The 57671-nt window shown below is 38.4% G+C and carries 58 protein-coding genes (2 of these 58 running past the window's edge); 17 read left to right on the top strand and 41 right to left on the bottom strand.

Features of this window, described 5'->3' with window-relative positions:
- The 3 genes from A379_RS00825 to A379_RS00815 form a co-directional block, all read left to right on the top strand.
- Window positions 1-487, top strand: the final stretch of a protein-coding gene (locus tag A379_RS00825) for a bifunctional aminoglycoside phosphotransferase/ATP-binding protein (protein ID WP_040724991.1). 1124 nt of this gene lie to the left of the window's left edge; the window shows 487 of its 1611 coding nt (coding positions 1125-1611); its start codon lies off the left edge, out of view; it ends in the stop codon at window positions 485-487.
- An 84-nt stretch (window positions 488-571) separates the two neighbouring features.
- Window positions 572-1234 (top strand): hypothetical protein, encoded by a 663-nt coding sequence (locus tag A379_RS00820; protein ID WP_051144849.1) that lies wholly within the window; start codon window positions 572-574, stop codon window positions 1232-1234.
- Between the two features lie 37 nt (window positions 1235-1271).
- A complete protein-coding gene (locus A379_RS00815) occupies window positions 1272-1592 on the top strand; it encodes a hypothetical protein (RefSeq protein WP_040724989.1) in 321 nt (106 codons plus the stop codon).
- A gap of 43 nt (window positions 1593-1635) precedes the next feature.
- On the opposite strand, the gene A379_RS00810 is transcribed toward A379_RS00815, so the two are convergent.
- Window positions 1636-2274 carry a YqiA/YcfP family alpha/beta fold hydrolase gene (locus A379_RS00810; protein ID WP_040724987.1) on the bottom strand — a complete coding sequence of 213 codons (639 nt, stop codon included), beginning with the start codon at window positions 2272-2274 and terminating at the stop codon, window positions 1636-1638.
- A gap of 17 nt (window positions 2275-2291) precedes the next feature.
- Here A379_RS00810 and A379_RS00805 point away from each other — a divergent pair, with 17 nt between their 5' ends.
- Window positions 2292-4046 (top strand): DHH family phosphoesterase, encoded by a 1755-nt coding sequence (locus A379_RS00805; protein ID WP_040728470.1) that lies wholly within the window; start codon window positions 2292-2294, stop codon window positions 4044-4046.
- 175 nt (window positions 4047-4221) lie between these two features.
- Here the strand turns inward: A379_RS00805 and thrC are convergent, their stop codons facing one another.
- From thrC to alaC, 4 genes are all read right to left on the bottom strand, one after another.
- A complete protein-coding gene (gene thrC, locus A379_RS00800) occupies window positions 4222-5697 on the bottom strand; it encodes a threonine synthase (protein ID WP_040724984.1) in 1476 nt (491 codons plus the stop codon).
- Window positions 5698-5840: 143 nt separating this feature from the next.
- Window positions 5841-6893, bottom strand: a complete 1053-nt coding sequence (locus A379_RS00795) for a hypothetical protein (protein WP_232744793.1) — start codon at window positions 6891-6893, stop codon at window positions 5841-5843.
- A 91-nt stretch (window positions 6894-6984) separates the two neighbouring features.
- Window positions 6985-8295 carry a homoserine dehydrogenase gene (locus A379_RS00790; RefSeq protein ID WP_040724979.1) on the bottom strand — a complete coding sequence of 437 codons (1311 nt, stop codon included), beginning with the start codon at window positions 8293-8295 and terminating at the stop codon, window positions 6985-6987.
- Window positions 8296-8331: 36 nt separating this feature from the next.
- Entirely contained in the window at window positions 8332-9528 is a 1197-nt protein-coding gene (alaC, locus tag A379_RS00785; protein WP_040724976.1) for an alanine transaminase, read from the bottom strand.
- 372 nt (window positions 9529-9900) lie between these two features.
- On the opposite strand from alaC, the gene A379_RS00780 reads away from it, so the two are divergent.
- On the top strand, window positions 9901-10275 hold the full coding sequence (locus A379_RS00780) for an Mth938-like domain-containing protein (RefSeq protein WP_040724975.1): 375 nt from the start codon (window positions 9901-9903) through the stop codon (window positions 10273-10275).
- A 135-nt stretch (window positions 10276-10410) separates the two neighbouring features.
- Here the strand turns inward: A379_RS00780 and A379_RS00775 are convergent, their stop codons facing one another.
- The 4 genes from A379_RS00775 to surE all read right to left on the bottom strand — a co-directional run bounded on the left by A379_RS00775 (window position 10411) and on the right by surE (window position 13476).
- Window positions 10411-11316, bottom strand: a complete 906-nt coding sequence (locus tag A379_RS00775; protein ID WP_040724973.1) for a peptidoglycan DD-metalloendopeptidase family protein — start codon at window positions 11314-11316, stop codon at window positions 10411-10413.
- A 67-nt stretch (window positions 11317-11383) separates the two neighbouring features.
- The gene (locus tag A379_RS00770) at window positions 11384-11971 is read right to left on the bottom strand and encodes a YqaA family protein (protein WP_040724971.1); all 588 of its coding nucleotides are present in this window, start codon (window positions 11969-11971) and stop codon (window positions 11384-11386) included.
- Window positions 11968-12603, bottom strand: coding sequence for a protein-L-isoaspartate(D-aspartate) O-methyltransferase (locus A379_RS00765; protein ID WP_106381704.1), 636 nt, complete (start codon window positions 12601-12603; stop codon window positions 11968-11970). The genes A379_RS00770 and A379_RS00765 overlap by 4 nt, the downstream gene beginning before the upstream one ends.
- Before the next feature lie 93 nt (window positions 12604-12696).
- Window positions 12697-13476, bottom strand: coding sequence for a 5'/3'-nucleotidase SurE (surE, locus tag A379_RS00760; RefSeq protein ID WP_040724968.1), 780 nt, complete (start codon window positions 13474-13476; stop codon window positions 12697-12699).
- A gap of 91 nt (window positions 13477-13567) precedes the next feature.
- Between surE and A379_RS12490 the strand changes: the two genes are divergently transcribed.
- Window positions 13568-14131 carry a Smr/MutS family protein gene (locus A379_RS12490; protein ID WP_051144848.1) on the top strand — a complete coding sequence of 188 codons (564 nt, stop codon included), beginning with the start codon at window positions 13568-13570 and terminating at the stop codon, window positions 14129-14131.
- A 58-nt stretch (window positions 14132-14189) separates the two neighbouring features.
- Here the strand turns inward: A379_RS12490 and A379_RS00750 are convergent, their stop codons facing one another.
- From A379_RS00750 to A379_RS00725, 6 genes are all read right to left on the bottom strand, one after another.
- Window positions 14190-14525: a septum formation initiator family protein gene (locus A379_RS00750; protein ID WP_051144847.1), complete on the bottom strand. Its 336-nt coding sequence runs from the start codon at window positions 14523-14525 to the stop codon at window positions 14190-14192.
- A gap of 24 nt (window positions 14526-14549) precedes the next feature.
- The gene (gene eno / locus A379_RS00745; RefSeq protein WP_040724965.1) at window positions 14550-15830 is read right to left on the bottom strand and encodes a phosphopyruvate hydratase; all 1281 of its coding nucleotides are present in this window, start codon (window positions 15828-15830) and stop codon (window positions 14550-14552) included.
- Window positions 15831-15930: 100 nt separating this feature from the next.
- Window positions 15931-16767: a 3-deoxy-8-phosphooctulonate synthase gene (gene kdsA / locus A379_RS00740; RefSeq protein ID WP_040724963.1), complete on the bottom strand. Its 837-nt coding sequence runs from the start codon at window positions 16765-16767 to the stop codon at window positions 15931-15933.
- Window positions 16768-16771: 4 nt separating this feature from the next.
- The gene (locus A379_RS00735) at window positions 16772-18400 is read right to left on the bottom strand and encodes a CTP synthase (protein ID WP_040724961.1); all 1629 of its coding nucleotides are present in this window, start codon (window positions 18398-18400) and stop codon (window positions 16772-16774) included.
- A 174-nt stretch (window positions 18401-18574) separates the two neighbouring features.
- Window positions 18575-19975 (bottom strand): tRNA lysidine(34) synthetase TilS, encoded by a 1401-nt coding sequence (gene tilS, locus A379_RS12485; protein ID WP_051144846.1) that lies wholly within the window; start codon window positions 19973-19975, stop codon window positions 18575-18577.
- A gap of 53 nt (window positions 19976-20028) precedes the next feature.
- Window positions 20029-20985, bottom strand: a complete 957-nt coding sequence (locus A379_RS00725; RefSeq protein ID WP_040724958.1) for an acetyl-CoA carboxylase carboxyltransferase subunit alpha — start codon at window positions 20983-20985, stop codon at window positions 20029-20031.
- Between the two features lie 266 nt (window positions 20986-21251).
- Between A379_RS00725 and A379_RS00720 the strand changes: the two genes are divergently transcribed.
- Window positions 21252-21986, top strand: coding sequence for a YdiY family protein (locus A379_RS00720; RefSeq protein ID WP_040724957.1), 735 nt, complete (start codon window positions 21252-21254; stop codon window positions 21984-21986).
- A gap of 90 nt (window positions 21987-22076) precedes the next feature.
- On the opposite strand, the gene ycaO is transcribed toward A379_RS00720, so the two are convergent.
- Window positions 22077-23798 carry a 30S ribosomal protein S12 methylthiotransferase accessory factor YcaO gene (gene ycaO, locus A379_RS00715; protein ID WP_040724956.1) on the bottom strand — a complete coding sequence of 574 codons (1722 nt, stop codon included), beginning with the start codon at window positions 23796-23798 and terminating at the stop codon, window positions 22077-22079.
- A gap of 185 nt (window positions 23799-23983) precedes the next feature.
- Here ycaO and A379_RS00710 point away from each other — a divergent pair, with 185 nt between their 5' ends.
- The gene (locus A379_RS00710) at window positions 23984-24292 is read left to right on the top strand and encodes a hypothetical protein (protein WP_232744792.1); all 309 of its coding nucleotides are present in this window, start codon (window positions 23984-23986) and stop codon (window positions 24290-24292) included.
- Between the two features lie 65 nt (window positions 24293-24357).
- On the opposite strand, the gene A379_RS00705 is transcribed toward A379_RS00710, so the two are convergent.
- The 4 genes from A379_RS00705 to A379_RS00690 all read right to left on the bottom strand — a co-directional run bounded on the left by A379_RS00705 (window position 24358) and on the right by A379_RS00690 (window position 28692).
- On the bottom strand, window positions 24358-25212 hold the full coding sequence (locus A379_RS00705; protein ID WP_051144845.1) for a hypothetical protein: 855 nt from the start codon (window positions 25210-25212) through the stop codon (window positions 24358-24360).
- Window positions 25213-25238: 26 nt separating this feature from the next.
- Window positions 25239-25697 (bottom strand): universal stress protein, encoded by a 459-nt coding sequence (locus A379_RS00700; protein WP_040724955.1) that lies wholly within the window; start codon window positions 25695-25697, stop codon window positions 25239-25241.
- Between the two features lie 183 nt (window positions 25698-25880).
- Window positions 25881-26609, bottom strand: a complete 729-nt coding sequence (gene tsaB / locus A379_RS12480) for a tRNA (adenosine(37)-N6)-threonylcarbamoyltransferase complex dimerization subunit type 1 TsaB (RefSeq protein ID WP_051144844.1) — start codon at window positions 26607-26609, stop codon at window positions 25881-25883.
- Window positions 26610-26751: 142 nt separating this feature from the next.
- Window positions 26752-28692: an ATP-dependent DNA helicase gene (locus tag A379_RS00690; protein ID WP_051144843.1), complete on the bottom strand. Its 1941-nt coding sequence runs from the start codon at window positions 28690-28692 to the stop codon at window positions 26752-26754.
- Between the two features lie 279 nt (window positions 28693-28971).
- Here A379_RS00690 and ykgO point away from each other — a divergent pair, with 279 nt between their 5' ends.
- On the top strand, window positions 28972-29097 hold the full coding sequence (gene ykgO / locus A379_RS00685; protein ID WP_029407609.1) for a type B 50S ribosomal protein L36: 126 nt from the start codon (window positions 28972-28974) through the stop codon (window positions 29095-29097).
- 124 nt (window positions 29098-29221) lie between these two features.
- Here the strand turns inward: ykgO and A379_RS00680 are convergent, their stop codons facing one another.
- From A379_RS00680 to rpsB, 15 genes are all read right to left on the bottom strand, one after another.
- Window positions 29222-30205 carry a chemotaxis protein gene (locus A379_RS00680; protein ID WP_040724951.1) on the bottom strand — a complete coding sequence of 328 codons (984 nt, stop codon included), beginning with the start codon at window positions 30203-30205 and terminating at the stop codon, window positions 29222-29224.
- 134 nt (window positions 30206-30339) lie between these two features.
- Complete coding sequence (gene rnhB, locus A379_RS00675) at window positions 30340-30954, bottom strand: ribonuclease HII (protein WP_040728458.1); 615 nt, start codon at window positions 30952-30954, stop codon at window positions 30340-30342.
- A gap of 37 nt (window positions 30955-30991) precedes the next feature.
- Window positions 30992-32152, bottom strand: a complete 1161-nt coding sequence (lpxB, locus tag A379_RS00670) for a lipid-A-disaccharide synthase (protein ID WP_232744791.1) — start codon at window positions 32150-32152, stop codon at window positions 30992-30994.
- Complete coding sequence (gene lpxA, locus A379_RS00665; protein ID WP_040724949.1) at window positions 32136-32903, bottom strand: acyl-ACP--UDP-N-acetylglucosamine O-acyltransferase; 768 nt, start codon at window positions 32901-32903, stop codon at window positions 32136-32138. The genes lpxB and lpxA overlap by 17 nt, the downstream gene beginning before the upstream one ends.
- 2 nt (window positions 32904-32905) lie before the next feature.
- Window positions 32906-33340, bottom strand: a complete 435-nt coding sequence (fabZ, locus tag A379_RS00660) for a 3-hydroxyacyl-ACP dehydratase FabZ (RefSeq protein ID WP_040724947.1) — start codon at window positions 33338-33340, stop codon at window positions 32906-32908.
- Window positions 33341-33362: 22 nt separating this feature from the next.
- Complete coding sequence (gene lpxD, locus A379_RS00655; protein ID WP_051144842.1) at window positions 33363-34400, bottom strand: UDP-3-O-(3-hydroxymyristoyl)glucosamine N-acyltransferase; 1038 nt, start codon at window positions 34398-34400, stop codon at window positions 33363-33365.
- A 14-nt stretch (window positions 34401-34414) separates the two neighbouring features.
- Window positions 34415-34951 (bottom strand): OmpH family outer membrane protein, encoded by a 537-nt coding sequence (locus A379_RS00650; RefSeq protein WP_040724946.1) that lies wholly within the window; start codon window positions 34949-34951, stop codon window positions 34415-34417.
- A gap of 121 nt (window positions 34952-35072) precedes the next feature.
- Complete coding sequence (gene bamA, locus A379_RS00645; protein WP_040724944.1) at window positions 35073-37376, bottom strand: outer membrane protein assembly factor BamA; 2304 nt, start codon at window positions 37374-37376, stop codon at window positions 35073-35075.
- Complete coding sequence (rseP, locus tag A379_RS00640; RefSeq protein ID WP_232744790.1) at window positions 37369-38802, bottom strand: RIP metalloprotease RseP; 1434 nt, start codon at window positions 38800-38802, stop codon at window positions 37369-37371. The genes bamA and rseP overlap by 8 nt, the downstream gene beginning before the upstream one ends.
- Window positions 38778-39590, bottom strand: a complete 813-nt coding sequence (locus tag A379_RS00635; protein ID WP_040724940.1) for a phosphatidate cytidylyltransferase — start codon at window positions 39588-39590, stop codon at window positions 38778-38780. Before A379_RS00635 ends, rseP begins: the two co-directional genes overlap by 25 nt.
- On the bottom strand, window positions 39584-40267 hold the full coding sequence (gene uppS, locus A379_RS00630; protein ID WP_081696432.1) for a polyprenyl diphosphate synthase: 684 nt from the start codon (window positions 40265-40267) through the stop codon (window positions 39584-39586). The genes A379_RS00635 and uppS overlap by 7 nt, the downstream gene beginning before the upstream one ends.
- A gap of 200 nt (window positions 40268-40467) precedes the next feature.
- Complete coding sequence (gene frr, locus A379_RS00625; protein WP_040724934.1) at window positions 40468-41025, bottom strand: ribosome recycling factor; 558 nt, start codon at window positions 41023-41025, stop codon at window positions 40468-40470.
- Between the two features lie 2 nt (window positions 41026-41027).
- Window positions 41028-41747: a UMP kinase gene (gene pyrH, locus A379_RS00620; RefSeq protein WP_040724931.1), complete on the bottom strand. Its 720-nt coding sequence runs from the start codon at window positions 41745-41747 to the stop codon at window positions 41028-41030.
- A 194-nt stretch (window positions 41748-41941) separates the two neighbouring features.
- Window positions 41942-42826 carry a translation elongation factor Ts gene (tsf, locus tag A379_RS00615; RefSeq protein ID WP_040724929.1) on the bottom strand — a complete coding sequence of 295 codons (885 nt, stop codon included), beginning with the start codon at window positions 42824-42826 and terminating at the stop codon, window positions 41942-41944.
- A 78-nt stretch (window positions 42827-42904) separates the two neighbouring features.
- Window positions 42905-43645 (bottom strand): 30S ribosomal protein S2, encoded by a 741-nt coding sequence (rpsB, locus tag A379_RS00610; protein ID WP_040724928.1) that lies wholly within the window; start codon window positions 43643-43645, stop codon window positions 42905-42907.
- Window positions 43646-43916: 271 nt separating this feature from the next.
- Between rpsB and map the strand changes: the two genes are divergently transcribed.
- Window positions 43917-44699 (top strand): type I methionyl aminopeptidase, encoded by a 783-nt coding sequence (map, locus tag A379_RS00605; RefSeq protein WP_040724927.1) that lies wholly within the window; start codon window positions 43917-43919, stop codon window positions 44697-44699.
- A 110-nt stretch (window positions 44700-44809) separates the two neighbouring features.
- Complete coding sequence (gene glnD, locus A379_RS00600) at window positions 44810-47449, top strand: [protein-PII] uridylyltransferase (RefSeq protein WP_040724925.1); 2640 nt, start codon at window positions 44810-44812, stop codon at window positions 47447-47449.
- A gap of 42 nt (window positions 47450-47491) precedes the next feature.
- Here glnD and A379_RS00595 read toward each other — a convergent pair whose 3' ends face one another.
- Both A379_RS00595 and A379_RS00590 read right to left on the bottom strand, forming a co-directional pair.
- The gene (locus A379_RS00595) at window positions 47492-47869 is read right to left on the bottom strand and encodes a VOC family protein (protein ID WP_040724923.1); all 378 of its coding nucleotides are present in this window, start codon (window positions 47867-47869) and stop codon (window positions 47492-47494) included.
- A gap of 156 nt (window positions 47870-48025) precedes the next feature.
- Complete coding sequence (locus A379_RS00590; RefSeq protein WP_040724920.1) at window positions 48026-48925, bottom strand: DapH/DapD/GlmU-related protein; 900 nt, start codon at window positions 48923-48925, stop codon at window positions 48026-48028.
- A 211-nt stretch (window positions 48926-49136) separates the two neighbouring features.
- On the opposite strand from A379_RS00590, the gene A379_RS00585 reads away from it, so the two are divergent.
- From A379_RS00585 to A379_RS00570, 4 genes are all read left to right on the top strand, one after another.
- A complete protein-coding gene (locus A379_RS00585) occupies window positions 49137-49481 on the top strand; it encodes an arsenate reductase (RefSeq protein WP_040724919.1) in 345 nt (114 codons plus the stop codon).
- A gap of 56 nt (window positions 49482-49537) precedes the next feature.
- Entirely contained in the window at window positions 49538-50668 is a 1131-nt protein-coding gene (dapE, locus tag A379_RS00580; protein ID WP_040724916.1) for a succinyl-diaminopimelate desuccinylase, read from the top strand.
- Window positions 50669-50699: 31 nt separating this feature from the next.
- On the top strand, window positions 50700-50939 hold the full coding sequence (locus A379_RS00575) for a hypothetical protein (protein ID WP_051144841.1): 240 nt from the start codon (window positions 50700-50702) through the stop codon (window positions 50937-50939).
- 160 nt (window positions 50940-51099) lie between these two features.
- A complete protein-coding gene (locus A379_RS00570; RefSeq protein ID WP_040724913.1) occupies window positions 51100-51579 on the top strand; it encodes a Crp/Fnr family transcriptional regulator in 480 nt (159 codons plus the stop codon).
- Window positions 51580-51677: 98 nt separating this feature from the next.
- Here the strand turns inward: A379_RS00570 and A379_RS00565 are convergent, their stop codons facing one another.
- Window positions 51678-53108, bottom strand: a complete 1431-nt coding sequence (locus tag A379_RS00565) for a sodium-dependent transporter (protein WP_040724911.1) — start codon at window positions 53106-53108, stop codon at window positions 51678-51680.
- Window positions 53109-53160: 52 nt separating this feature from the next.
- Between A379_RS00565 and murB the strand changes: the two genes are divergently transcribed.
- Window positions 53161-54183, top strand: coding sequence for a UDP-N-acetylmuramate dehydrogenase (murB, locus tag A379_RS00560; protein ID WP_040724909.1), 1023 nt, complete (start codon window positions 53161-53163; stop codon window positions 54181-54183).
- Window positions 54184-54252: 69 nt separating this feature from the next.
- Here the strand turns inward: murB and A379_RS00555 are convergent, their stop codons facing one another.
- Window positions 54253-55380, bottom strand: a complete 1128-nt coding sequence (locus A379_RS00555; protein WP_040724907.1) for a mechanosensitive ion channel family protein — start codon at window positions 55378-55380, stop codon at window positions 54253-54255.
- The gene (nagZ, locus tag A379_RS00550; RefSeq protein ID WP_198525638.1) at window positions 55381-56451 is read right to left on the bottom strand and encodes a beta-N-acetylhexosaminidase; all 1071 of its coding nucleotides are present in this window, start codon (window positions 56449-56451) and stop codon (window positions 55381-55383) included.
- Between the two features lie 140 nt (window positions 56452-56591).
- On the opposite strand from nagZ, the gene A379_RS00545 reads away from it, so the two are divergent.
- The gene (locus A379_RS00545) at window positions 56592-57041 is read left to right on the top strand and encodes an MOSC domain-containing protein (RefSeq protein WP_040724906.1); all 450 of its coding nucleotides are present in this window, start codon (window positions 56592-56594) and stop codon (window positions 57039-57041) included.
- A 92-nt stretch (window positions 57042-57133) separates the two neighbouring features.
- Here the strand turns inward: A379_RS00545 and A379_RS00540 are convergent, their stop codons facing one another.
- Window positions 57134-57671, bottom strand: partial view of an ABC transporter permease gene (locus A379_RS00540; protein WP_040724904.1) — the 3' portion only. The gene runs 263 nt beyond the window's last position; only the last 538 of its 801 coding nucleotides appear in the window; its start codon lies off the right edge, out of view — the gene reads right to left on this strand; the stop codon is at window positions 57134-57136.

Below are 57671 nucleotides of genomic sequence, written 5' to 3'. Positions count from 1 at the left end.
CGATTTTAATGCTCTTATCATTAGTTCAGACCGGATTCGTAAAAGTTTATTTGGTATTGCTGCCAGTGATAGAGTATCAGAAGATCAAAAGAGATCACTCTATTCCCCTGAAATGAATCAAAAAACCTATCAAGCAATGAATGATTTTGCCGCAATGGCTCTAAAACAAGGGTTTAATGTCATTATTGATGCCACTTTTTTAAAGTATGAACATCGTCAGAAGTTTTATAAAATGGCTAAACAATCTAAATCATCCCCTTATCTATTTTCAATTAATGTAACTGAATCAAAGGCTTCAGAGGCTATTTTAAATCGTCAGCAACTAGAAGATAATCCATCTGATGCGAGTATTGATATTATGATAAACCAGAGAAAGCAGCTTGAACCTCCTGAACTAGATGAAAATGCCATTACACTCTTATCTGAAGAGTTACGCCAGCAATTCCCTAAACAAATTATTCAAGAATTTCTAAATTTGGCCGATTAATGAATTAGCCATTATGATTTTAGGTAAAACTTATTTGATTACCTCAAAACATGTAAAGACTAATACTTAATTTGGAACTCTAAGATGTTCAAACTCAAACAGCTAACGGGTATTCACACTGACAGCGCACCTACCTCTCATCGATTTCATTTTGTATTGATTGGTTTATCGAGTTTAGTCTTTATTGTATTTATGCTCACCCTATCGGCAAACGCCTTTGCTGAAACGGCTGAAAACACCACAAACAAGCCTCTAAAAGAGATTGAGTTTTTAGGTTTAAAACTGGTGGATGCCAACCTTAATAAAGTACGAACGCATTTATGGGATATTGGCGGTTTTTTACAAGCAAAATCCACCATTAAACAACGTAATATTGACAAATTTTACCCTTGGTCCACTATCAGAGATAGTTATCATGTTACCTTTCAATACAACAACGCGGGTAATGTTGTAACGGTTAAAAGGGTGTATAGACCTTATTCCGTACTTAATCAAAATAAAAGAACGCCTATAGAAACGAAAGACATTGCTATGCTTCTCGCTCAAGAGATTGGCCAACCTAAATTTATAAAACGAAAAGGCTGGGGAGGTGGTTTATCTTATTCAAGCTACCTGTGGGAAGATGACAATATCGAAGTTAAAATAGATAGAGAAGGTAGTGAAAAATTAGGCAATGTTTTCATTGAATATACCATTAAAAACAATAAACGTTATGAAGTAAAAAAAGACGTTAATAATGCTGTGTAAAACCAAATAAACTCATTAATTCTCTAGGAAACTGATAATGGACATTAAAACGAATGCAAGCATGATTGCCAATAACGGCCTAAGCAACGGCTTCAATCAACTTAATCAAATCAGTCAATCCATTAATCATAGCTTACTTGAGCAAAACACCAGCTCAACAAAGGCAAACCAGCCATTACCCCCCTATTCACCCGCTAACTATGACACACTCAATACCCCACAAAACCCATCACTTGAAAACAGTTTGATTGGACTCACTCAAACTAAAACTCAGATGTTAAGTTTGATAAAAGTCTTAGAAGTTGAACAAGAAAACTTTGATTCCTCATTAGGTAAAACATTTGATAACTGGGCTTGATAATTTAACAAAACCCATGTTTAACAATGAGTTATAAGTTAATTTAAAGGTTTTCTATAAACTGTTTTATCTTTAACCAAGCATCTTCCATATGAATAAAACGATGATCACCACCTGAATAGATAACAACTTCAAAACGACTGTTTACCCGCTTCACAGCAGCAGAATCTTGATAGTGTTGAATGGCAAAATCAACGTCAATCACTTCATCATCAGTATCTATTAATAACAAAGCAGGAATGTTTTTATCCAGTGTTTTCACATCATAACTTTGTATATCAGCGATATAAGCGTTATCGATAAGTACAACCTCACCCGTTGATGGATTCGTATGCAGGCCTATATTTTCAGAGAACACAGGCACAGGATTTAAAGCTGGGTTAATCATAATATAGGGTAATTGGTATTTTTGGCCTAAATACTGTGCATAAAAGCCCCCCATTGACGACCCTAACATAACGATTTTATCTAAACGATCTTTATATTTCGCCAATATGGATTCAATCACTTTTAGGCTTTCATGCACTGATTTAATTGGATAGGTAACCGTGATAAATTTCGTAAAAAGAGGACTTTTACCCAAAAAACTATCTTGAGTATTTTTTTGAGTTAACCACTGTCCTTTTTCACTTTGACCACTACTTAAAAAACCGTGTAGATAGACCCCAATACACTCTTTCATTCTGTTAAAATTCCTTGATGATTAAACAACCTAAAATTGTCCAGCGCACGCCTTCTGAAGCCGTCTTTTTATTAGCTAAGTCACTTGGTCTTACTGATTTTCAAGCAAAATTAGTCGCTAATCGTACTGATGAAACGGACTCATTACACGAAATTATTTTTCCCAAATTAAAACATATACAACACCCTTCTGCTCTTAAAAATATCGATTTAGCTGCTCAAATCATTGTGAATGCTATACAAGGTGATGGCCTAATTGTTTTGGCTACAGACTATGATACTGATGGCGTGACCTCTGCTTGGGTAGCGACTACTGCTCTATGTGATTATTTTGGTGTTCCTAAAAACCGTATCAAACATATCATTGGTGATCGCAAAACAGGTTATGGCATCACGGAGGATGTGGTCAAACGTATTTTGGCCATTGAAGAACCAATTGAATTAGTCATTTCCGCAGACCAAGGATCAAGTGATGAAGAGCGTATAGCGATTCTCAAGTCGCATAACATTCCAGTTTGTGTCACCGACCACCATCAAATCCCACAAGCTGGTGTGCCACAAAGTGCGGTTTGCACTGTTAACCCCCAGCAAGCAGGCTGTGAGTATGACAAAACCGTTGCTGGCTGTTTTGTTATCTTTTTAGTTATGACTCAGGTACGTCAAGCACTGATTAAAAGCCAGCTATTAACTCCAGATAGCCCTTCACTTAAATATCTTGCCCTGAACGTAGCTTTAGGCACTGTGGCCGATAGTGTTAGCCTTAAAGCTCCCAATAATCGTGCAATTGTTCACGCAGGTTTACAGTTAATTAATATGTTTCAATCCCCTGCCTGGCAAGCTCTGAGACAACTTAACGATAACCAGGGCATGCCAATAGATGCCGAGTTTCTTGGTTTTCAAGTCGCTACACGAATCAATGCGGCTAGCCGTGTCAGTGATGTAAACACGGCCTTTAACTTTTTAACAGCACGCGATGTTTCCCAAGCTGCACTCTATTTACAGCAACTGGATGAAGACAATCAGAACCGTCGTTCTCAACAAGAAATTATGCTCCAACAAGCGCAGCAGCAAGCACAACAAAAATACCATCACAACACCTATTCGATGACGCTCAAACTGAATGGCAATGCGGGTATTCAAGGCATTATTGCTTCTCGAATTGGGGAGCAATATGGTGTACCTACGGTGGCTATGACAGATTTAGAAGATGGTACCTTAGCGGGAAGTGCTCGTGGTGTTGTACCCGATATTGATTTAAGACAGGCCTTCCAATGGATGGCTGATCAAAAAAGTGATCTTTTTCTGTCAATGGGTGGTCATAAAGGTGCCGCAGGCTGTATGATTCCAATCGAGTTTTATAACACTTTTACCGAATTGTTTGAACAAGCAGTTAAACTCCAGCTCGGTGATGAAGCACCTGTTCCTGTTATTGAAACCGATGGGGAATTAGCAGATAACCTGCTGACACCTTCACTCATTGATGAGATTAACGCGCTTGAACCGTTTGGAAGAGAGTGGCCTAAACCTATGTTTTTTGGCAACTTTATTATTGTACAACTTCGAGAGGTAGGACAAAACAAAACCCACCTATCTTGCAAACTCAAAACAGAAAATGGTTCAATTTTTCAGGCGATTTATTTTAACGCTAAGCAATCAAATGAAGAAGCAACGCCATTTCTAGTGGGTGATAAGGTGCAATGCACTTACCAGCCTGGTTTAAATAATTTTGCAGGCAGAACCACTCTACAACTGCGCATTAATTCAATGCAGTAAATTTAAACCATAACCTATAAGTTGCCAGGCCTGGTAGGTTTAGACTCATAAACCATTCATAATTCATAATTCATAATTCATAATAGATAATATTCAACCTATAAAAAAAGCCAAAGCATAAATGTTTTGGCTCTTCTTTTAACGATTAAGTTATATTATTTTATTACAAGTTGATTTAACTTAAAAAAGCCAAAATCTCTTTTTCAATATCGCCTTTATCAATCACGGTTGGCTGTGCAATTGGTTTATCAAACAGCTCAGCTATCTGTGCAGGCATTTTAACATTCGCTTTTTCAGCAATCAGTTTAAGAGCATCAATATCTTTAGCAAATTTTTCACCTGTTAAGGCATAGGCGATAATGGGTGAAAACTTTGTCCACTCTGCTGTTGCATAAGCGATGGTTTTAATACTTTTATCTTTACGACAAGTCTCATAAGCTTTAAAACAAGTTGCAGTATGCGGACACATCAAATAACCAACTGAAAACGCTTGTTTAATGTAGTCCAACCCTTCTTCATCGGAACAGAAGTCCGCTGCAAAAATGGCTTGTACCTTCGCCAATTCGTCGGCAGTAATTTTATAAAACTTATCGCTATCTAGTTGAAGCATAAGCTCTTTAGTACGTTCCGCACCCAATAAATCAAATAAAATACGCTCAATATTAGATGATTTAAGAATATCCATCGCTGGCGATGTGGTTGGAATAACCGATACATCACGCAGGTCATATTCACCTGTCGTGATGAATTTAGTCAAAACGTTATTATTATTTGATGCAATATGAATCTGCTTGACTGGCAAGCCCATTTTGTATGCATAGTAACCACCTAAGGCATTACCAAAGTTACCGCTTGGTACGTTTAAATACACTTCATCGCCTAACTGAATCGCACCTTGACGAACCAGCTCTAAATAGCTGTAAACATGGTAAATGGTTTGAAAGATGATACGCCCAAAGTTCACTGAGTTAGCCGCCGATAACGAAATATTGTGCTCTTTTAACGAAGTTGCAAAAGCCTCTGAAGTCAGCAACATTTTTAAAGCCGATTGTGCATCATCAAAGTCACCATGAATACCGATTACTTTCAAGTTAGAAGCGTCTTCAGTCACCATCTGCAAGCGTTGCACATCTGAAGTTCCGCCATCAGGATACATACAAGCAACTTGAACATTATTACGATTTTTAAAGGTTTCAAGCGCCGCTGGCCCTGTATCACCACTGGTCGCCGCTAGGATTAAATACTTTTCATTACGTTGCTCTGCTACCGCAGACAATACAGAACCAAACGGCTGAAGCGCCATGTCTTTAAACGCACGTGTAGGCCCGTGGAATAACTCACTCACGTACAAATCGTCATATACCTTTTCAACAGGCACAGGATTATTTGGATCATCGAATTTATCATATAGGTTTAAAGCTTCATCAATCACCGCTTCGTCAATATCGACCTCAAACATGGCTAAAATATCTTTAGCCAGCTTTTTATAACCCGAATCCACATGTGATTGAATAAAATCTAAATAAAACGCTGGCAAACTCTCAGGTGAATAAATACCACCAAACGAAGACATAGGGCTTAAAATGGCCTCAGCAAACGTAATTGAACTTGGTCTTTGGCCATCATTGCCACGTGTTTCAATAAATTTCATAACAAACCTATTTATATGATTTTAAATAATTAAATGAGCGCGAATTATACTCGAATTTAATGATGTTTTTTACAGTGATTATTTAAAGTAAAAGACTCTATGAGTTAAACCTTTTTATAGAAGCAGTAATTCTCGATAGTTTTTTAGCTCTTATAGCCATTTCCTAACTTTTTATTAAAACGCCAAAACCTTTTTAAGTGACTTGGCTTCAGATGAGTACGTGTTTCTTGCCCTAAATCCAAGAGTAATGAATCAATAACACCTTGTTTTAAAGCAATAACCAATGGCGCAAACCACTCCTTTTCCAGCTGCTCTAATAAGGCTATCCATTCTGACATTTCTAGGTTATCTAAATCATGCACAACCTCATCCAAACAAATGAAATGTTTAGTTTTTTCTGAGCCTTTAAATTCGTTTATTTTATCTAACCAGGCCTGGTAAGTTGTAATATTCGGCATTGATTGAGCCTCGGTCAGTTTAGCCATTCCCTGTAAATAAGCGTTATTTGACCAGATTAGCGCATCGTTTCTTGGTAAAAGTTTTGATAAATCAATCTTACCTTCACCCCAAACCCAAACACTGTTGATTTCAGGCCAGCCTTTATCTCTACGCACCTCATTAACTGGATGCGTATAGAACAACATTTGCGTTTCATTAATCAATTGGCGCCAATATTGTGCGGCATTACCTGTTGGATAATGCTCATTAACAGATTGATAAGCCACCTTCTCTAAAGGTGTCGTATGAATATCAACTGGCTGCACAATCGATAAATACCAGTGGTTGGCACCAGCCCAAATCAATTTAACCCCATCCTCTGCAAAATGGGCATTAAAACTGCTCAAAAGTTGCTTAGATTCGTCTTCTGTAATCTGTAAATCCCTGTTTGGAATCAGTACTAATGTATCCCTATCGGGAATCATTTGCACGGGATCAACACTTAACCAAAAGTGAGAAGAATCAAAACCCTCAACTTCGATACAGGCTTTCGTTGCAGCAATAGGAAGACATTCAGGTTGGTGAAACAGATAACTGGCTTGTTGGTGAAAATTTTGCGGTTTAACAGCAAAATGATCACCTTTAGCCAGCAAGGTTTGCAGGCCTGGTAACGACAACTCTGCGAGCGATTCTCTAGCCTCTTTGACTCTTAATGCATTCAGTAAACCAGGCGCCCATAGAGTAACGGCTTCTGCCACAATTTATCCCTCTTTATTGCAATAAAAAAGCCGGGCTTGCCCGACTTTATAACCTAGACCCATTTAATTAAAAGCCCATTAACTGGTTGTTTTAATTCAGTGTTTCTACACGAATACGCTGAATTTCACCATCAATCTCTTCCAACTCAGCTAAAGCGCCTAAGGCTTCATTAATTTTTGTTTCTTTAATTGAGTTCGTGATCATCACTAAGGTTGCATCATCTGGTTTTTCTGATGATGGTTCTTGATGCAGTAGCTCAATACTAATATCAAACTGGGCAAAAATAGAGCTCACCTTAGCCAAGACCCCAGAGTTATCTTTAGCAAAACAACGAATATAATAAGACGTTTGAATTTCATCAATTGAGACAACTGGAGCTGATTCAAGCTGGTTTGAAATAAACCCTAACGCTGGCACTTGATCTTCTTGTGGTTGATTCTGCCAACGAATGATGTCAATAATATCGGCTACCACAGAACTCGCTGTTGGACCTGCACCAGCCCCTGGGCCATAGTACATAGTAGGTCCAACATGATTCCCCTTAACCATTACAGCATTCATAACACCGTTTACATTAGCAATTAAGACATCTTTAGGTACAAGTGTTGGATGAACTCGTAAAGAAAAACCATTTTCTGCACGACTCGCCACACCAAGGTGTTTAATTTCATAACCGAGCTGTTGAGCAAAACGAATATCATCAGCTGAAATCTTACTGATCCCTTCTGTGTAAACTTTATTAAACTGTAACTCAATGCCAAAAGCGATGGAGGCCAATATGGTCAGCTTGTGTGCCGCATCAATACCTTCTACATCAAAAGTTGGATCCGCTTCGGCATAACCCAGCTCTTGGGCGACTTTTAATACTTTGGCAAAGTCTGCACCAGGCTTTTTCATCTCCGTAAGAATGTAGTTACCCGTACCATTGATGATTCCTGCGACCCACTCAATCTTATTGGCTGCTAAACCCTCACGAACCGCTTTGATAACTGGAATACCACCAGCAACTGCAGCTTCATAATTCACAACGACATTGTGCTGTTTAGCTAAAGCAAAAATAGAATTACCATGCTCTGCAATCAATGCCTTATTGGCCGTAACAATATGTTTGCCATTTTTAATTGCGGTTTCCAGCAAGGTTTTCGCTAGAGCTGTACCGCCCATGAGCTCAACGACAATATCTACATCAGGATGGTTAACCACCTCTTGCGTATTGTCAGTCATAATAATGCCCGTAGTATCTACTGGACGAGCACGTGTTAAATCACGAACAGCAATAATCGTTACTTCAATTTTTTGACCTAGGCGTCTTTCAATCTCAGGTAAAGTGTTGGTTAAAATATCAACCGTTCCACCACCAACAGTACCTAATCCGAGCAACCCTACTTTTACAGTCTTCATTCTATTTTCTTTCCTAACGATTATTCTTTTTTAAATTTATTCTTGATTGATTAAGCCATCATTCCTAAACATGTCACGGATACCACGAATGGCTTGACGTGTTCTATGTTCATTTTCAATCAAACCAAAACGCACATGGTCATCGCCATAATCACCAAAGCCAATACCAGGTGAAACAGCAACTTTAGCTTCTTGCAATAATTTCTTAGAGAACTCAATAGAACCCATCGCCTTATATTCTTCTGGAATTGGCGCCCATACAAACATGGTGGCTTTAGGAGGTTCGACTTTCCATCCAATAGAATTTAACCCTTGGCATAAAACATCGCGACGTGATTTATACATGTCAGAAATTTCTTGCACGCATTCTTGCGGCCCTTCCAGTGCAGCAATAGCGGCAACTTGAATTGGCGTAAATGTGCCATAATCTAGGTATGACTTCATACGTTTTAGAGCGTTAACCAGGGTTTTGTTGCCTACCATAAACCCAACACGCCATCCTGGCATATTGTAGCTTTTTGATAAGGTATAGAATTCAACCGCAATGTCTTTAGCGCCTTCAACCTGCATAATAGAGGGTGCTTTATAACCATCAAAAGCAATATCTGCATAGGCTAAATCGTGAATAACCCAAATATTATGCTCTTTAGCAATCGCCACCACTTTTTCAAAAAAGTCTAACTCAACCGTTTGTGTAGTTGGGTTTCCAGGGAAGTTAAGCACTAACATTTTTGGTTTGGGCCATGATTCTTTAATGGCTTTTTCTAGCTCATCAAAAAAGCAGGTATCTGGCGTCATTTTAACGTGGCGAATATCGGCACCCGCAATCACAAATCCATAAGGGTGGATTGGGTAGGCTGGATTGGGAACTAAAACCGTATCGCCTTTATCGACCGTTGCCAGCGCCAAATGGGCTAGACCTTCTTTTGAACCAATGGTAACCACCGCTTCGGTTTCATAATCTAGCTCAACATCAAACTTGGTTTTGTACCAGTTACAAATCGCTTTACGTAAACGCGGGATACCTTGCGATACCGAATAACGATGAGTGCCTTCTCTCTGCACAACTTCAATTAACTTATCAACGATATGTTTAGGCGTATCTTGATCAGGGTTCCCCATACCAAAATCGATAATATCCTCACCTCTACGACGTGCTTCGGCTTTAAGCTCGCCAACAATGTTAAAAACATAAGGAGGTAGTCTGTTTATTCTTTGAAAATCGTCTGCCACGAAAGTATGCCTTCTATCAAGGTCTCAATTGCTTAAGCTAAAAACACAAATGCCACAAACCATTGCATTTTCTTTATCCCATCATTCTTTTTGGGTGCTCTATTTCAGTTTTTTGAGAGGAAAATAATTAAAGGAATAATGATACAGCATCCATTTTTTTCGTCAATTGAAAATCACCGATAAAACACCATTATTAGGCATTTAAAGCCTAATTAATCAGGGGCTCTTTTACAATATGGATTCAGCAATAAACTATCGCAAAAACAGTTCAGAGTGATGAGTCAAACTCAGGTAGTAACAATTGGTTATAATTAGTGAAATATTTTATGGGCGATATACCCGTAAAATAAAAATTAATAATAGGAAAACGATATGAAATTTACGGAACACCGTGACTCAAATGTTTATGCCGTGAAACACTATGAACCAGGCCTGGTAAAAATAAATAACATAACTCTTAAACAAAGTTGTTATTTAACCCAAACCACAATCGAAGATAACTGGCCATGCGAATCCATTGATTCATTGACTACAGAATTGCTTGACAGCCTTCTTTCTAAGAAACCAGAGGTGATTATACTGGGCACTGGAGAAATACAAAACTTTCCTGAACCCAAATTTTTTGCTTATTGTGCCGCCAAAGGTGTTGGCTTAGAAGTGATGGCAAATGATGCCGCCTGTAGAACTTATAACGTGTTAACAACGGAAGATCGAGATATTGTTTTAGCACTTGTTATGAATAAGTAAGAGACCAACTAAATTACGATATACATTTAGTTGAATTAGATGAATAATTAGATGAACAATTAGTAAAATCAATCTACCAGGCCTGGTAGATTGCTAACAAAACGTTTTTTAAACTTTATTAATACAACTCAAGTTTTACTGCTTTAAAACCTTTTTAATATCAATTTTACGCCCCTGGTATCGAGCCTCCACATAGAGTTTTGGACGCTTTGTATTACCCGTAGCCCCCATCGAGGCAACCACATCACCAGCGTCAACGCCATCTCCCTCTTTAACAAGCAAAGCGCTATTGTGCGCATAAATCGACATGTAATCATTATCATGCTTAATAACAAGCATCCAACCATAATTAATAATACCGTTGCCCGCATAAACCACCTTACCAGGTGCAACGGCTTTGACTTGTTGACCTGGCACACCATAAATTTCTAATATAGATAACCCTGCATTATCCCTTAAATATTTATACGACAACCCTTTATGCATAGGCCATTGCCACTTTTTACTCTTAGAGGTTTTTATGCTCGTTTTTAAAGATTGGTTCTCTGTGCGAGTCAGCGCTTTGGCTGAAACTTCTTTTGTATCCTGCACTCCCTCAGAATGGGATTTTTCAGAGATTTTTATTGAAGAATGAGGTTCTTTTTTATCAAGGCTTGTTGAGTTGGATTGTTTTGAATCAACAGCCACTGTAGGTGTTGCTTCTGTTACGGATTCTGCAGACAAACTCTGATTCATAGGCAAAACAAGCTCTTGTTTTACATAGATAATATATGGCGGTAAAAGGTGGTTAATTTTAGCAATATCACTCATGTTAATATCGCATTGGTAGGCAATTCCACTTAAAGTATCGCCTGATTCAACCACATATGGCGAACGACAAGAGTGATTTGATTGACCAGCAGAGCTCTTATAAGAGGTATTAGCCTGGCTAGATCCATTTCTCGCTTCATACTTAATCGGGGAGGAGCAAGCTCCTAGCAGAGTGAAAAATACAATAAAAATTACGGAGTGCGATAGACGCTGTAGTTGGATTAAAGGCATATTTTAAGTTCTGCTTACAGTCTGCTTTTTGATTCAAAAATTGATATCCACAAATAAAACTCTTCGGCTAATGAGCACCCAACATTTTATAGCCGATATAGGCGATGATTAATACTACTAAGGTCCAACCAATCCAGTCAACCCATTTTCGAATACTTGCTTCAAATTTTTCACCACCCCACCGCATTAACCCTGCCACAAGGAAAAACCTTGCACCACGCCCAATCAGAGAGGCTATTAGAAACGGAACAAATGCCATCGCACTCGCTCCTGCGGTCAATGTAAAAAGTTTATAAGGGATTGGACTAAACCCTGCCGCAAAAACAATCCAAACGCCATACTCTGAAAACCAAGTATTTACCTGCTCTATCTTATGTGCATACCCTAAAGACTGGATCGTTGGCATTAATAAATCCATCGCCCAATAACCAATCAAATAACCTAAAACACCGCCAAGTAATGAAAATAGTGTGGTTAACCAAGCGTAATAAAATGCTTTATGAGGTTGAGACAAGCTCATTGGCATAAGCATCACATCGGGAGGAATTGGAAAAAAAGAGGACTCAGCGAAACTTAATGCACTCAAATACTTAGGCGCTTGCTTGTGTTTGGCCCATTTAAGCGCCAGATCATAAAGAGGGGTAAATATTTTCATACCTCAACCCCCTGCTTCATTGGAACAAACATAACCTCTCCTAGACACGTTTTAACAACACCTGTTGGTGTCTTTTCAAACCCATACAGTAATTGATGTGATTCACCGATTGGCATGACAAGACGCCCACCCATTTTTAATTGATTAATTAATTCCATTGGCAATTCTGCAGGCGATGCCGCTGAAATGATGGCATCAAAAGGGGCTTTTTCTGCCCAACCCCAATGACCATCACTTAAAGAAAATTCAATATTATCAAGTTCTAATTTAGCCATTGTAGAGATAGCGCGTTCCGACAAAGGTTGAATCCGTTCAACACTGTAAACTTTATCGATTAACAGCGATAAAATGGCTGTTTGATAACCTGAACCTGTACCAATCTCCAAAACATTGTTGATAGATTGTTGACCAGACATTAACCATTGCGTCATTTTTGCAACAACCCAAGGTTGAGAAATCGTTTGTCCATAACCAATTGGCAAAGCCGTGTCTTCATAAGCTCTTGAAGCCATCGCCTCATCAATAAATAGATGCCGTGGGACGACTCTAATAGCATCAAGAACAGAACCATCTTGCACACCTTTTTCTATGAGCCGTTCAACTAAACGATTACGCGTGCGCTGAGAGGTCATACCGACGCCTTGATGGGCCTTAAATGCTAAGTTTGGATAGTTCATAATGCGTGTTCTAACAGAGGTTTTAACAAAAAAGAATTCATACCAGTATTAAGAAATAACAAGACCTTTTTCCCAACTTTGGAGTGCGTCCATCATTTCATAATGACTTAAATCGATTTTGAGTGGTGTAATAGATGCATACCCTTGCTCAACAGCAAAAAAGTCTGTCCCATCCCCTGCATCAGCAGCCACACCAGCAGGCCCTATCCAATATATGGGTAGCCCTCTTGGATCAACCTCTTTAACAACAGGTTCAGAAATATGTCTTTTACCTAAACGTGTTACCTTAATGCCCTTTAACTCATTTAAAGGAATATCTGGCACATTAATATTAATAATCGTGTCAGGAGTCAGTGCTATTTTGGGTAAATCATTTAAAACAGTCAGCAAAACGGAAGAAGCTGTTTCAAAAAACTGGTTACCGCATAGTGAAATGGCAATAGAAGGCTTACCTAAAAAACGCCCTTCTGTTGCTGCGGCAACCGTCCCAGAGTAGAGTACATCATCCCCCATATTCGCACCCGCATTAATGCCTGATAATACAATATCAGGCTGATAATCAAGTGCACCATTCATGCCTAAGTGCACACAATCTGTTGGCGTCCCATTAACACTAAAAACTCTACAACGTGGATCATCACTTAAACTAGGATGCAAATCCATTCTTAAAGGCTCAAGCAAAGTTAATGAATTACTTGCCGCGCTTCGATTACGCTCAGGAGCTACAATATCTAAACGTGAAAATTCAAAGTCCTGTTTCAGCATTTGAAAAACCGTTTGAATGCCTGGTGCAAAATACCCATCATCATTAGAGAGTAGGATTTTCATGATGTACAATACCTTAAGTTAAAATGAGTAATGTGAGTTGTAAAAAACTGACAACCGACAAATTAGATAATCGAATTATATAGCCTCAACCATGCAAGAAGAAGATAAATCCATTTTTCTACAGGCCATGCAAGATGTTACGCCATTAAATTCCAGTAACAAACCGCCCGTGCACAATACTGTAAAGCAAAAACAATCTCAAACTGAGCTGTTAAGACAGCTTAAGAAAAGAAACAGTACACAACATAAGACAAATGCCTCTTATAAAGAGTTGCAACTTGATATGGGTAAACCAATAGCTAAAGTGACGGCGTTTCAGGCTTTACTCTATTATAAAAAAGGAATGCGTTTACAAGAGGTTACCAAACTTAAAAAAGGCGACTTTCATATTCAGCACAGCCTAGATCTCCATGGATTAACCGTAGAACAGGCTGAAAAAAAGATGATTGATTTTTTAAGTCACGCTTATTATGAAAAACTTCGCTATATTCGAATTATTCACGGTAAAGGATATAACTCAAAAGAGGAATATCCCGCTCTTAAAAACCTAGTGAATTTAATTCTTAGACAAACCAAGTCGGTCATAGGCTTTGCTAGCACACCAGAAAAAGACGGCGGTACAGGCGCAGTAAATGTATTTTTAAAAGCACAATAACCGTCAAAACCACGCACTAAAAAAACATAACGCATTGATATAAAGGTAATTTACTTAATCACTGCTTAGACTGAGGCTCCAACACGGAATTATCAACGGTTTGAATTTGTTTTTCTTTTGGTTGCAACTCAATCACCTTGATAAACACCTCATCTTTTTTGACCATGCCTAAATTTTGCCTTGCCAAGGTCTCTATCGACTGCGGATTAGTCTGCAAAGATTTAACCTCTTCAGCAAGCTTTGCGTTAATAAGCCGCTGGTCTTCGAGTGATTTTTCAAGCGTTTTTAGCTGTTCCTGTAACGAAAAAAGCTCGCCAAGCCCTCCATCGGAGGACAAAAGACGAGCTTGTAGAATTACAATCAGGATAGCTAATGCAAGATAAAGTTTTTTCACATTGCCAGGCCTGGTAACTTGTAATTACTTAAGGTTGTAGAATGCTTCTTTACCAGGGTAAACCGCTTCTGAACCTAATTCTTCTTCAATACGAATCAACTGATTGTATTTAGCGATACGGTCAGTACGAGACAAAGAACCTGTTTTAATCTGACCACAACCAGTAGCAACAGCGATATCAGCAATCACTGTATCTTCTGTTTCACCAGAACGGTGGGAAACAACTGCCGTATAACCTGCTTTCTTAGCCATCGCAATCGCTTCAAACGTTTCAGTTAAAGTACCGATTTGATTGATTTTGATTAGGATAGAGTTAGCAATGCCTTTTTCAATCCCTTCTGCAAGAATTTTAGGGTTAGTAACAAATAGGTCATCACCAACAATCTGTAGACGTTTACCATCTTTTTCAGTTTGGTATTTGAAACCATCCCAATCAGACTCGTCTAAACCATCTTCGATAGAGATAATTGGGTACTTATCCACCCAGCTAGATAGAAGATCAACCATCTCTTCTGAAGTTAATACTTTGTTCTCTGAACCTAAAGTGTATTTACCATCGCTGTATAACTCAGATGAAGCGGCATCCATAGCGATCATGATGTCTTCACCTGCTTTATAACCCGCAATTTCAATTGCTTCAAGAATAACGGTAAGCGCTTCTTCATTAGACTTAAGGTCTGGTGCAAAACCACCTTCATCACCTACCGCTGTGTTATAGCCTTTATCATGAAGAACTTTTTTAAGTGCATGAAAAACTTCCGCACCGTAACGAATCGCTTCAGACATCGTTGGCGCACCAACTGGCATAATCATAAACTCTTGAAAATCTACTGAGTTATCAGCGTGTTCACCACCATTGATTATGTTCATCATTGGAACTGGCATTTTGTATGTATCTGTTTTTAGGTAAGCGTATAAAGGCAACCCTTTAGACTTTGCAGCGGCTTGTGCCGTTGCGATTGAAACTGCAAGAATAGCATTAGCCCCTAAACGGGCTTTATTGTGTGTGCCATCAAGGTCAATCATTACCTTATCAATTGCCGCTTGATCAGTCGCATCTTTACCAATTAAAGCCGCTTTAATTTCGGTATTGATATTATTAACAGCCGTTAGAACGCCTTTACCACCAAACTTAGACTTATCACCATCACGTAATTCAATCGCTTCACGAGAACCTGTTGATGCTCCAGATGGTGAGATACCACGCCCCATAGATCCATCTTCTAAAATAACATCGGCTTCAACGGTTGGGTTACCGCGTGAATCAATAACTTGACGTGCTTTAATATCTTTAATTAATGACATTCTAACTTCCTACTTCTTTTTAATTTCTATTTAATCTTAATTATTCTAACGAGCTTATATGACGTGTAAATGACAATTTCAACTACGCAATACACTCTGCTTATAATAAACTGTTTTCAATAAAGCCTTGTTTTTTAACAACATCATCTAGCATTTTTAACGTTTCTAATAAAGGCTTTAGGTTATTAATTGGCCACATATTTGGACCATCGCTCAATGCATTAGCTGGATCTGGATGTGTTTCCATAAAAACACCTGAAACTCCCGCTGCAATTGCAGCTCTAGCCAACACTGGAACCATCTCTCTCTGTCCACCAGAAGTGGTACCTTGTCCACCTGGTTGCTGTACCGAATGTGTTGCATCGAACACCACAGGACAACCTGTAGAACGCATTGAAGCTAAACCTCGCATATCTGAAACTAAGGTGTTATAACCAAAAGAGGTACCGCGATCACACACCATGATATTCTCATTACCCACTTCATGCGCTTTAGCGACAACTTGATCCATATCCCAAGGTGCTTGAAATTGACCTTTTTTAATATTGACAGGAATGCCTTGACGGCAAACATTTTGAATAAAATTGGTTTGGCGCACTAAAAATGCGGGCGTTTGCATCACATCAACCACCGAAGCGACTTCTTCTAACGGCGTGTCTTCATGCACATCCGTTAAAACAGGCACACCAATTTCGTCTTTTACTTTTTGTAAAATACGCAAACCTTCTTCAACCCCTAAACCTCTAAAGCTTTTAGTCGAAGAACGGTTGGCTTTATCGTAAGAAGATTTATAGATAAATGGAATACCTAAAGATTCTGTTATCTCTTTTAGCTGGCCTGCCGTATCAATTGCTAATTGTTCAGACTCTATAACACAAGGGCCAGCAATAAGGAAAAAAGGTTGGTCTATACCAACATTAAAACCACATAAATTCATTTAATTAACCTTTTTCCTTATAAGCATTGGCAGCTTGAACAAACGCAGAAAACAAACGATGCCCATTACGAGGTGTTGATGTGAACTCTGGATGAAATTGACACGCAACAAACCAAGGGTGTTCTTTTACTTCTATCGTTTCAACTAAGTTACCATCTTCTGAACGACCAGAAATGACCAGGCCTGCTTCTTCCAATTTATGTACATAGCCATCATTTACTTCATAACGATGTCTATGTCTTTCACGAATAATATCAGAACCATACACTTCACGAAGTTTTGAATCTGGCGTTAAAATACAGTTCTGACCACCAAGGCGCATCGTACCCCCTAAGTCAGCATCTTCTGTTCTTTCAATTTTATTACCATCTTCGTCAGTCCATTCGGTAATTAAAGCAACTACTGGATATGGCGTTTCAGCATTAAGTTCACTACTATGTGCGTTCTTTAACCCAGCAACATTACGAGCAAACTCAACCACGGCCATTTGCATACCTAAACAAATCCCAAGGTAAGGCACCTTATTCTCACGGGCGTATTGAATGGCTAGAATTTTACCCTCTACACCACGTTCACCAAAACCACCAGGGACTAAAATAGCATCCTTATCTTTAAGGGCGTCAATACCATCTGTTTCAAGAGACTCAGAATCAATATAATCGATATTTACTCGAGTACTGGTATGAATACCAGCATGAATCAAAGATTCAATCAAAGATTTATAGGCCTCAGTCAAGTCAACATACTTGCCGACCATAGCAATTTCTACAGACTTAGCTGGATTTAACTGAGCACTCACAACCTCATCCCAGTCAGAAAGATCTGCAGCAGGAGCATCAATCCCTAGTTTTTTGACAACCAATTCATCAAGACCTTGCTCATGCAACATTCTTGGAACAGCGTAAATAGTATTAGCATCCAAAGAGCTTATAACAGCCTTCTCTTCAACATTTGTAAAGAGTGCAATTTTACGTTTTTCACTCTCTTCAAGCGCCATCTCTGAACGACAAATTAAAATATCAGGCTGAATACCAATTGAACGTAACTCTTTTACAGAGTGTTGTGTTGGTTTGGTTTTTACTTCACCAGCAACTGCAATGTATGGAAGTAATGTTAAGTGCATAAACAATGCTCTATCACGACCTACTTCAATACTTAATTGACGAATGGCTTCTAGGAAAGGTAATGACTCAATATCACCGACAGTTCCACCCACCTCAACAAGAGCAACGTCATATCCCGCGGCTGCTTTTTTTATACGATTTTTAATTTCATCTGTAATATGCGGGATAACTTGAACTGTTCCACCCAAGTAGTCACCACGACGCTCGTTACGAATTACCGTTTCATAAACTTGGCCCGTAGAAAAACTATTTCTACGCGTAAAGTTTCGCTGCACAAAACGCTCGTAATGACCTAAGTCTAAATCCGTTTCAGCGCCATCATCAGTAACAAACACTTCACCGTGTTGCAAAGGACTCATGGTTCCTGGATCAACGTTAATATATGGATCCATTTTAAGCATACTGACCTTAAGGCCACGCGCTTCTAATAATGCACCAAGAGATGCCGCTGCAATGCCTTTTCCAAGAGAAGAAACAACACCACCTGTTACAAAAATAAATTTAGTCATCAACACACACTTTTTGAAGTTTTGAAATTACGATTGAAGGTATCAGAATGGAAGGGAATTATAGCTTAATACACTGCTTTCAGCAATGAATTAATTACACTTTGATACGTTCTTAACACACGAATAAAACTAAGATTTAAAATATCAAACCTTAAAACCTTTTTAGGGTCACAATCAGTTAAAAACACCCCACCATTTTAAGAGCTGATTGTAATCAACTCTAACAGCATTAGCCTGATTTACTTCTATTGATTTACCCGCTAAACCAGACAAACAATCGATACAACCTAAAACAGATATGACCACGCCATCTACCTCCAAAACAGGCCAGACAGAACGCTCCCATTTAGGGATTTTATTATGTTGAAAAAAGCGCTTTAAAGCTTTTTTCTGAAGATTATCTGTAGGTAAAACAGACCTTACAGTCATATTTGATAAACCATCTACCCTATTGATATCAAAAAACATTCCTTCTCCTTCCAGAGACGGATTCATATTTAAATCTGCAATTGAAGCAATTTGAACACTAAATAATCTTGGCTCATGTATGAAGTAGTAAAGCCTATTTTGATAAAACCTCAAACTACCTTCTGGCAACTGATAACGATAATTGTGATTTTGGCTCTTATGATAATTAGTAAAGGACTTTTCAATCCATTGATAATGAACATCACTGAGTACTATTTGAGGCCAATGAAGCTTAAACCAATATCGAATGTTGTTTTTTTGCTTAACCCAAGAAACTTCTGAAAAATCCTGCAACTCAATAAAATAAGCTGAATCATCAACGGTTTTTAAAAATTCTTCAGCATAACCATCCAATAAAACCAACGCTTCCTGCATATGCTGAGCGGTCTTGGATAAAGCATCAATAGCCTTTGGCCAGCTGGCCTCAAGGATGGGTAAAACATTATGCCGAACAGCATTACGTTTAAATTCTGTTTGTATATTTGTCTTATCCGTCACAAAAGGTAAAGAGTGGTAATGAGCGTACTCTACAATGTCGTCATAAGAAGTATTAAGCATCGGGCGAACATGACTAACCAAAACGCCACTATCTGTTATCAAGGTTCGATCAGCTGGCATCCCCGCTAAACCGTTCACGCCTGAACCTCTAAAAAGATTTAATAGAACCGTTTCAGCTTGATCTCGTTGATGATGACCCGTAAGAAGGTAGATATTACCTAACCATGTATTTTTTGCAAAATCATCTATGGTTTTTAAAAAAGCTTGATAGCGTAGTCTTCTAGCTTCAGCCTCAACCCCTTTCCTTGAGGTTGACTCAACAACTACTTTTAAGCCTATGAAATCGATATCTTTATCGCGACAGAAGTCATCGCAATGCTTTGACCATAAAGCCGACTCTTCTTGAAGACCATGATCAATATATACAGCCATAATCCTAAGATTTTTTTTTAATCTAATCTGATTATGATAGATAGAGTGCAATAAGACCGTTGAATCCAAGCCTCCGCTATAGGCAACAAACAAAATTGAGTTATTTTGAATATTTGAAAGGAACTTAGTTACGGGCAAAGAAACTAAAGAGGACGAATCTGGAAAATCACTATACATAAACACCTCTTAGAAGTTAGAGGTGCTTCAAAGTTTGAAGTCCGTTAGATAAATTAAGCAGACTCAAAGTTTCCATAATCCATATAACGCTGGTAGCGACTTGCGACTAATTCATCTACAGGCTTAACCTTTAACGCATTCAACTGAGCGATTAGTGCATTTTTAACATTTTGGGCAGACTGTTCATAGTTACGATGTGCACCACCTAATGGTTCAGGAATAATCTCATCAACCAAACCTAATGATTTTAAACGAGTTGCCGTAATCCCTAATGCTTCAGCTGCATCCGCCGCATTAGCGGCATTTTTCCACAAAATTGAAGCACACCCCTCAGGAGAAATAACCGAATAGGTACTGTATTGCATCATCATTGTGACATCACCCACGCCGATCGCTAAGGCTCCACCTGAACCACCTTCACCAATCACCGTACAAATAATGGGTACCTTTAACTCAGACATCTCAATTAAGTTGCGAGCAATCGCTTCACTTTGGCCACGCTCTTCAGCATTAATACCAGGGTAAGCACCTGGAGTATCTATAAAGGTAACAACAGGTAAACCAAAACGCTCTGCCATTTTCATTAAACGTAGTGCCTTACGGTACCCTTCTGGTCGCGGCATACCAAAATTACGACGAATTTTTTCTTTTGTATCACGACCTTTTTCTTGAGTGATTACCATAACCGATTGTCCATCTAAACGGGCTATACCAGCAACAATCGCCTCATCATCCGCAAACGCTCTGTCACCATGCAATTCTTTAAAATCAGTAAAAACACTATTAATGTAATCTAATGCATAAGGTCTTTGTGGGTGACGTGAAACCTTAGCGATTTCTACATCAGATAATTTTTTAAAGATTGATTCCGTTAGATTCTTACTCTTTTCTTCAAGAGCAGAGATTTCTTGTAATAAATTCATATCACCGCCATCCAAATGACGTAATTCATCAATCTTAGCTTCTAGTTCAGCAATAGGTTGTTCAAAATCTAAAAAATCAAGTTTCATATTCTTTTTATTCCGTCTTAAGCAATACAATCAAGTATTAGAGGGTGATTAAATTCACGACATTTTACCAAAAATGCATATTTAATGGATAAATTGCTTATAAATTTTCTTTTAAAAAACATTTCATTCCAAATTAATACAAAGAGAATAACCACAAGGGTTGCGTTTATTAATTTTGCCTTTAAAATCCAACACTTCATGAAATCAGGACATATTTTTATGATCCTATAAACAAAACTCTTTACTACCCTGGTTAGGACTACTTTATGAGAAACACAACAATAAAATCACTATTTACCTTAGGCATCATCGCATTATCCATAAACCCCCAAGCCCATGCTGATGATAAAAATGGGCTTTCAGGCTCTGGAGAACTTGGTTTCAGCGACAGCACAGGCAATACCGTCAACACCTCTTTTTATGGTGCTTTAAAACTTAAATACACGCAAGAAAGATACACTTTAAAATCGTTAATTGAAGCAAATTACAAGTCTGAAAACGGTACACAAACTGAAGAACGTTACCTTATAGACTTGCAAGGAAATCGTTACTATTCAGCGGACAAAAGTTACTACAGTTTTGTTGGTGGTCGTTTTGAAAAGAATGAATTTTCTGACATTGAATTAGACAGTACATTTTCATTAGGTCTAGGTAAAACACTGTATAAAACAGAAGCCACCCTACTTAATGGTGAATTAGGTTTAGGTTATCAGAACACTGATTACGTAACAGATGGTGTTAAATCAGATTCTCAAACGGTTGGAATTGCCAAACTGGATTTTAGCCATAAGATTAATGAGCAGGTTAAATTTACTCAAGATTTCGCCATTACTTCTGGAGAAAACAATACTAAATTAGAGAGTAATACGGGCTTCAAAGTTAAAGTCGCCGAAAAGATGAACTTAAAAGCAACCTATAAATACCGTCATAACGACAACCCTGCCACAGGCACGAAAAAAACGGATACTCAAACCATATTAACGTTAATTTATGATTTTTAATTTAGAGTATTAACCATAAATAACAAAAAAGCGCATTCGATCAAATGCGCTTTTTTATAGACCCTTTATACATAAAAGCCTATTACTCTATTACCATCCATTTAAAGCCAATTTATTAGCCTGTGCTTGGGCGTAAATTTCTAATAAAGCTTGGTGTCTATGGCTGGTTGTAAATATTTCAGTCCCTAGCTTTTGATTATCGAAGACCAAGTTCCCTGCAATAAACAACCAGGCCTGGTCACTTAGCTCCTTACCAAAAAGTAATTCGGTAGAACTCTTATCAACACAATCTTGCAATAACATTTCCAATGAGAATTTTAAGGCGTTGTATTTCAATATCCACTGGCTATTGGGATTAACATAGTAAACAACATCTTGAACGACTTCAAAAGCCTCCTCAACTTCTTGAGCGGCTAAAAGTGCCCAAAACTTCAATTCAACTACTTTTACCTCAGCCCAGAAAGTACCTGGATCGGGCATCAATCCTATCAAAGAAGCCACACCCTGATGATCGCTTAACCCTAATGCATCAATTAATTCAACTAACCCAATATAATCTTGAGAAATTGGCAATTCAAGCAACGCTTCTCTTAACAGCCTGCCCACATTTTGGTTGCTTTCTATTAGTTCTTCAGTGGGATAAACTTCTGACATACCAGGAACAACAATTCGACAAGTTTCAAAGCCGCAATGATTATAGTTTGCTACAAAAACCTCCGTTCCTTGCGACTTAACAAGTTCACACAAACGATCCCATTGAGATTTAGTATCCTCTGAAAAATCCCAATTAACAAATTCAAAATCGTAATTTTTTGAAATAAAATTAGCATGGATTAAGCCACTTGAATCAATAAAATGATTTTCTATATTTTCATCTTCAGCAACCGCAAATTCATCAAAGACAGGCATTTGAAATCCATCGAGATTATCTAAATGCCTACCTTGTAATGATTCTGTTAAAGTTCTCTCTAAGGCCACTTCAAAGATAGGGTGAGCACCAAAAGAAGCAAAACAAAACCCTGTTTTTTGCTCAAAAAGTGTCACATTAATCACAGGGAAAAGCCCGCCCAATGAAGCATCACGCATTGAAACCTCAATCCCAGCCTCTTCCAACGCTTTAACCGCCTCAACAACAGCAGGAAATGTCTTTACAATTTCATTAGGAATTTCTGGTAAACAAAGATTTTCTCTTAATATTTTATTTTTCACCCAGCGTTCAAAAATTTCAGACAAACCCTGAACTTGTGCTTCTAAGGCTGTATTTCCCGCTGAAAGGCCATTACTCGCATATAAATTACTCAACAAATTCATTGGAAAATACACATTTTCACCCGTATGAGCGTTCACAAGCCTAATGGCTCCTACACTCTCTTGAGAGTCGTTAAAACTGAGTAATTCATTAAATCCTAATTCATTAGTACTATCATAAAATGACCATAATTCAGGTGTTAAACACTCTTTTATATTATGTTCTGTAAAGCGCTTTTCATCAGGATAATATAACCAGGCCTGGTTACTTGCATTCTGTGGATTTTCTAACCAATAATCAGAAAAAAAGTAATTAGTAGAAAGACGTTCTAAAAACTCTCCTAATGCACTGGCTAAGGTTGACTTTCTACTCGTTCCCTTACCATTAGTAAAGAGTCCTGGGCAACGTTTATCAAGGATATGGAGTGAAAACACATTTGTTACAGGATTTAGCCAAGAGGCTTCTTTAATTTCAAAGCCCATTTTATGCAGCGTGGCTTGCATATTTGCTATTGAATTCTCTAAACAAGCATCCTTGCCTTTAATGTAAGTTAATTCACTCATATCTTCTCTTTATTTTATATTTTAAAATCAATTGTTTTAGGGATCTTTATTTTATGCGCTGTCGATCTAATCTGTTGTTTTTTATTATCAATTTCTTTTTAACCCACATCTATTTTTTTGATTGTACTGTACAAAAAATTCATTAAAATGAATGAAAAGAATCTTTTAACAACGGGGCTACAACTATGAATACATATAATTTATACAATCCAATGAACATAGCAAAATTTTTATCCGTTACCGCGCTAGGGCTTACGTCTTTTTTTGAAATGGCTTACGCTTCTGAACACCCAGGCAAGGCCTTACATGAATCGGCAAACTGCATGAAATGCCATGCTGGCAAGCCTTACGATCCAAACAAAACAGACTCTTACCCTAAACTAGTAAAAGCGGTTACTTTTTGTAATGAAAACCTTAATACTGGAATGTTTGAAGATGAGGTGGAACAACTTGCCGACTACCTCAATGAAACCTACTATCATCATTCAAAATAAATTTAAATTTGAATAAATATAAACCTTAGAAAATTTAAGTTTTAAAAATCAGCACTAATTAGAACTCATTTTCTGGAAAGAACCTTTAAATAATGATTAAGCTGCTCTAAGTCCTTTGGAGCAGCGTTTTCCAAACCCTCTTCGTATACTTGATTTTTGGCATCTTCAACAATTTTATCTATCGCTTGAACTAAAAAGTACATTCTTGTATTTTTTGATAAAACCTTCCAGTTTCGATTTTTTGCAAACCAGTGTTTCTTTAGAACATGATCTTCTGCAAGGAGTTTATCTACCGTTTGCAACGCATTAACAAGTGGAGCAATCGTTTCAAACGCCATTAATGGTCGACCATAATCGCCATAAAAACTGTTTCGTTGTAACTTCGCTAGCTCAAAAGCTGGAATCATATCGGCTAAACCATTTGCTTTAGCTTGTTTTTCGGCTTGTTCAATGCGTGCGGCGCTTAACATAGGTGCATCTGATTTCCATCGCCCAAATACAATATAAAGATTATTTCGTTCTATAAAATAGGTTTTACCATGACCCAGTTGCAATACATCTTTTTTTGCAACAACATAATCTAACTTTTCTTTTTCTAATTTTGTTGTGTCTGTCCACAAATCCCAAACCTGGTTAAGATCAGAGCCCCCTGATTCTGCGCCCTCTTTTTTCACCATGGGAACACACGAAACACCGTAATCATGGCCTTCTACATAATCAAGTACCGCAATCTGATAATCCCCATTTGGCATAATTTTATTAATTTTTCCAACAATAAAGGCATCATCTTTAATGTTAGCCGCGGGATAAGACACAAAAATCGTTTCGCCCAAATGAAAGTTATTTGCTGACACAAAATTTGAAATCAGAAATAACAAACTTGCAATAGTAACTTTAAATTTCCTACTCACATCACTCACTGTACAATTACCTTTACGCTTTAAATTTACTTTTCTGAATGAATTCGTACAGCCAATACATCACAATTTGCATGATTAATAACGGCATTGGTCGTTGAACCAATCAAACGTTTAATTCCAGAAAGACCATGAGCCCCCATCACAACCAAATCGCACTTTTTTCGTTCTGCATAATCCACAATATCATTTTCAGCAATACCTGCCATACTCTCAAATTGGCTAATTTTAAATTTTGTAGCCAATTGACTTAGTTTCTTGGAAGAAGCTTCTAACATATCTTTTGTGATACTTTCATCCCACAACCCAGGAATTCCCATCACAGCAATGTCTTCAAGCACTGGATAAATTGGAACTTCTACAAAATGAACTAAATGCAATTCTGCATCACTTAATCTGGCTATTTGTAGCGCTTTATTAATGGCTATTTCACTGTTTTCAGAAAAATCTACAGCCACTAAAATCCGTTTATAACTATTATTTTTCATTTTATTACCTCGACATTTGACCACTTTTCTAAAGAGGTTATGCACATTAACTGTGGATAAACATGTGTGTAATAAAATATTAACTTAAAAAACATCAATAAAGTCTTACACTTTTTCATCTCTGCTTAATTTTTAAGCATTTCTGTAAACTTAAAACTATTGATTAAAAATAGCAGTTTCTCTTTAGGATTGCTTTAATTGTGCCTTCATTTTGCGCTCTTCAATTGTATCTGCAATATGATTTCTTAAATAGATAGGGTTAGGAATTTCTTGTAACAATGTTTTGCCTTCAACAAACCTATTTTGTGCCATTCTGGCGATAGAAATCGCTTCAGGAAGTTTGGAATACCATAGGTTAAATAGATTTGATATTTCTGGATATTCCCCCTCTATATCCCCTACACCAATACAAGGCTCTTTTTGAGGTAAATAATTCACGACCTCTTTAGGTGATATTAAAATCGGTTTTATTGCATTGATTGTCTTGGTTTTAGCGGTAAAGTCACCTTGTAAGAGGTAGACCTCACTCATTCGTGCATCCAATAATGAACACCATTTGATATCCTTTGTATCAGAGTAATTTGAGAAAACATTTTCTGCCATTGCTAACAAAGATGAAACAGGTAAAACAGGCTTATCCCAACCTAAAGCAAGACCTTGAATTACTCCAGAGGCTATACGCACCCCTGTAAAAGCACCTGGCCCTTCACCATAAGCCAATAAGTCAATTTCTTGATGATCAATCCCCGCCTCTTGCATCACTTCATCAATCATTTCAAGCACCCTATGAGCATGCTTTTGAGGCAATAACTCGTGACGCACATATTCTTTATTAAGATAAATGAGAGCTACTGAGCAGGCTTGTGTAGAGGTTTCGACGGCTAGAACCGAAGGTAATTGTATTCTGGACATTTTTGTTCTGCCTTATTCTTTCTTTTATTTTGATACAGAGCACAACGCTTGACCCTGTAACATTTTATACTGTTAGCCTATTTATGTTACGCAAAACCGACAAACGACAAATAGCGGTTAAACCTTGTAAATCAAGGTCAATTTAAGAGAGTTTTTTTATAGCTGATTCAGCATCATAAACCCAAGGAAAGTCAGGTAAGCTATTGCGTATAGTCGTTCCATAACCTTTTGATGATAACCGTGGATCACACAGCATTAACACACCAGAATCTTCAATATCTCTAATTAAACGACCAGAGCCTTGCTTCATCGCGATAACCGCCTCAGGAAGTTGAAAGTTAACAAAGACGTTTAATCCTTTCTCTTTCAAAAAAGCCTCTCTCGCTTGTACAATCGGGTCATCTGGAGGTGCAAATGGAATACGATCTATAATGACTAATTTTAGCGCATCCCCTTTGACATCCACACCTTCCCAAAAACTACTTGTACCTAGCAAGATCGCGTTTTCCGACTCTTTAAAACGTTGCAAAAGCGTTAATTTAGGTAAATCCCCCTGCACTAATAACTTGCCATCCCAATGACTCTCTAAAATCGCTTTTGCCTCTTGCATTGCCTTATGACTGGTAAACAGCATAAAGGCACAGCCACGACTTGCTTTTAATAGCGGCCAAGCGGCTCGCAAAAGCACCTTGGTGTACTCTGAACTTCTTGGTTCTGGTAAACCAATAGGATGATATACCAAACCCTGTTTTTGATAATCAAATGGACTTGACCAACAGCTTGTTTTAGCATCACTTAACCCTAAACGCTTAGCAAAATAGTCAAAATTATTTGCCACACTCAAAGTCGCGGAGGTAAACAACCAAGCGCCACCAATACTCTCTCTTTGACGAGAAAATGGTGCTGCGACACTTAAAGGGGTCATGTTAAATTTAAAACGAGCCTGAGAGGACTCTATCCAGCGAATCTTATTCTCTGACTGACTCGTTAACCAATCTTTAGTTTGTGCTAACAAATCTTGGCTTCTTTTATGAACCGCCGTCAGCTGCTTACCACGTTCAACAACTTGTTTTAACTCATCAATGGTAATTTTCAAGGAGTCCATAAAGCGTTTTATGGCGACTTGAAAAACCTTCTCATCATTTAACTGATTCCAAGTCCAACGTTTTTCCCATTTTCCCAGGGCATCATTAATGAGTTTTATTTGTTCTTCTAAGAGAGCCGCATAATCGTAAATTTTTTTATTTTCAGGTGCTTCTAGCTTTTGCGCTTGTTTAATATCTCTTGCTAGCTCTTCAAGCTGACCCCGTGAAATTGAAAACCCCAAAAACTGAGCCGCAATATCAGGTAGCTGATGAGCCTCATCGAAAATATACACATCGGCATCTGGCAATAACTCACCAAAGCCTTGCTCTCTAAGCGATAAGTCAGCACAAAACAGATGATGATTTACCACCAACACCTGCGCTTCAGTTGCTTTTTGTTTCACGACAGGATAAAAACAACCTGAGTCTTGATGGCATTCTGTAGCTTGACAAAATTCCATTCTAGCGCAAACCTTTCGCCAAATAGGATCACTTTCAGTTACTGACTCAAGCTCCGCCTTGTCTCCCGTCAGGGTTTTGTTGTCAACCCAACTTCTGATTTCAGAAAGCTTTTTCCAATCCTGACGACTGTGCTGCTCCACTGTCTCAGTCAACTCTAATCGTTGAGGACAAACATAATTATCCCGCCCCTTTAATAACCTGGCTTTGCCAGGAACATTGCAGGCTTTAAAGAGTATGGGCAAATCTTTACGAACAAGCTGCTCTTGTAGTGTTTTAGTGGCTGTTGAAACAATAATTTTTTTTCCTGATAACAGTGCAGGAACAAGATAAGCAAAGGTTTTACCTGTTCCAGTCCCTGCTTCAGCTAATAAGGTATCTTCCTCTTCAATAAGTTCATTAACTTGATGAGCCATATCAATTTGCGCTTGTCGCGCTGCATAGCCATCAACTAATTTTGAAAGCGTTCCATCGTCACCCAAAACTTCTTCAATCGTCAGCTTTACAGGCTTACTTTGTTTCTTAATCAACTTATCCATAACCAAAAAATTCAGGGTTCCTAATTTAGTGTTCCATTTAGGGGGTAACAGAAAGATATTACTCTATCGTAAATGCTGCAAATTATACGCTAATGAATACTATATACTGTAGCAAGCAAGGGATTTAACTATGTATAAATACAAAATGTACGAAATAAGAGGGTTTTTAGTTAGATAAGCTAGACATTTATAAATTAAGCCTTTATAATCCGCGACTTCAAATTTGAACTTAAGTCGAATTGGTTATTAATATTCGGCAACTTAAAATGGATATATCTGATGAAAATTTTATCTTCTTTGAAATCAGCTAAAACACGTCATAAAGACTGTCAAGTTGTAAAACGTCGTGGCAAAGTTTACGTTATTTGTAAAACTAACCCTAAATTCAAAGCGCGTCAGCGTTAATATTTAGAGTTACCACAACAAAAAAGGCGCACTGATCATGCGCCTTTTTTTGTGCCTATCATTTATTTGGCACTTTCTCATCTAAGCGTAAATTAGTTAGACGAGAAAAACACTATTGATAATATTATTGTTTTACCCATTCAGTAAAATCACGCTCTACTTTAATAATTGTCTCTACAATTAAATCGGTATCAACCTTACCAATAAAATAATTGGCCCCCATCGCTAAGACTTCACGGTTATTATTATCACTTGTCATAGAGGTATGAACAATAACGGGCATATTTTTGGTTCTTGGGTTTTCTCTTAATTCACGAATAACAGTATGACCAGAAGCAACAGGCATTTCTAAATCGGTAAAAACCATAGCAATATCATCAAGAGAGTCTTTGCTGGCAATATAGTCAAGTAGTAAACGACCGTTATCAAACCCCTTATACTTTAAACCTAACTGATCAAAAACCATTCCCATATATTTTTGAATGGATTTGCTATCCTCAGCAAATAAAATGGTTTTTTGATAAATCTCATCAATGAACTTGTGTTCAACTTTATTAACATCTTTTGCTGATGCAAAAATTTTCTCAGCCATGGTTGGCATCGCTTCAATCAGTAACTTTTCGATATCCAGAATAAAGCATAAGGTATCACTGTTCTGTAAATAGGTATGATTAACTATTTGATTAGTATTGACGTTCACATTGTAGTTACCCGCAGGGTGAATATCTGACCAGTTCTTCTCTTCTACCCCATGAATATATGAGACGCGCAAACCAACAAAGTTATGACTGAAATCAGAAACGATAATAATCGATTTTTCTCGTTCCTCTTCTGTCATTTCAAACCCCATCCACTTAGGTAAGTCGATAACGGGCAGGTAAACACCACGTAACTCAATCATGCCTTCAATTAAGCTATTTGCATCGGGCATCTCAGAGACATCATACGCTCTAGCCTCTAACACCTCACGCACCTTAAAAACATTCATTCCATAATAAGGTGGTTGATAATTTTCCTTTGGAAATTGAACCTGAAATATCATCAAGCTCATCTGATTGTTTTTACTTAACTGGGCGGTTTTTTCAACCTGCTCTAAAGTCGTTGACATACTTTACGCCTTTTTGGGTCTTTAAAAAAGAGATAGAAATCTTATCCTAAAAGGATCAATCACTTTTATTTTAATTGCTTGTAGATTATAAACAAACAAGTTACCAGGCCTGGTAACTTAATATTCTTCCTTAATTAAATCGCATTTACATCTAATAATGCTTTTACTGGTTTAAACGTCTTTCTATAACCAGGAATCATGCCAAACTGCTTTAAAGCCAATAAATGTTTTGCTGTAGGGTAACCTTTATGCTCATTAAAACCATATTGAGGATATTGAGTGTGCAATTCATGCATCTGTTGGTCACGGTACACTTTGGCTAATATAGAAGCGGCACTAATCTCCATTACTTTGTCATCCCCTTTTACGACAGATTGACAAGCATGAGAAATTTGGGGGCAACGATTGCCATCGACATAAACCAAATTAATTTCATGGCCTTGATCTGCAATTTCTTGCACGGCACGTTGCATTGCAAGCATTGTCGCATGAAGAATATTTAACTGATCAACCTCTTCTGGACTGGCAAATGCAATCGCATAAGCAACCGCTTCCTGTTTAATCTGCTCAGCAAGTGTGTTCCTCTTAGATTCTGACAGCTTTTTTGAATCTCTTAAAGGAAGTAAACACCCTTTGGGCAAAATAACAGCACTGGCCACCACATCTCCGATTAAAGGCCCTCTTCCAACCTCATCAACACCAACCGTTGTTCCAGTCAATGAAAAAAACTCTGGCAGCTCTTCATCCATAAAAAGATTGGCTTGACTCATCATTTAAAAACCATAATTAAGCTTGCATCCACTCTTCAATTGCATCTGCGGCTAATTCAGAAGCATTTTGCTTTAATTGGTGATACTGTAATTCAAAAGCTGAAACTTGTTCATTACGTAGTTGTTGATCCATAATTAAACGCGCCATATTTAATGCTATTTTTTCAGGCGTCGCATTTTCTTGAATCAACTCGGTTACTAAAGATTTATTGGCCAATATATTCGGTAAACCGATCCATTGAGTAGTCGCAAGTCGCTTCATTATCCAGTAAGAAATAGGATGTACAACAATGGCTAACACCAGAGGCTTGCGCATTAATGCACACTCGAGTGTTGCTGTACCCGATGTAACTAAAGCTTGATCACAAGCTTCAAGAATCTCTCGAGATTTACCCAACAACAATTTAACCTTTAGACCTTGGCCAAAAACCTCAATCGCTTGTTGTATTCTATGTTTCGCCCTCTCATGAACACAAGGTATCACAAAGTGCATAGTTGGATAAATTTCAGCTAATTTTGTAGCTGACTGAATATAAATATCAGCCATTTTACTCACTTCACTCATACGAGAACCAGGCAAAATAGCGGTAATTAAATCATCAGGCAGGTAGCCTAAGCGAGTTTTAGCATCTAACACGTTTGGAATGTCTGGAAATTGATTCGCTAATGGATGCCCAACAAACTTTACGGGTATGTTATAGCGGTGATAATAATCTGGTTCAAAGGGAAATAAGACCAAAACACCATCAACGGATTTTTTGATTTTTAATAGACGCTTTTCACGCCAAGCCCAAACGGACGGACCCACATAATGAATGGCTTTGATTTGATTCTGTTTAAGAGTTGCTTCAACTTTAAAGTTAAAGTCTGGTGCGTCTATACCGATAAAAACATCAGGTTTTAAGACCAATAAACGGCTAATGAGTTTTTTACGAATTCTCAAAAGCTCAGGTAAGTGTTTGATGACTTCGAAAAACCCCATAACAGAAAGCTCTTCCATGGGAAACCAACTCTCAAACCCTTGAGCCAACATTTTTGGCCCACCGATTCCTACAAACTGCGAATTTGGGTAGCGTTTTTTCAAGCTTGCGATTAAATCAGCACCAAGCGTATCACCTGATGCCTCTCCTGCTACCATAGCAAAGACTTTAGGAGTTTGACTATCTGACAATGCCACGATCTGAATTTTTTAGGAAATTAATTAAAGCGTCAAGCGTTCCATGTTCATCATTTAGCAAGTCAAGCTCATGCAAGGCTTGCTCCAATCGATTACCTGTTCGGTATAAAACACGGTAAGCTTTCTTAACTAATGTAAGTTGATTTTTATCAAAGCCACGACGTTTTAGACCTTCAAGATTAATACCTCTAGGCCCTGCTAAATTCCCCGAAACAACAACAAAGTTGGGTACATCCTGATTAATAACACTCCCCATACCACAGAAGCTGTGTTCTCCGATTTGACAGAACTGGTGCACTAACGTATAGCCACCTAAAATAGCCCAATCATGCACCACAACATGCCCTGCTAAAGCCGCTGCATTGGCAAAGATACAGTGGTTTCCAATAATACAATCGTGGGCAATATGAACGCCAGCCATCACCCAGTTATTGTCACCAATTACCGTCTTTCCAATGTCTTGCACGGTACCGCGGTTAATCGTGACATTTTCTCTAAAAGTATTATTGTTACCAATAATGACAGTGGTTGGCTCACCCGCATATTTTTTATCTTGTGGTGAAGCTATTGATACAAATGAGAAGAAATGGTTGTTCTCACCGATAGTGACATTACCTTCTATCACTACATGAGAGTCTAAAACGGAACCTGAACCAATAGTGACATTGCCTTCAATGACACAGAAAGCCCCAATCTTTACACCAGGTGCAATATTGGCATTAGGATCGATGATTGCTGTAGAGTGAATCAAAATTAAACCTTTCTTTCAGCACACATTAAATCTGCAGAGGCAATTAATTTACCATCAACTTTAGTGGTACATTCAAACTTCCAAATACCACGTTTATTACCAAGTGCTTTAACTTCAAAATCAAGTCTATCACCAGGAATAGCTGGCTGTCTAAAACGACAATTATCAACCGCTGCTAAATAATACATTGAAGAACCATCTGGTTTTTCAGCTTGCGATCGGAACGCTAAGATTCCTGTACATTGCGCCATGGCTTCAATAATCATGACACCTGGCATAATAGGGTTATTTGGAAAATGGCCTGTAAACTGCGGTTCATTAAAGGTTACATTTTTAAACGCGGTAAGACTCTTCCCTGATTCAAAACCAGTCACTCTATCTACTAACAAAAAAGGGTATCTATGCGGTAGATATTCAAATATTTCTTTTACTTCCATCGTGTCTCTAATCCAGTAACATTTAATTTAAATTTGTTAATTCATTGATTTGCTTTTCAAGTAACTTGACTTGTCGGGCTAATTTATCTAACTGACGAATACGCACACTGTTTTTTTGCCAATCTAATGCCTTAATGGCAGGAAAACCAGAATACGCTCCTGCTTCAGCTATATCATGAGTAACCCCAGACTTCGCTAAAAAATGGCAATCGTCCGCAATCTCAAGGTGTCCAGCAAATCCAACTTGTCCTGCAACGGTACAATTTTTACCTAAAATAGTACTGCCAGCAAAACCAGCCTGTCCTGCTATTGCCGAACCTGAACCAATTCGAACATTGTGTGCAACATGAACTTGGTTATCAATAATACAATTGTTTTCTATAACCGTATCTTCAATCGCTCCACGATCAATGGTGACATTATTACCGATAGATACGTCATTTCCTATGACCACTTTTCCAACTTGAGGTATTTTAACCCATTGTCCTTTATTATTTGCCCAACCGAAGCCATCACCACCAATTACTGCGCCAGCTTCAATAATAACGTTATCGCCTACAATGCAGTCATGACAAATAGTCACATTAGAACCAATTCGACAATTTTTTCCAATTTTCACGCCTGATTCAATAACCGAACCTGCCGAAACTATTGTTCCTTGTGCAAGCTCAACATCATCTTGAATCACTGCATTTTCAGCTACTGAACAGCTGGAGTTGATTTTGGCAGACTCCGATATAACAGCACTTTTATGAATACTACCTTTTGCTGTCATAAATGGGTTGAGATATTGTGTAACTAAAGCATAGGCATAATACGGGTTGTCTACGATTAACTGTGTTACAGAATATTGACCAGCCATTTTTGGATTTAGAATAACCGCAGCAGCGGATGAACTTTTAAGATAAGGAAGGTATTTTTTATCCGTTAAAAATGAAATTTCATCTTTTTTGGCATTATCTAACCCAGAAACTTGAGAAATTTTAACAGAGTCATCACCTCGAAGCTCAACGGCAACGCCTTGCGCACGAAGGTGATTGATTATTTGTTTAAGCTGCACTAATTTCACCTGAATTACTTATTAAATTCAGAGCGCTGCTTTTTACTAACTGTTTTAAGGTGATTTAAAACGTCTTTTGTAATGTCAATACGTTCATTGGTATAAGCGATACCTTCATAAAGAATCAAGTCAAACCCTTGTTTTTTACCAATTTCTTTAATTGAATCGTTAACCACATTCTGTAATTTCGCTAACTCTTCATTTCGTCTTAAATTCAATAATTCTTGAACATCATTACGACGACGCTGTATTTCACGAGTAAGCATAGATATTTCACGCTCTTTACTGATTTTCTGTGCATCACTCATTACCGACTTGTTCTTTTGATAATCTGCCTGTTCCTTTTCCAGTTTACCAGCCAAGCTTTTTAATTCAGACTGCTGAGGAGAAAACTCCTTTTCTAAAGAAGCTGTTGCTTGTTTAGCTTGTGGTGCTTGCTCTAATAATAACGCGACATTAACCACACCAAGTTTTACTCCACTATCCGACAGAGAGGCTGTTGAAACAGCCATGAAGCAAATGGCAAAAGTGAGTTTTAAAAGTTTATGCATTGAATATCCACCCGTATTATCTATTTTTATAAATGCGTTACGCGATTTTACCTTAATTTTTTTATTGATGTAATAAACACTACAATAAAATAACCCAATCTAACTGGTTTTAATACCAGGTTTAGAAGCCTGAACCTAACGTAAACTGGAAGGATTGCAACTTATCTGAGTCTGAATAAGCAATCGGTCGAGCAATACTAAATGTTAATGGGCCTACTGGCGTAATCCAAGAGACTCCTAAACCTGTAGACGTTCTCAACTCTCCAGCATCAAAAGCATCAAAATCATTAAAGACATTACCAAAATCGAAGAACAAGCTAACACGTGCGTTACTTGAGTCCTCAATAAAAGGAACAGGGAAAACAAGACCAGCTGTACCAGTTAACTTAACATTCCCACCTGTTGGACTGTCACTCCCATCATTGGTTAAGTCATAACGATCACCCAATGAGTTGGGTTCAAAACCTCGAACCGTACCAATACCCCCCGCATAAAACTTCTCATAGAAAGGTAGATCATCAATGTCACCGTAACCATCTCCAAAGGCCAAGCCAGTTTTTAACTGCATGGTAAAATTATCGGTTAATGGCTGATACCAACTTTCGTTGGCATATATTTTATAAAAAGGGGTTTCAGAAGTGGATGGAACAACGGCCTCAAGAGATAAACTTGTTTTTTGACCTTTTGTTGGGAAATAAAAGGCGTTGGTTGAGTTATGCGTCCAGCCCATTGAAGCAATAATTGAATTTGAGCTTTTACCATATTGATCGATGTATCCATCACAAAAGGTAAACGTATCCGAACAAACCACTTCTTGTGAGTCAAATTTAAGTCCATAATTTATAGAATCCGTTTCACTTAATGGATAACCCAAAGAGAAACGAACACCCAAGTTATTTAAGGTGTAATCCGCAATATCTAATTCGGTTGCATCAATCTCACTGTAATACAATCCAACACCTAAACTTACACCATCATCTGTAAAGTAGGGGTTCGTCACACCAATATCAGCCGATTTTGTTGCGGCACTGGTTGCGACATTAAAGTTCAGTTTATTTCCACTACCTATAAAGTTACGCTCAGAAACACCTAGATTAAAACTCACGCCATCAAGCTGAGAATAACCCACACCTGCTGAAAATGACCCTGTGGGTTGTTCTTCGACCTTAACCACTAAATCAACTTGATCCTGAGACACTCGACGAGTTTCAATATCAGAACTTTTAAAGAAACCAACTCGTTGCAAACGTTCTTTCGATTGACGAACCATTTTTAGAGAATATGGCGCACTTTCAAATTGACGCATTTCACGACGAATTACATGGTCACGAGTACGAGTATTGCCTTCAATCTCAACTCGTCTTATATAAACACGTTGTTTTGGCTCAATCTTAAAGTTCAATGCAATCGTACGTTTTTCCTTATCAAGCAAAGTTTCAGGTTCTACTTCAGCAAAAGCATAACCTTCTTCACTCAAACGATCTCGAATAGCATTTACGGCTTTGATTACATCGCTGCGAGAAAAGGTGTCCCCCTGTTTAAACGGTGTTAAAGACTTAAGCTCTGTTTCACCAACAATCAGTTCACCAAGGTATTGAATATCCGAAATAGTATAAAGCGAACCTTCCGTCATATTAATGGTGGTAAAAACCTTAGTTTTATCTGCGGAAATACTCACTTGTGATGAGTCAATTTTAAATTCTGCATATCCACGGTCTAAGTAATAAGATTTAATTGTTTCGATGTCGGCCTGCATCTTTGGTTTTGAGTATTTATCTCCACTACCAAAACTGGCACTTTCAGTCATTTGAATTTGCGACTTTAAACGTTCGTCTGAATAAACCTTATTACCTACTAAACTGATACGGCCAATTGTCGCTGGCTCACCTTCATTAATTGCAATTTTAAGTTCAACACGATTACGAGGCAGCTCTTTCGACTCTATCTCAATCGTTGCGGCGTAATAACCTTGGTTTTGATAACGACGTTTTAAATCAACAACAACATGATCCATTTGTACTTGATTATAAATACGGCCTTTTTTAATCCCCAGTCCATCAAGAGCGGTATTTAAAACATCGGTTTCAATGAGTGAATTACCTTCAATTTTAATATCTGCAACAGAAGGTCTTTCAACCACTTTAATGACTAGGGTTCCATCATCTCTTTTATAAAAAGAAACATCTTGAAAGAAACCTGTTTTATATAAACGTTGAATACTCTCTTGAACAGATTGACTATCTAACTCAGAACCAGTTTTAACAGACAGATAACTGTTGATTGTTTCAAAACCAATTTTATTGGCTCCTTCAACTTTAATGTCTTTAACGGTGAACGCTAGAGCCAAACCAGGCGTAAATAACAAAGAAGCAATTGCCGCCGATAAAACTGTATTTTTGGATTTTTTTTGAAACATATTAACCATGAGATATTCTTATTACATCATTAAATAAAGCCAAGAACGTTAGGCCGAGTAGCAAAACCAAGCCTATCGTCTGTCCGACTGCCATAATCTGTTCACTCACTGGTGAACCTTTAATCATTTCGATAAGGTAATACACTAGGTGCCCCCCATCTAAAACTGGAATAGGTAGTAAATTTAAAATACCAATACTTAAACTTAACAAGCCCAATAAACTTAAAAAAGCAACGAGACCTGATTGAACTGCCTGACCAGAAAATTGTGCGATGCTCAATGGGCCAGAAAGGTTCGTTGTACTCACCTCACCGAGAACCATACGTTTGAGCATTGCAACACTCATGACAAATAAATCAACACTACGTTGATAGGCATGAGAAAAAGCATCAATAAAACCATATTGGATTTTAACCGTATAAGGAGCCAGGGTCTCTTTTTCGACCAAAACGCCTACCCCCATTTTACCGACGATATCACCACTTGCTAGCTCAGCACTTGCAAGACTAACAACCTCACTAAATATCGCGCCATTTCGTTCAAATTGTAATTGAATTGATTGGTTTGGGTGAGCTTGCACTACTTTAACAAAATCTTGCCAACTATGAATGGGCTTTTGTTGAATAGAAAGAATTTTATCCCCCGTTAAAAGCCCAGCTTTTTGAGCAGGCCCATCCAGTAAAACCTCCCCTAAAACAGCAGGAATAATAGGCTTAGCAGGTTTAAACCCCAACAATTGCAACCAATCTTGTTTTGGCTCATTAATATCAATCGAATTCAAACTTACCTTTTGAAGATTTATAGAAAGAGAGTCGTCTAGTGAATCTAAACGAAAATCAATGGCATCATCGCCTTTAGCCAATGCCTGTAAAATTTGCTGATGAACCATTTGCCAACTATACACATTTTGGCTATTCACTTGTGCAATTGACCAGGCCTGGTAACTTGTGAATTGATCTTGGTAATTCTGAGAAACCTCTTCCAAAGGAGAGTTAGCCGTAAAACCCGAAATAATGGGTTTCATTCCTGAAGTTCCAACCATGTACATAACAGCAAATACAAGCCATGCAAACAACAAATTAATCAAAGGCCCCGCAGCAACCACTGCAAAACGTTTGTAAACCGACTGGCGATTAAAAGCTCTCGGCAAATCTTCTTGTAAAACAGTTCCTTCACGTTCATCGGCAAATTTTACATAGCCACCTAATGGAATTTGAGCAATAACAAATTCAGTTTCGCTACCTTTTCTGGAATAAATCGGTTTTCCAAAACCAATAGAAAATTTCAGAACCTTAATATTAAACCAGCGGGCTACTTGATAGTGACCCCACTCATGAATAGTAACAATCAACCCCATTACTAAAATAAAACCTATTAGAGACCAAACGACACTCATAACACCAAACCAACCTAAATAACGGTACTGTAATGCCAAGCAATGTACAGCATAGGAACGGCTATTAAAATACTATCCACTCTATCTAAAACACCACCGTGGCCTGGTAAAATTTTACCGCTATCTTTTAAACCTACTTGACGTTTAAGAACGCTTTCAAAGAGATCCCCAAAAACTGAAAACAACGCAATTGCCGTAAGAACGCCAGCCATAATAAAAAATGACAAACCAATTGAAAAATTAAGGTAATAGAGCACAAATACAGAAATGATTAAGGTCAATAAAGCCCCACCAACGACACCTTCCCATGTTTTACCTGGACTAACGTAAACAGCCAATTTATTTTTACCAAAACGTCGACCACTAAAATAGGCACCTGTGTCAATCGCCCAAACTAACAACATGCTTAGCAATAGGGTTACAGGGCCAAACTCTGCTCTAAATTGATACATAGCAACCACAAATAACAATACCGCCAAAATCCCCGTTAGTAACACAAAACCAACAGATTTAGTTGCAACCTTCCCTTCTGTGATTTGGTAACGTATGACAACCATCATCAGAATAAAGGCTTCAAGTACAGTCAAAACAACAATATTTTGTACTGTTAAAACATCCATCGCATAATTAGACCCAACCATAACGCCAAGAGCATAAGTCACTCTGAGAGCTGGGGCTTTTATTTGTGCAAAGCCAGCCCATTCCCATGCAGCAATAAAAGCAACAAACAACAATACGCCCTTCCACACCAATTCGGATGAAAAAAATAGTGCCCATATAGAGAGTGCAACCAGCACAACTGCGGTGATAATTCTTTGTTTTAGCATTTCGTTACCTGTTCACTCGTTTGTCCAAAACGTCGTTCACGTTTTGAAAAAGATAAAATAGCCTCATCAATCTCTTTTTCGCCAAAGTCAGGCCAAAGAACATCGGTAAAATACAACTCTGCATAAGCCATCTGCCAAATAAGAAAATTACTAATACGCTGCTCCCCACCTGTTCTAATTAATAAATCTGGCTCAGAAACGTCTGATAACGCAATAAATTGACCAACAGCGTCTTCTGTTAGCTCTGAAATTGGTTTTTTGGGGTTTGCTAGTTGCCACTGCTTTACCGCATCAACAATATCTGCTCTTCCACCATAATTTGCAGCAATCGTTAATAACAGGCCTGTATTATTTTTTGTGGATTCTTCAGCTAATGCTATATGCTTTTGTATCTCATCATTAAATGCCGTTCGATCACCAATAATACGTAACTGAACATTATTCTCAGAAAGCTTTTGAACCTCTTTTTGTAATGCTTTTAAGAAAAGCCCCATTAATTTATTCACTTCATCTTTTGGACGCTTCCAGTTTTCTGTACTGAAAGCAAATAAAGTTAAGGCTTCAATACCTAACTCAGAACAGTGAGAAACAACACGTTTAACCGCACTCAACCCTTTCTGATGACCAATAAACCTTGGTAAAAGACGCTTTTTAGCCCAGCGGCCATTACCGTCCATGATAATACCAATGTGCTTAGGCTGGTGTAGCCCATTATTGACTTCTGACAAAACAACTCCAAAAACAAACAAAAACGGCCTTAGAGCAACAAAATACTCTAAGGCCGTTTTATGTATGCAATTATGAACAAATTAAACGGATACGATAAAACCAATCAATTATGCCGTAATTGCGTATAAATATCGACTTTAATTTGCGCTTAAACTTCCATCAAAACCGCTTCTTTTTCAGCCAAGAGCACATCAATTTTCTTAACAGCATCATCTGTCAACTTTTGAATTTGCTCTTCTGAACGACGTGCCTCATCCTCGGTCACCTCTTTATCTTTCAATAAATCCTTCACATCACCATTCGCATCACGACGCACATTACGAACGGCAACACGTGAATTTTCAGCTTCTTGACGAGCCACTTTCGTTAAATCACGACGACGCTCTTCGGTTAATGGCGGCATGGGAATACGCATCATATTACCGTTAGTTACAGGGTTAACCCCTAAATCAGACATCATAATTGCTTTTTCAACAACCGCAACCATAGGCTGCTCCCATGGCTGAACAGTCAAAGTACGTGCATCTTCAACATTAATATTAGCCACCTGACTAATCGGCACTTGTGAACCATAATAATCCACAGTTACCGCATCCAAAATACTTGGATGAGCTCGCCCCGTTCTAATTTTGGCAAAGTTAGCTTCCAGGTTTTCAATCGATTTATTCATGCGCGATTTAGCGTCATTTTGAATTTCATTTAACATTCTTATTCTCCTGCACTTACCAAGGTGCCTTCATCTTCACCTTGAACAATTCTAATAACCGCATTATCTTTAAACATATCAAAAACACGGATCGGCATCTTATGGTCACGACACAATACAAATGCCGTCATATCCATTACCTGTAAATTCTTTTGAATAACATCATCATAACTTAACGCTTGGTAGCGTGTTGCTTTGGGATCTTTAACTGGATCAGCCGTGTAAATACCGTCAACTTTTGTGGCTTTTAAAACAATATCGGCATCAATTTCAATACCGCGTAAAGCCGCCGCAGTATCGGTTGTAAAGAACGGGCTTCCAGTACCAGCAGCAAAAACCAACACCTCACCATCAGCAAGTTGTTTTTTTACAGCATTAGCGTTAAAGCCAGAAGAAACTCCTTCAATACTCATTGCTGAAAGCACCTGTGACTTCATCCCCATGCTTTCAATAACATCTCTTAAAGCTAGGGCATTAATCACCGTAGCCATCATCCCCATGTGATCGCCCGTGGTACGCTGAATACCCGAACCCTGTATCTGAGCGCCACGGAAGATATTACCACCTCCGACAACAATACCTACTTCGACACCTAAATCACGTAAAGCTTTAACTTGGCCAACTACATTTTTGAGCGTAACGGAATCTAAGCCAAAATCGCCATCACCCATTAAAGCTTCACCACTAAACTTTAATAATATACGTTTATATTTAAGTGCCATACCTATTCCCCAGCCATAATCTAAAGTGTTTTATAAGTATTTAAACAAATTAAATTTAATTAAATACAAAGACTTATAAAAGACTTTAATAAAAAAATATTTTACCAAAACAACAATGAAATTTTACATACAAAAAAGCCATAGCGGCCTTGCTAACAGCAAGCCCTAACTATGGCTCATTCAGTCAATTGAAATTAACCCGTAACTGCTTTAGCAGCCAACGCAACTTCATCAGCGAAGTTAGTTTCTTCAATAACAATACCTTCACCCACTTCTAAACGAATGAATGAAGAAACTGTAGCACCATTAGATTTTAATAGTTTTTCTACAGTTTGATCTGGGTCTTTAACAAAAGACTGACCTAGTAAGGTAATTTCACCAACAAACTTACGCATACGACCTTCAATCATCTTTTCGATAATTTCCATAGGCTTACCAGAAGTTTTAGCCTGATCAATTTGGAAAGCACGTTCCTTTTCAACAACTTCGGCATCTAAGTCATCTGGAGAAACTGCAGATGGCTTAGCCGCTGCAACATGCATAGCAACGTCACGAGCAAGTGCATCATCACCGCCTTCTAAACTAACCACAACACCGATTTTTTCACCGTGTTGGTATTGGCCAATCTGTCCAGTTGTTTCAATTAACTCTAAACGACGAACACCCATGTTTTCACCGATTTTAGCAATCATTTCACGACGTGTTTGATCCACTGTTTTACCTGAAGCCATTTCTAAGTTCATTACAGCTTCAATATCTGTTGTTTTGTTTGCAAGAGCAAGAGCGGCAATTTCATTTGCAAAATTCTTAAACTCATCACCTTTAGCAACAAAATCCGTTTCACAGTTAACTTCGGCAATTGCACCTGTTTTCTTATCATCAGAAACCGCAATTGCAATAACGCCTTCTGCTGCTACACGACCCGCTTTCTTATCTGCACCAGCCATTCCCTTCTTACGAAGAAATTCAATTGCTGCATCCATATCGCCATCAACTTCTGATAACGCTTTTTTACAATCCATCATCCCTGCGCCAGTTGTTTGACGTAGATCTTTAACCATTGCTGCTGTAATAGCCATTTTGAAATCCTTAATTTATCAATAAATAATCAAAAGTGACCTGGTAAATTTACCAGGCCTGGTTATTTAGTAACTTTATTATTCAGCTGCTTTTTCTTCAGCTTCTACAAAGTCATCACCCTCAACCGCAGTCGTGATGGTAGCTTTACCTTCATTGATTGCGTCTGCAGCAGCAGATAAGTATAGAGAGATTGCACGGATTGCATCATCATTACCAGGGATAACATAATCAACACCACGAGGGTCATTGTTAGTATCAACCACACCGATAACTGGAATATTTAGGTTTTGTGCTTCTTGGATTGCAATTTTTTCGTTACCAGTGTCGATAATGAAAATTGCATCAGGCATTGCACGCATATCTTTGATACCACCTAAAGAAAGTTCTAACTTAGTCTTTTGACGAGATAGAGTTAACGCTTCTCTTTTAGTGATTTTTTCAAAAGTACCATCTTGCTCCATCGCTTCTAATTCTTTTAGACGCTTGATAGATTGCTTGATTGTTTTGAAGTTTGTTAACATACCACCTAACCAACGGTAATCAACATAAGGCATACCACAACGCTGTGCTTCTTGAGCAACTAGCTCACGTGCTGCCTTTTTAGTACCAACAAACAATACTTTACCTTTGTTAGCTGCGATACCGCCCATCATATTTAACGCGTCGTTAAACATTGGTAGTGTTTTTTCTAAGTTAACGATATGAATGTTGTTACGTGCTCCAAAGATGTACTCAGACATCTTAGGGTTCCAATAACGTGTCTGGTGACCGAAATGAACACCAGCTTCTAGCATTTGACGCATGGTTACTTTTGCCATGATTTTTTCTCCAAATAGTGGGGTTAAGCCTCCGTTCACCCCATAAAACGAACTAATTTCCTTTATTCAAACAAATGGTTTGATGTAAAGTTTTTAGCACCCCGTTTTATGTGTCGGTAAACGTGCGGATTTTCTGTTAAAATTCCTCTCATTCGAAAGGCGCGGCATTTATACCATATCCCAGCCAAATTCACAATTTAAATTCATTAATTCATAATGTTTTTCTAAAATTAACTTATGATTAATTGAGAATCAAAAGAAACACTTTATTATGACGATAAAAATCAAAACAGCTGATGAAATTCAAAAAATGCGTATTGCCGGAAAATTGGCCGCAGATGTATTAGAAATGATTACACCTTACGTTATTCCAGGCGCTTCTACTGGTGAATTAAACTCAATCATGCACAAATATATGACCGAAGAACAAGGCACTGTTCCTGCAACGTTGAATTACCATGGTTTTCCAGCCTCTAGCTGTATCTCCATTAACCAGGTAGTTTGTCACGGCATACCTGAAGATAAAAAGACATTAAAGAAAGGCGATATCGTCAATATTGATGTTACGGTAATTAAAGATGGCTATCATGGGGATACCAGCATGATGTTTGAAGTTGGTGAAGTAAAACCCTTTGCCAATAGACTTTGCCAAGTTGCCCATGAATGCCTTTGGCTTGGGATTGAACAAGTTAAACCAGGCGCCACACTTTATGATGTTGCTTGTGCAATTCAAAAACACGCTGAAGCCAATAACTATTCTGTTGTGCGTGAATATTGCGGGCACGGTATTGGTGCGGATTTCCATGAAGAACCACAAGTTCTTCACTATGCCGCTCCCGAACTTAAAGAGATTGTGTTAAAAGAAGGTATGGTGTTTACCATTGAACCCATGATTAACCAAGGTAAAGCACCTGTTAAACTGTTAGCCGATAACTGGACCGTTGTTACTAAAGACAGGAAACTTTCAGCCCAATGGGAACATACCTTAGTCGTTACTAAAACAGGTTATGAAATATTCACATTAAGAACAAATGAACAACCCGTTCTACCTTAATTGACTTCACCGTTAGGCACAAAACGCTACATGTAACGCCAATTTTGTTATTGCCAGGCTTTTTACCCTGGCATACACTCTCATATAACCCAATACTATAGAGTCTAAACATGAATGAACGCCCCTCACTTCCTAATTTTATTCATTCACTTGAGAATCCTAATATTCCAACCTTAGAACAAATAAAAATCGGGCGTTCGGTTCTATCCGAGTTTACTAACTATCAGTTCAAACAGTTTGAGACAGGGGCTGCCGTCGCAGAGCTCATTAAAGAACGTTCGATATTCATTGACCAATTTTTAAAACGTATCTGGAAAACCTATGTTTCTGACAATATCGCAACCTTAGTAGCCGTCGGTGGTTATGGCCGTGGTGAACTGCACCCTTACTCAGATATAGATTTACTTATATTATGTGATGATATTGAAAAAAATCAGGAAGAACTCTCAAAATTCATCACGTTTTTATGGGATTTAGGATTTGATGTAGGACATGCCGTTAGAACGGTTGCCGATTGCCAGCTAGCGGGTATGGAAGATGTAGCAACAGCAACCAACTTACTGGAAGCTCGTTGGTTAACAGGTGACTATACTCGCTTTGAAGAACTGCAACAGCTTTGGAATAAACACACCCAATTTTGGGATCGTAAAGATTTTTTTATTGCTAAATATGAGGAGCAAACGGCACGGCACAAGCGTTTTAATGACACGGTCTATCAACTTGAACCCAACATCAAGGAAAGCCCAGGAGGGCTTAGAGATGTTCAAACCATTTACTGGGTAGCTAAAAGACACTTTAATGCCAATTCAATCAATGAACTTGTTCAGCGCAACTTCTTAACAACCGAAGAGTTTTTAGAAATTGAAGCCGCCTATAAATACCTAAACCGCATTCGCTTTGCTTTACAACACCAGAAAAAACGACGTGAAGACCGTTTACAATTTGATTTACAACAATCTATTGCTGAAAGTTTTGGTTATAGCGATAACAAAGAAAAAATCGCTGTTGAACAATTTATGAGCAGTTACTATCGCAACGTACAAAACGTAGTAAAGCTCAATGAAATCTTATTGCAACACTTCCGTGAAGTGTTATTTGATAATGAAAACACGCAAGAAAAACCGATTAACAATCATTTTAAAATCGTAGGCGAATACTTAGACATTACCCACCCACGCGTTTTTTTCAAAAACCCAACGGCATTACTCGAGTCTTTTATCATCCTCGAAACCCTACCAGAAGTTAAAGGGTTACGCTCAAATGCAATCCGCTCTATTCGAGATCATTTGTATTTAATTAATGACAGTTTTCGCAATGACCCAATCAATAAAGCGCTTTTCATGGAGATATTTAGACAGCCCAAAGGGGTTAATGCCGCGGTCAAAAGAATGCACAGTTATGGGGTTTTAAGTGAATACTTACCCGTCTTTAAAAAAATTACAGGCCTCATGCAGTTTAATATTTTTCATGCTTATACAGTCGACGACCACACCATTTTAGTCATACGTAACTTACGCCGATTTTTTGTTGATAATTTTACCTATGAATTCCCAACAGCTCACCAAGTTGCCAAAAAGTTATGTAAACCTGAACTTCTATTCTTAGCAGGTCTTTTTCACGATATTGCCAAGGGCCGAAATGGTGCACATGAAATATTAGGCGCTGAAGACGCATTAGAATTTGCACAACAACACAACCTTTCTACAAAAGATGGCAAGTTAATTAGCTGGCTCGTTCGCAGACATTTGGACTTTTCCAGCGTAGCCCAAAAGAAGGATTTAAGCGACCCAGAGGTTATCCAAAAATTTGCAAAAATTGTGGGTGACCAAGAACATCTGGACTACTTATACTTGTTAACCGTTGCAGATGTCTGCTCAACCTCAGCTGACGTATGGAATGATTGGAAGAACTCTTTATTTTTAGCACTCTATAACGAAACCTCAAAAGTCCTTTCAGCGGGTGCAAAAACCCCTAGAGATAGAGAAATCAAAGCCCTACAAACACAAGAAAAATCTAGGGAACTCTTATCCAAAAGAGGGATAGACTCATCGCAATTCAATGAGTTGTGGAAAAGCCTTTCTGACAGTGATTTTTTTAGTAAACAAACTCCAAGTGATGTCGCCAGAATTACTAAACTTCTCTATCAACGTGATAAAACTCAAAACCATGTGTTCTTACAAGAACAAACCCAGCGAGGGGCTTCTGAGCTGATTATTTACATGCCAGATAGAGATTACCTATTTGCCCATATTGCCCATACCTTAGATACCCTCTCAACAGATATAATGGAAGCACAAATCTTTAGCTGCACGGATAATATGACGTTGGTTATGATGTACTTCTTAAATCGTGATACCCAAGACTACTTAGATGAAAGCCGTCACTTTGAAGTGATTGATAAAATTCAATACCAACTAACACAAACAGATGTTCAACCCATTGAAATGGCACACACCATTAAAAACCGTAGAACACGTCATTTCGACACACCTACAGAGGTCGGTTTTAAACAAATTAATGATTATCTTACAGAGCTGTCAATTAACACTAAAGATGCACCAGGCCTGCTAGCTCGAATCGGCTGCGCACTCAAAGAGAATAACATCCGTTTGCATGATGCCAAAATTCACACCGTAGGCGAAAAAGCAGAAGATGTCTTTTTAATTAGTGACATACAAAATAATGCTATTAAAAGTAAAGAAAGACTTTCTCAACTTTCAGAAGCGCTTTATGAAATGATTGAAAATTAACACTTAAACTTACCAGGCCTGGTAAATTGGAATGTTTTTAACCTAAACTGTATATTCAAATAATTCGAATGAATTATTATCTAAATCACGGGTGAATAAGGCTTTTCTACCTGATTGACTCAATGTATAAGGTTTATTCATTTCATCCAATCGCTGAACAAAATCTTCAATAGAATCCACTCTCAGAGCAAAATGATAATCTCTACCGCCATGCTCTGGGCGTAACGTCCCCTCGTTTGGGTTTTCTAACTGCATAATATGCAAACTCTGTCCTGCATACAAATCTACCCAATATCCAGGAAAACCTAAATTGGGCCTTTCCATCAGATTCACTTCTAATAGATTTTGATAAAACGCCAAAGAAGCTTCGGCATCTTTTACGATGATACTTACATGATCAAAGCCGATTACTTTTGCCATATTTTAGAATCCTACAATTTAGTTAAAAAATAATTATAGCAAAGTGAACACTGTATCAATCTGACTAAAAACTGAAATTAAAAACAAAAAGGCCTGCATAAAAACAGGCCTTTAAACGGATTTTTAACTCGCTTAACTGAGCTAAACAGCTAAAACTTAGTCATTACTATGAAGCGCACTATTTAAACCACTCCATAAAGTACCATCTGTCACAATCGCTTCAACTGCACCCGTCTGGCTATGACGTCTAAACAACAATTTTGATTGCCCTGATAAGTCACGTGCCGAAACAATAGAGCCATCAGGCATTTTAACCTTAGTTCCCGCAGTTAGATACAGACCAGACTCAACGATACAGTCATCACCCAAAGAGATTCCTAAACCTGCGTTAGCACCCAATAAGTTTCTTTGACCCATAGAGATAACCTGCTTACCACCACCTGATAACGTACCCATGATTGATGCACCGCCACCAATATCTGTATTTTCGCCAACAACAACGCTTGCACTGATACGACCTTCAACCATTGAGTTACCTAAAGTACCCGCATTAAAGTTTACAAAACCTTCATGCATAATTGTTGTACCAGAAGCTAAGTGAGCACCTAAACGCACACGGTCAGCATTACCAATACGAACCCCTTCAGGAATGACGTAATCTGTCATACGTGGAAATTTATCGATACAAGTCACATTAAACTGATGAACTTCACCCGCAATCGCTTCACGTAGGTTTTCTACCTCTGAAGGCAAAACAGGGCCAGCCGAAGTCCAAGCTACGTTATTTAATAATCCAAAAACCCCCTCAAGGTTAATTTCATTAGGCTTAACCGCACATTCAGACAATAAATGTAAACGTAGGTAAGCGTCTTCAGCAGATTTAGGGGCATCATCAACAGAAGCAATTTCTACCGTTACAAAATCGCCCTTAATCAAACCTGCTTTTGAAGCTAAACAGTTACGAGCTATTTCTTTATTAGAACGTGGGAACCATACATCTAAGGTTGCGCCAGTTTTTGTATCGCTATAACGGTGACCGATTCGTTTGATTGTCATAATGCTATTCTCTTAAGTAAATTGTGAAAAATTAAATAACCGATAATTATACCTTCTCAAACTAAAAACCGCGAAAAAATGATGGTGTGAGTTTAAATTAAAGTAAAACACTCTGATGTTACAAAACTTTAAGGATTTATAGCGCCTGCTGTTGATTCATTACAAGCTCACTTTATAATGAAACCTATTTAAAATAACTGGTAGAGATTTTATGATTTTATATGGCATCCCAAACTGTGACACGGTACGCAAAGCACGTAAATTTTTAGATGAAAATAAAATTGCTTATGATTTTTATGATTTTAAAAAACAAGGCTTAACACTGGAAACCATTCAAAATTGGTTACAGTCTCAACCGATTGAAATTTTAGTGAATAAACGTAGTACCAGCTGGAAACAGTTAAATGACCTGCAAAAACAGGCATTGCTCTCTGGAGACGACCTGACTGTGTTAACTGAAATGCCTACATTGATAAAACGCCCTGTTTTAGAATCAGAAACGTCACTTCTCATTGGCTTTAAAGAAGAAGAGTATCAAAAATTAATTGCTGAATGATTACGCTATAATACTGTACATTAACCTATTCAAAAACATCCAAAAAGACCAAAATCATGACTGAAACCATTGAACTTGCACAAAAGTTAATCCAAATTGATTCTGTAACACCAAATGATAAAGGTTGTCAGCAAATTATTGCTGACTACTTAACGCCTTTAGGTTTCAAAACAGAAAACATGAAATTTGGTGAAGTTGACAATATTTGGTCACGAAAAGGTTCTGAATCCCCCTGTTTGGTGTTTGCAGGCCATACCGATGTTGTTCCAACAGGCCCTGAAACAGCATGGACTCATCCACCCTTTTCTGCACACATTGATGGTGACATGATGTTTGGTCGTGGTACAGCCGATATGAAAAGCTCTATCGCTTGCTTTATGGCCGCAACCAAACGTTTTGTCAACGACTACCCAACACACAAAGGTTCAATCGCTTATCTAATTACCAGTGATGAAGAAGGCCCAGCAACCGATGGTACCGTTAAAGTGGTTGAAACCCTAGAAAATCGTAATGAAAAATTTGAGTACTGTTTAGTCGGAGAGCCGTCCAGTAGTGACAAACTGGCTGACTCCATTAAAAATGGGCGTCGTGGCTCTTTAAGCGGTTATTTAACCGTAGAAGGGGTGCAAGGGCACATTGCATACCCTGAACTTGCGGACAACCCTATCCACAATATGGCACCTGCTTTAGAACAGCTGGTTCAGGTTCAATGGGATCATGGTAATGAATATTTCCCACCTACTTCATTTCAAATTTCCAATATCAATGGCGGCACAGGGGCAACTAATGTCATTCCTGGTGATGTGGTAATCCAATTTAATTTCCGTTTTTCAACTGAACATACGCCAGAATCGCTCAAAGAGAGTGTACACGCCATTCTAGACCACCATAATCTAGAGTACACGCTAGACTGGACATTGTCAGGTATGCCTTTTATTACCCCTGCTGAAGGTAAACTGATTCAAGCCGTTCAAGAAGCCTCACAAACGGTGATGGGTTATAAACCTAAACTTTCCACTGGCGGTGGTACTTCTGATGGCCGTTTCATCGCCCCAACAGGTGCTCAAGTTATTGAATTGGGACCTCTCAATGCCACAATTCATAAAATCGATGAACAAGTGAGTGTAAGCGACTTAAATCAGTTAACAGAAATTTACTACCACACCTTGGTAAACCTTTTAAAGTAACTGCCGAACGCTTAATAAAACAGAGAAAAATATGACTGAATCTGAACTCCCCGTCTCTTTGCAATACTTACTCATTGCTTTGCAAATCATTGCCTTAGGTGTTTTTCTTTATTTAGTTTGGCCATTAATAAAAAGTGAACGATGGAAAGCCAAATTTATAGAAAATAAGACAGCCCGTTCAATCATTATTGTCTTTATTTTAATTTTTGTCTTTATTTGGGGGTTAGGTGCTTTTTTTGATTATTTTTTCCCAATTGAAGAGCTTCGTTAACTTCCTGCCAGGCCTGGTAGATTGAACTTAGAGGTCTTAAGTTAACACAAATCAAAATTAATCCCATTACCCAATGATTATTATCGATTTAACCTATTAAGGTTGTTTACATGACGTTAGAATGAAAACAACCTATCTCTTACGTTATCAAGGACTTTTTATGAATCTTGCACAAATTATTTCTCAAACTATTCTCGGCCAAGATGTCACCATTGAAGAGTGTGAAATCTTATCTTCTGCTGTCACCCAAAAAACCCTATCTAAAGGGGATATTTTGTTTGATCAAGACACTAAAGATGAGACCTTATACCTACTTCAAACAGGTAAATTAGAAGTTCTTAAGGTACTTTCAGGGGACACCACAATTCATATTGATACTCTAAAAGAAGGCAGTATGACAGGGGAATTAAGCTTTATTGATGGCAATACACATACCATGCGCTTAGTGGCTAAAAAAGATTCAGAAGTCATTCTATTGCACAAAGATGCTTTCGAAGCCTTAGTAGAAAAACATCCAATGTTGACTTACCATGTTATGCGCTCTATTTTGCGCTATTCTCATGTTATGCAACGTAAAATCAACGCAAAATATTTAGAGATGCATCGCATGGTGCAAAATCAATATACCGCGCAATATTAAGCACGGTTTAAAAAAGTATCTCAATAAAAAAGGAGGCAAATTCGCCTCCTTTTTTTATTGCTTGAAACCAGCATGAACAAAGCTTTTAAGCCTGCTAGTTAGCGTTTACATACCTTCCAAACATAAATGGCATAGACTGCAAATGTAGCCAAAATCATTGGCAACAAATCTTCGCCAGAAACCAAGTTAGATGCAAAAACCACCATCACCGCAATCGGAGCTACCCACTTTAAAACCAGTACAAACTTATTCATCATCCATTCAGACATAGGCAGCTGCTCCTGCCTAGCATCTTCACTTAACACCCAAGCGGCAAAGACCGCCATTAATAAGCCACCAAGCGGCAGCATAATATTCGCCGTCAAGAAATCTAACGATTCAAAAAAGTTTCTTTCTCCTAAAAAGTGAATATCAGACCACTCATTAAAAGAGAGAACTGTACCAATACCAACAAACCAAATAAGCGCACCTAAAATCCAAGCGGCATTTTTTCGTTTAATTCCCCAGTTTTGGTCAAACCAACTAACGGCTGGTTCAATGAGTGAGATAGATGAACTCAACGCTGCCATAACCACTAACGCAAAAAATAGGGTTCCAAAGAACCACCCCCCTGTCATATCCCCAAAAGCCACAGGTAACGTCTGAAAAAGCAGGCCAGGCCCTGATCCAGGTTCAAGCCCATTAGCAAACACAATTGAAAAAATAACCAGGCCTGCTAAAAGTGCCACAAGCGTGTCAGCAAAAGCAATCCATAAACCCGCCTTTACAATAGAGTATTTCTTTGAAATATAAGAACCGTAAACCATCATGGTGCCTAAACCGATGCTTAATGTGAAAAAAGCATGTCCCATTGCAGTTAACACAGACTCCCAAGTCAGTTTAGAAAAATCTGGAGAAAATAGAAATGAGAAACTTGCGCCAAATGACCCCGTAGTTGTTGCATAACCCAATAAAACAAAAAGAATTAATAGCAGGCCTGGCATCATAAAATTAATGGCTTTTTCGATACCGCTTTTTATGCCTTGTGCCACAATAATTACGGTAAAAACACTGACGACAGTATGCCAAAACAACAGCTCAATAGGGTTTGCTAATAAACCACTAAAATGCACTCCAACCTGCTCTGCATTAATACCAATAAAAGAGCCCCTCACGCTCTCAATAAAATAGGCAAGCCCCCAACCAGCAATCACGGTATAAAACGATAAAATTAATGCACCTGCTAAAACACCGTTTAAACCTAATAAACTCCACCAGCGACTACCACCATTTTCACGAGAAACATTCGCCATTGCCTGTACTGGATTGGCTTTACCCGCTCGTCCTAAAGCGAGTTCAGAAAGCAAAACTGGAATACCAATAAGTAAAATACAAGCCAAGTAAACAAGCACAAAGGCACCACCACCGTTTTCACCTGTAATGTATGGAAATTTCCATAGATTACCTAGCCCGACTGCTGAGCCAACAGCCGCCATAATAAAAACGGTTTGAGATGACCAAGAATCTTTAGAAAGTGTTAACTGCCCCATTCATCTTCCTTTATAATAATTCTAATTCACAGCCATTATACACAAGACTAAAATGCACATTCAGGCCAACCATTCACTGCAACCCTACAACACTTTTAATATTGATGTTAAGAGTGAATACTTCATAGAAATTAATAAACAGAGCGATATTTTAACATTACGCTCAGACCTAAAGCTGGCCTCTCTACCCTGGCGAATTATTGGTGATGGTAGCAATATACTTTTTACCCATGATCTTGAAGGCGTTGTAGTACGTTGTATTTACGATAAATTAAAAGTCGTTAAAGAAGATGAAGAGAACGTTTGGTTATCAGTCGGTGCAGGGATGAAATGGCATGACCTAGTTAAATATACGGTAGAAAATGATTGGTGGGGTTTAGAAAACCTGGCGCTCATACCTGGCACAGTAGGCGCCGCTCCAGTTCAAAACATTGGGGCTTATGGCGCTGAGGCAAGAGATACCATCACTCGTGTACAAACACTGAATATTTATGATGGACAACGTGTCGAATATCGAAACGCAGAGTGTAAATTTGGTTATCGAACCAGTATTTTTAAACAAGAATTTGTCAATAAATTACTCGTTCATAGAGTTACGTTTAGACTAAGAAAACTGAAGTATGGTAACCCTAACTTGGCTTATGACCCACTAAAAGAAGCCTTGATTGATGTGCCTAAAGAGCAATTGACCCCCCGTATTATTTTTGATGCTATTGTGGATATCAGACAAAATAGATTACCCAACCCAGAACGCCAAGGAAATGCTGGTAGCTTCTTTAAAAATCCAGTTATAGAACCTGCTTATTTTGAAACGCTGTTAGAACAATACCCTGAAATGCCAAACCACAAAATGCTGGATGGCAACTATAAAATTCCTGCCGCTTGGTTAATAGAACAAACAGGCTGGAAAGGCCGCTCTCATGGACGCTCTGGGGTATCGATTAAACACGCTCTGGTCTTGGTTAACCTAGGTGGCGCCAAAGGCACCGATATTGAGGAGTTATATCACCTGGTACAAGATGATGTCATTCATAAATTTGGCATACATCTCGAACCAGAGGTGATTATTCTATAATCTAAACGGCGTTTTTAACGTATCAGTCACAAAACATTCACCGTTTAAACTTAGTGCCGCTACGGGCCATTAATTTAAATTTGAATGAGCTTCATTAAGTTTTAGCAAGTCCTCGTCTTTAGCAATATGCAAAGTACGTGTTGGAAACGCCATCTCAGCACCATGAGACTCAACAACTTGACTTACCTTAAGTAAAACATCTTGCTTGATTTCATGAAACCTTACCCAGTCTGTTGTTTTAGTAAAGGTATAGATAAAAAAGTCTAAAGACGATGCGCCAAAGCCATTAAAATTGACTATTAACGTTTGATTTGTATCAATCTCTCTATGTTCACGCAACATGGTTTTCACATCCGCAATAATGTCATGCATTTTATGGACATCTGCATAACGAATTCCCATGGTCTCTTTAATTCGACGATTACTCATTCTTGAAGGGTTTTCAATTGCGATATTGGCAAAAATTCCATTCGGAATATACAGAGGACGTTTATCAAATGTTCTCACCGTTGTCATACGCCAACCTATTTTTTCTACCGTACCTTCAATCTCCTTGTCTGAAGAACGAATCCATTCCCCAACCGTAAAAGGCTTATCTAAATAGAGCATTAAACCGCCAAAGATATTACCCAATAAGTCCTTAGCGGCAAAACCAATGGCAATCCCCCCTACACCACCAAATGCGAGCAGGCCTGTTAAACTCACGCCAAAAGCACTTAAGAAAAAGAGAATCGTCACAATAAACGCAAGCAGTTTAATAATCTTGGCAAACGCTTCAACCGTCACTTCATCTAAGCGATCATCTCGCCGAGCGACTACTTTTAAGTTCTGCTCTAAACGATGAACCAATCGAATTACAAACCAACCAAAAGAGAGCGTTAATATTGTTGACTTAAAAGATAAGATATACGGCACTAAATCCATATAAAGGCCAAACTGTGTAATGGTTGTAGTTAGCGCTAAAACTAACCCTGTCACCCAAATAAAGAAAGAAGCAGGTGAACGAGCGGCATCAACAATACTATCAATCCAAACATAGCCACTTTTCAATAAACGGTAGTGAACGATTTTAAGAATATAACGTTGAATAATATCTAGAATAATCGTTACCGTTAATATCGATAAAACCAGTAATAGCCATACTTGACCACCAAAAAGCGCGACTAAATCAGTCCAAACTTGCGTTAACCATTCCATTTAAATCAGTTCCTGTTGATCTTCTTTTTGATTTATTTTATTTACTACAGCTGTCGCTGCCTGCCAAAGCGGTTCATATTGTAACTTTGAATATTCAAACTTGCCATGAGCGTGTAGCCGTATTAAACGGGCATGTGACAAGGTGTCAGAATGCCAATGCACTTTAGATAGAACCTCATCCGCCGCCATTGGATCATTGCAAACCAAAACCAAATCACAACCTGCATGCAAAGCTTTTAAAACGCGCTCTGCGGCAGTTCCATATTCCGTTGCCGCCTTCATGCTCATATCATCACTAATAATTGCACCTTCAAAATGGCACTGCTTACGTAATACGTCTTTCAGCCAAAACTCAGAAAAACCTGCGGGATTTTTATCCATTTTTGGGTAAATAACGTGTGCAGGCATTACCGCATCCACACTGTTCTCAATGAGACGAAGAAACGGTTGAATATCATGTCGCTGAATTTCTGCAAAAGGACGGTGGTCAATGGCGACTTCTAAATGGGTATCCGCTTCAATAAAACCATGACCTGGAAAATGTTTGGCAACAGAGGCCATCCCTGCTTTATGCATTCCATTCATCACATGAAAGGCCAAATTACCCACCGCAATAGGATTATTATGAAACGCTCTATCACCAATCACTTTACTGCCACCATAGTCTAAATCAAGAACGGGCGCGAAACTAAAATCCACGCCAACCGCAAGCAGCTCGGCAGCCAATAACCAGCCTATTTTTTCAGCGACTTCATAACTGTGCTTTTCATCTTTTTCATAGAGTTCACCTAAAACACGCATCGGGGGAATATGGGTAAATCCACTTCTAAAACGCTGAACCCTTCCGCCTTCATGATCAACCCCTATTAATAACTTGGGATGCCTTAATTCATGTATTTCATGGGTTAGTTTTGTTAACTGTTCAACAGACTCAAAATTACGGCTAAACAGAATCACTCCAGCAACCAAAGGATCCATCAAACGTTCAACTTCATGCGCTTGAAGTTCAGCACCTTCAATATCGACCATTACACTGCCTAACGACATGGATTTACCTGAGATGTGCTTCATTATTGCCCTTTAAACGATTTTATCTGTGAATATATAATTGCACATATCATACCCAAAAATGAAAATAGAAACACAAGCTTAACCCAATTGTCATATTCAATATTTACAATACGCGCGATACATAGAATAAGGATAAAAAGATGGCTAAATTGATTGGCATAGCAACACACGAAGAATCAAGAGGTTACATCACCTCTCATGAAGAAATTTTTGTTTCATTAGAAGCAGGCCTGGAGAATGACTTTCAAGGCAAGAAAAACCCAAACACTCAAGTCACTTTACTCTCTTTGCAAAGCTGGCAAAAGGCCTGTAAAGAGTGTTTAACCGAAATTGATTGGACGGAACGCCGAGCAAACTTATTAATTGATGATATTGAGTTTTCAGATTCAATGATTGGTGAACAAGTGCAAATTGGAGAGGTTCTTTTAGAAATCACCCAAGAGACCGACCCATGCAACCGAATGGAAGCCTTACAACCAGGCTTAAAAAAAGCGCTCACCCCAGAATGGCGTGGTGGTGCACGCTGTAAAGTATTACGCCAAGGTTATCTAAAAATTGGCGATAAGGTAACGGTTTTAAAACGGTTTTAAAGCATTTCTAAGTCGTTTCAATCCAAACTCAAAGCACTTTTCTGATAAGTTACCAGGCCTGGTAGCTTCAAATATTTAATGCACAAATGACATTAACCATTAGAACGGGTTCTCACGTCCAAATAATCACGCCATTGGTCGCCAATTAAATTCACCGCCAATACCACCAACATTAAGGCAATACCTGGAGCGAGTACAAGGTGCGGCGCAACCAATAAATAACGAGTTCCCTCTTTAATCATACTGCCCCAAGAGGCATCGGGTGGTTGCACACCCAAACCTAAAAACGACAAGCCTGCTTCTGAAATCACCGCTCCAGCAATACCAAAGGTGGCCTCTACACCTAATGGTGCTAAGATTAACGGCAGTACATGTCGGTAAAGCATAATCGGCATAGGCACAGCTAATGCACGTGCGGCAAGGATATGTTCTCGGTGACGAATACTCAAGGTTTGCGCTCTTGATAAACGCGCATAGCCCACCCAACCAACAACAACTAGAGCAAACACCACGTTTTCAATACCAGGCCCTAATACAGCCGCTAGAGCAATCGCCAGCAATAACCCTGGAAAAGCCAAGAACACATCAATGATTTTGGTAATGACTCGATCAAACCAACCGCCTAAATAG

This window comes from Thiomicrorhabdus sp. Kp2 (genome assembly GCF_000478585.1).
GTDB lineage: Bacteria > Pseudomonadota > Gammaproteobacteria > Thiomicrospirales > Thiomicrospiraceae > Thiomicrorhabdus.
This window is presented reverse-complemented; position numbering and strand designations above follow the sequence as displayed.

Coding starts and splice junctions, on each gene's coding strand:
- frr (WP_040724934.1), bottom strand. CDS start 41,025: ATGTTAAATGAAATTCAAAATGACGCTAAATCGCGCATGAATAAATCG.
- A379_RS00735 (WP_040724961.1), bottom strand. CDS start 18,400: ATGACTAAATTTATTTTTGTAACAGGTGGTGTTGTTTCTTCTCTTGGA.
- surE (WP_040724968.1), bottom strand. CDS start 13,476: ATGAAAATCCTACTCTCTAATGATGATGGGTATTTTGCACCAGGCATT.
- A379_RS00690 (WP_051144843.1), bottom strand. CDS start 28,692: ATGGATAAGTTGATTAAGAAACAAAGTAAGCCTGTAAAGCTGACGATT.
- murB (WP_040724909.1), top strand. CDS start 53,161: ATGCACATTCAGGCCAACCATTCACTGCAACCCTACAACACTTTTAAT.
- A379_RS00780 (WP_040724975.1), top strand. CDS start 9,901: ATGAAATTTACGGAACACCGTGACTCAAATGTTTATGCCGTGAAACAC.
- A379_RS00585 (WP_040724919.1), top strand. CDS start 49,137: ATGATTTTATATGGCATCCCAAACTGTGACACGGTACGCAAAGCACGT.
- tsf (WP_040724929.1), bottom strand. CDS start 42,826: ATGGCTATTACAGCAGCAATGGTTAAAGATCTACGTCAAACAACTGGC.
- A379_RS00815 (WP_040724989.1), top strand. CDS start 1,272: ATGGACATTAAAACGAATGCAAGCATGATTGCCAATAACGGCCTAAGC.
- thrC (WP_040724984.1), bottom strand. CDS start 5,697: ATGAAATTTATTGAAACACGTGGCAATGATGGCCAAAGACCAAGTTCA.
- A379_RS00775 (WP_040724973.1), bottom strand. CDS start 11,316: ATGCCTTTAATCCAACTACAGCGTCTATCGCACTCCGTAATTTTTATT.
- A379_RS00810 (WP_040724987.1), bottom strand. CDS start 2,274: ATGAAAGAGTGTATTGGGGTCTATCTACACGGTTTTTTAAGTAGTGGT.
- A379_RS00680 (WP_040724951.1), bottom strand. CDS start 30,205: ATGTCAACGACTTTAGAGCAGGTTGAAAAAACCGCCCAGTTAAGTAAA.
- uppS (WP_081696432.1), bottom strand. CDS start 40,267: ATGGACGGTAATGGCCGCTGGGCTAAAAAGCGTCTTTTACCAAGGTTT.
- map (WP_040724927.1), top strand. CDS start 43,917: ATGACGATAAAAATCAAAACAGCTGATGAAATTCAAAAAATGCGTATT.
- A379_RS00570 (WP_040724913.1), top strand. CDS start 51,100: ATGAATCTTGCACAAATTATTTCTCAAACTATTCTCGGCCAAGATGTC.
- A379_RS00575 (WP_051144841.1), top strand. CDS start 50,700: ATGACTGAATCTGAACTCCCCGTCTCTTTGCAATACTTACTCATTGCT.
- A379_RS00725 (WP_040724958.1), bottom strand. CDS start 20,985: ATGAAACTTGATTTTTTAGATTTTGAACAACCTATTGCTGAACTAGAA.
- nagZ (WP_198525638.1), bottom strand. CDS start 56,451: ATGAAGCACATCTCAGGTAAATCCATGTCGTTAGGCAGTGTAATGGTC.
- A379_RS00555 (WP_040724907.1), bottom strand. CDS start 55,380: ATGGAATGGTTAACGCAAGTTTGGACTGATTTAGTCGCGCTTTTTGGT.
- A379_RS00790 (WP_040724979.1), bottom strand. CDS start 8,295: ATGAAGACTGTAAAAGTAGGGTTGCTCGGATTAGGTACTGTTGGTGGT.
- A379_RS00545 (WP_040724906.1), top strand. CDS start 56,592: ATGGCTAAATTGATTGGCATAGCAACACACGAAGAATCAAGAGGTTAC.
- rpsB (WP_040724928.1), bottom strand. CDS start 43,645: ATGGCAAAAGTAACCATGCGTCAAATGCTAGAAGCTGGTGTTCATTTC.
- dapE (WP_040724916.1), top strand. CDS start 49,538: ATGACTGAAACCATTGAACTTGCACAAAAGTTAATCCAAATTGATTCT.
- A379_RS00770 (WP_040724971.1), bottom strand. CDS start 11,971: ATGAAAATATTTACCCCTCTTTATGATCTGGCGCTTAAATGGGCCAAA.
- rnhB (WP_040728458.1), bottom strand. CDS start 30,954: ATGGATGAAGAGCTGCCAGAGTTTTTTTCATTGACTGGAACAACGGTT.
- ykgO (WP_029407609.1), top strand. CDS start 28,972: ATGAAAATTTTATCTTCTTTGAAATCAGCTAAAACACGTCATAAAGAC.
- A379_RS00650 (WP_040724946.1), bottom strand. CDS start 34,951: ATGCATAAACTTTTAAAACTCACTTTTGCCATTTGCTTCATGGCTGTT.
- eno (WP_040724965.1), bottom strand. CDS start 15,830: ATGTCATTAATTAAAGATATTAAAGCACGTCAAGTTATTGATTCACGC.
- A379_RS00700 (WP_040724955.1), bottom strand. CDS start 25,697: ATGAAAAATAATAGTTATAAACGGATTTTAGTGGCTGTAGATTTTTCT.
- kdsA (WP_040724963.1), bottom strand. CDS start 16,767: ATGAATTTATGTGGTTTTAATGTTGGTATAGACCAACCTTTTTTCCTT.
- A379_RS00820 (WP_051144849.1), top strand. CDS start 572: ATGTTCAAACTCAAACAGCTAACGGGTATTCACACTGACAGCGCACCT.
- fabZ (WP_040724947.1), bottom strand. CDS start 33,340: ATGGAAGTAAAAGAAATATTTGAATATCTACCGCATAGATACCCTTTT.
- bamA (WP_040724944.1), bottom strand. CDS start 37,376: ATGGTTAATATGTTTCAAAAAAAATCCAAAAATACAGTTTTATCGGCG.
- ycaO (WP_040724956.1), bottom strand. CDS start 23,798: ATGAGTGAATTAACTTACATTAAAGGCAAGGATGCTTGTTTAGAGAAT.
- A379_RS00710 (WP_232744792.1), top strand. CDS start 23,984: ATGAATACATATAATTTATACAATCCAATGAACATAGCAAAATTTTTA.
- A379_RS00805 (WP_040728470.1), top strand. CDS start 2,292: ATGATTAAACAACCTAAAATTGTCCAGCGCACGCCTTCTGAAGCCGTC.
- A379_RS00765 (WP_106381704.1), bottom strand. CDS start 12,603: ATGACCTCTCAGCGCACGCGTAATCGTTTAGTTGAACGGCTCATAGAA.
- tilS (WP_051144846.1), bottom strand. CDS start 19,975: ATGTATAGTGATTTTCCAGATTCGTCCTCTTTAGTTTCTTTGCCCGTA.
- A379_RS00595 (WP_040724923.1), bottom strand. CDS start 47,869: ATGGCAAAAGTAATCGGCTTTGATCATGTAAGTATCATCGTAAAAGAT.
- A379_RS00635 (WP_040724940.1), bottom strand. CDS start 39,590: ATGCTAAAACAAAGAATTATCACCGCAGTTGTGCTGGTTGCACTCTCT.
- A379_RS00590 (WP_040724920.1), bottom strand. CDS start 48,925: ATGACAATCAAACGAATCGGTCACCGTTATAGCGATACAAAAACTGGC.
- A379_RS12490 (WP_051144848.1), top strand. CDS start 13,568: ATGCAAGAAGAAGATAAATCCATTTTTCTACAGGCCATGCAAGATGTT.
- A379_RS00720 (WP_040724957.1), top strand. CDS start 21,252: ATGAGAAACACAACAATAAAATCACTATTTACCTTAGGCATCATCGCA.
- A379_RS00565 (WP_040724911.1), bottom strand. CDS start 53,108: ATGGGGCAGTTAACACTTTCTAAAGATTCTTGGTCATCTCAAACCGTT.
- pyrH (WP_040724931.1), bottom strand. CDS start 41,747: ATGGCACTTAAATATAAACGTATATTATTAAAGTTTAGTGGTGAAGCT.
- tsaB (WP_051144844.1), bottom strand. CDS start 26,609: ATGTCCAGAATACAATTACCTTCGGTTCTAGCCGTCGAAACCTCTACA.
- glnD (WP_040724925.1), top strand. CDS start 44,810: ATGAATGAACGCCCCTCACTTCCTAATTTTATTCATTCACTTGAGAAT.